Origin of the sequence: Oceanobacillus locisalsi (assembly GCF_042675985.1) — a bacterium.
Lineage (GTDB): Bacteria > Bacillota > Bacilli > Bacillales > Amphibacillaceae > Oceanobacillus > Oceanobacillus locisalsi.
This window is the reverse complement of record NZ_JBHTKK010000023.1, coordinates 1-57,671: the sequence shown is the minus strand read 5'-3', so window position 1 is coordinate 57,671 and position 57,671 is coordinate 1. Positions and strand designations below refer to the sequence as shown.

55 protein-coding genes and 1 riboswitch (1 of these 56 running past the window's edge) are annotated in these 57,671 nt (G+C 38.4%); of the genes, 37 read left to right on the top strand and 18 right to left on the bottom strand.

The genetic code is table 11. From position 1 onward, the window contains the following. The 7 genes from ACFQ19_RS16060 to ACFQ19_RS16030 all read left to right on the top strand — a co-directional run. Positions 1-304, top strand: partial view of a (2Fe-2S)-binding protein gene (locus ACFQ19_RS16060; protein ID WP_379593644.1) — the 3' portion only. It extends 11 nt beyond the left edge of the window; the window shows 304 of its 315 coding nt (coding positions 12-315); its start codon lies beyond the left edge, outside the window; its stop codon occupies positions 302-304. Beyond that, positions 301-1,530, top strand: coding sequence for an NAD(P)/FAD-dependent oxidoreductase (locus tag ACFQ19_RS16055; protein ID WP_379593643.1), 1,230 nt, complete (start codon positions 301-303; stop codon positions 1,528-1,530). The genes ACFQ19_RS16060 and ACFQ19_RS16055 overlap by 4 nt, the downstream gene beginning before the upstream one ends. Further along, the gene (locus ACFQ19_RS16050) at positions 1,527-1,775 is read left to right on the top strand and encodes a (2Fe-2S)-binding protein (RefSeq protein WP_379593642.1); all 249 of its coding nucleotides are present in this window, start codon (positions 1,527-1,529) and stop codon (positions 1,773-1,775) included. The genes ACFQ19_RS16055 and ACFQ19_RS16050 overlap by 4 nt, the downstream gene beginning before the upstream one ends. A gap of 144 nt (positions 1,776-1,919) precedes the next feature. After that, positions 1,920-2,690 (top strand): amino acid ABC transporter ATP-binding protein, encoded by a 771-nt coding sequence (locus tag ACFQ19_RS16045; protein WP_379593641.1) that lies wholly within the window; start codon positions 1,920-1,922, stop codon positions 2,688-2,690. Positions 2,691-2,693: 3 nt separating this feature from the next. After that, positions 2,694-3,527 (top strand): transporter substrate-binding domain-containing protein, encoded by an 834-nt coding sequence (locus ACFQ19_RS16040; protein WP_379593640.1) that lies wholly within the window; start codon positions 2,694-2,696, stop codon positions 3,525-3,527. A 202-nt stretch (positions 3,528-3,729) separates the two neighbouring features. Next, positions 3,730-4,425, top strand: coding sequence for an amino acid ABC transporter permease (locus tag ACFQ19_RS16035; protein WP_379593639.1), 696 nt, complete (start codon positions 3,730-3,732; stop codon positions 4,423-4,425). Between the two features lie 25 nt (positions 4,426-4,450). Next, positions 4,451-5,143 carry an amino acid ABC transporter permease gene (locus ACFQ19_RS16030; protein ID WP_379593638.1) on the top strand — a complete coding sequence of 231 codons (693 nt, stop codon included), beginning with the start codon at positions 4,451-4,453 and terminating at the stop codon, positions 5,141-5,143. Between the two features lie 144 nt (positions 5,144-5,287). On the opposite strand, the gene ACFQ19_RS16025 is transcribed toward ACFQ19_RS16030, so the two are convergent. Beyond that, on the bottom strand, positions 5,288-6,796 hold the full coding sequence (locus tag ACFQ19_RS16025) for an alkaline phosphatase (protein WP_379593637.1): 1,509 nt from the start codon (positions 6,794-6,796) through the stop codon (positions 5,288-5,290). 506 nt (positions 6,797-7,302) lie between these two features. Between ACFQ19_RS16025 and ACFQ19_RS16020 the strand changes: the two genes are divergently transcribed. The 6 genes from ACFQ19_RS16020 (at position 7,303) to solA (ending at position 12,877) form a co-directional block, all read left to right on the top strand. Next, positions 7,303-7,617, top strand: coding sequence for a (2Fe-2S)-binding protein (locus ACFQ19_RS16020; RefSeq protein WP_379593635.1), 315 nt, complete (start codon positions 7,303-7,305; stop codon positions 7,615-7,617). Continuing rightward, positions 7,617-8,732: an NAD(P)/FAD-dependent oxidoreductase gene (locus ACFQ19_RS16015; RefSeq protein WP_379593634.1), complete on the top strand. Its 1,116-nt coding sequence runs from the start codon at positions 7,617-7,619 to the stop codon at positions 8,730-8,732. Before ACFQ19_RS16020 ends, ACFQ19_RS16015 begins: the two co-directional genes overlap by 1 nt. Further along, complete coding sequence (locus tag ACFQ19_RS16010; protein WP_379593633.1) at positions 8,725-9,054, top strand: (2Fe-2S)-binding protein; 330 nt, start codon at positions 8,725-8,727, stop codon at positions 9,052-9,054. Before ACFQ19_RS16015 ends, ACFQ19_RS16010 begins: the two co-directional genes overlap by 8 nt. Then, positions 9,047-10,117: an NAD(P)/FAD-dependent oxidoreductase gene (locus tag ACFQ19_RS16005; RefSeq protein ID WP_379593632.1), complete on the top strand. Its 1,071-nt coding sequence runs from the start codon at positions 9,047-9,049 to the stop codon at positions 10,115-10,117. Before ACFQ19_RS16010 ends, ACFQ19_RS16005 begins: the two co-directional genes overlap by 8 nt. Positions 10,118-10,206: 89 nt before the next feature. After that, the gene (locus tag ACFQ19_RS16000) at positions 10,207-11,625 is read left to right on the top strand and encodes a sodium:solute symporter family protein (RefSeq protein WP_379593631.1); all 1,419 of its coding nucleotides are present in this window, start codon (positions 10,207-10,209) and stop codon (positions 11,623-11,625) included. 106 nt (positions 11,626-11,731) lie between these two features. Continuing rightward, positions 11,732-12,877, top strand: a complete 1,146-nt coding sequence (solA, locus tag ACFQ19_RS15995; protein ID WP_379593630.1) for an N-methyl-L-tryptophan oxidase — start codon at positions 11,732-11,734, stop codon at positions 12,875-12,877. 58 nt (positions 12,878-12,935) lie between these two features. Here the strand turns inward: solA and ACFQ19_RS15990 are convergent, their stop codons facing one another. Continuing rightward, a complete protein-coding gene (locus ACFQ19_RS15990) occupies positions 12,936-14,471 on the bottom strand; it encodes a BCCT family transporter (RefSeq protein ID WP_379593629.1) in 1,536 nt (511 codons plus the stop codon). 422 nt (positions 14,472-14,893) lie between these two features. After that, positions 14,894-16,300 (bottom strand): sodium/glutamate symporter, encoded by a 1,407-nt coding sequence (locus ACFQ19_RS15985; RefSeq protein ID WP_379593628.1) that lies wholly within the window; start codon positions 16,298-16,300, stop codon positions 14,894-14,896. Between the two features lie 429 nt (positions 16,301-16,729). After that, positions 16,730-16,867: riboswitch (FMN riboswitch) on the top strand. Between the two features lie 143 nt (positions 16,868-17,010). Here ACFQ19_RS15985 and ribD point away from each other — a divergent pair. The 6 genes from ribD to ACFQ19_RS15955 all read left to right on the top strand — a co-directional run bounded on the left by ribD (position 17,011) and on the right by ACFQ19_RS15955 (position 21,989). Further along, positions 17,011-18,138 carry a bifunctional diaminohydroxyphosphoribosylaminopyrimidine deaminase/5-amino-6-(5-phosphoribosylamino)uracil reductase RibD gene (gene ribD, locus ACFQ19_RS15980; RefSeq protein ID WP_379593626.1) on the top strand — a complete coding sequence of 376 codons (1,128 nt, stop codon included), beginning with the start codon at positions 17,011-17,013 and terminating at the stop codon, positions 18,136-18,138. Beyond that, complete coding sequence (locus ACFQ19_RS15975) at positions 18,071-18,697, top strand: riboflavin synthase (RefSeq protein WP_379593625.1); 627 nt, start codon at positions 18,071-18,073, stop codon at positions 18,695-18,697. The genes ribD and ACFQ19_RS15975 overlap by 68 nt, the downstream gene beginning before the upstream one ends. A 10-nt stretch (positions 18,698-18,707) precedes the next feature. Further along, a complete protein-coding gene (ribA, locus tag ACFQ19_RS15970) occupies positions 18,708-19,907 on the top strand; it encodes a GTP cyclohydrolase II (protein WP_379593624.1) in 1,200 nt (399 codons plus the stop codon). Positions 19,908-19,909: 2 nt separating this feature from the next. Then, the gene (gene ribH / locus ACFQ19_RS15965; RefSeq protein WP_379593622.1) at positions 19,910-20,377 is read left to right on the top strand and encodes a 6,7-dimethyl-8-ribityllumazine synthase; all 468 of its coding nucleotides are present in this window, start codon (positions 19,910-19,912) and stop codon (positions 20,375-20,377) included. A gap of 175 nt (positions 20,378-20,552) precedes the next feature. Beyond that, the gene (locus ACFQ19_RS15960; RefSeq protein WP_379593621.1) at positions 20,553-20,990 is read left to right on the top strand and encodes a MarR family winged helix-turn-helix transcriptional regulator; all 438 of its coding nucleotides are present in this window, start codon (positions 20,553-20,555) and stop codon (positions 20,988-20,990) included. A 60-nt stretch (positions 20,991-21,050) separates the two neighbouring features. Continuing rightward, the gene (locus tag ACFQ19_RS15955) at positions 21,051-21,989 is read left to right on the top strand and encodes a ring-cleaving dioxygenase (RefSeq protein WP_379593620.1); all 939 of its coding nucleotides are present in this window, start codon (positions 21,051-21,053) and stop codon (positions 21,987-21,989) included. 65 nt (positions 21,990-22,054) lie between these two features. Here ACFQ19_RS15955 and ACFQ19_RS15950 read toward each other — a convergent pair whose 3' ends face one another. Then, complete coding sequence (locus ACFQ19_RS15950; protein WP_379593619.1) at positions 22,055-22,738, bottom strand: YjjG family noncanonical pyrimidine nucleotidase; 684 nt, start codon at positions 22,736-22,738, stop codon at positions 22,055-22,057. A 490-nt stretch (positions 22,739-23,228) separates the two neighbouring features. On the opposite strand from ACFQ19_RS15950, the gene ACFQ19_RS15945 reads away from it, so the two are divergent. Beyond that, on the top strand, positions 23,229-23,954 hold the full coding sequence (locus tag ACFQ19_RS15945; protein WP_379593618.1) for a hypothetical protein: 726 nt from the start codon (positions 23,229-23,231) through the stop codon (positions 23,952-23,954). 60 nt (positions 23,955-24,014) lie between these two features. Here the strand turns inward: ACFQ19_RS15945 and ACFQ19_RS15940 are convergent, their stop codons facing one another. The 4 genes from ACFQ19_RS15940 to ACFQ19_RS15925 all read right to left on the bottom strand — a co-directional run bounded on the left by ACFQ19_RS15940 (position 24,015) and on the right by ACFQ19_RS15925 (position 29,541). Beyond that, positions 24,015-25,358 (bottom strand): J domain-containing protein, encoded by a 1,344-nt coding sequence (locus ACFQ19_RS15940; RefSeq protein WP_379593617.1) that lies wholly within the window; start codon positions 25,356-25,358, stop codon positions 24,015-24,017. Positions 25,359-25,865: 507 nt separating this feature from the next. Next, a complete protein-coding gene (locus ACFQ19_RS15935; protein WP_379593616.1) occupies positions 25,866-26,321 on the bottom strand; it encodes a hypothetical protein in 456 nt (151 codons plus the stop codon). 86 nt (positions 26,322-26,407) lie between these two features. Continuing rightward, positions 26,408-28,015, bottom strand: a complete 1,608-nt coding sequence (locus ACFQ19_RS15930; RefSeq protein WP_379593615.1) for an alpha-glucoside-specific PTS transporter subunit IIBC — start codon at positions 28,013-28,015, stop codon at positions 26,408-26,410. 191 nt (positions 28,016-28,206) lie between these two features. Then, entirely contained in the window at positions 28,207-29,541 is a 1,335-nt protein-coding gene (locus ACFQ19_RS15925) for a 6-phospho-alpha-glucosidase (RefSeq protein WP_379593614.1), read from the bottom strand. Positions 29,542-29,817: 276 nt separating this feature from the next. On the opposite strand from ACFQ19_RS15925, the gene ACFQ19_RS15920 reads away from it, so the two are divergent. Beyond that, entirely contained in the window at positions 29,818-30,591 is a 774-nt protein-coding gene (locus ACFQ19_RS15920) for a MurR/RpiR family transcriptional regulator (RefSeq protein WP_379593612.1), read from the top strand. A 50-nt stretch (positions 30,592-30,641) separates the two neighbouring features. Then, positions 30,642-32,849, top strand: coding sequence for a Z1 domain-containing protein (locus tag ACFQ19_RS15915; RefSeq protein WP_379593610.1), 2,208 nt, complete (start codon positions 30,642-30,644; stop codon positions 32,847-32,849). Between the two features lie 83 nt (positions 32,850-32,932). Here the strand turns inward: ACFQ19_RS15915 and ACFQ19_RS15910 are convergent, their stop codons facing one another. Next, positions 32,933-34,369, bottom strand: a complete 1,437-nt coding sequence (locus tag ACFQ19_RS15910) for a carbon starvation CstA family protein (protein WP_379593609.1) — start codon at positions 34,367-34,369, stop codon at positions 32,933-32,935. A 134-nt stretch (positions 34,370-34,503) separates the two neighbouring features. Then, the gene (locus tag ACFQ19_RS15905) at positions 34,504-34,680 is read right to left on the bottom strand and encodes a hypothetical protein (protein WP_379593608.1); all 177 of its coding nucleotides are present in this window, start codon (positions 34,678-34,680) and stop codon (positions 34,504-34,506) included. Between the two features lie 79 nt (positions 34,681-34,759). Here ACFQ19_RS15905 and ACFQ19_RS15900 point away from each other — a divergent pair, with 79 nt between their 5' ends. The 5 genes from ACFQ19_RS15900 (at position 34,760) to ACFQ19_RS15880 (ending at position 39,781) form a co-directional block, all read left to right on the top strand. After that, on the top strand, positions 34,760-35,527 hold the full coding sequence (locus tag ACFQ19_RS15900; protein WP_379593607.1) for an HAD-IIB family hydrolase: 768 nt from the start codon (positions 34,760-34,762) through the stop codon (positions 35,525-35,527). A 132-nt stretch (positions 35,528-35,659) separates the two neighbouring features. Then, entirely contained in the window at positions 35,660-35,845 is a 186-nt protein-coding gene (locus tag ACFQ19_RS15895; RefSeq protein WP_379593606.1) for a hypothetical protein, read from the top strand. 347 nt (positions 35,846-36,192) lie between these two features. Then, positions 36,193-38,331, top strand: a complete 2,139-nt coding sequence (locus ACFQ19_RS15890) for a DEAD/DEAH box helicase (RefSeq protein WP_379593605.1) — start codon at positions 36,193-36,195, stop codon at positions 38,329-38,331. A 125-nt stretch (positions 38,332-38,456) separates the two neighbouring features. Beyond that, a complete protein-coding gene (locus ACFQ19_RS15885) occupies positions 38,457-38,660 on the top strand; it encodes a hypothetical protein (protein WP_379593603.1) in 204 nt (67 codons plus the stop codon). A gap of 188 nt (positions 38,661-38,848) precedes the next feature. Next, positions 38,849-39,781 carry an Rpn family recombination-promoting nuclease/putative transposase gene (locus tag ACFQ19_RS15880; RefSeq protein ID WP_379593602.1) on the top strand — a complete coding sequence of 311 codons (933 nt, stop codon included), beginning with the start codon at positions 38,849-38,851 and terminating at the stop codon, positions 39,779-39,781. A gap of 235 nt (positions 39,782-40,016) precedes the next feature. On the opposite strand, the gene ACFQ19_RS15875 is transcribed toward ACFQ19_RS15880, so the two are convergent. Next, positions 40,017-40,559, bottom strand: a complete 543-nt coding sequence (locus ACFQ19_RS15875; RefSeq protein WP_379593600.1) for a hypothetical protein — start codon at positions 40,557-40,559, stop codon at positions 40,017-40,019. A 72-nt stretch (positions 40,560-40,631) separates the two neighbouring features. After that, entirely contained in the window at positions 40,632-41,294 is a 663-nt protein-coding gene (locus tag ACFQ19_RS15870) for a hypothetical protein (protein ID WP_379593598.1), read from the bottom strand. A 156-nt stretch (positions 41,295-41,450) separates the two neighbouring features. Between ACFQ19_RS15870 and ACFQ19_RS15865 the strand changes: the two genes are divergently transcribed. The 10 genes from ACFQ19_RS15865 to ACFQ19_RS15820 all read left to right on the top strand — a co-directional run bounded on the left by ACFQ19_RS15865 (position 41,451) and on the right by ACFQ19_RS15820 (position 49,903). Then, positions 41,451-42,776 (top strand): spore germination protein, encoded by a 1,326-nt coding sequence (locus tag ACFQ19_RS15865; RefSeq protein WP_379593597.1) that lies wholly within the window; start codon positions 41,451-41,453, stop codon positions 42,774-42,776. Next, on the top strand, positions 42,763-43,836 hold the full coding sequence (locus tag ACFQ19_RS15860; protein ID WP_379593595.1) for a GerAB/ArcD/ProY family transporter: 1,074 nt from the start codon (positions 42,763-42,765) through the stop codon (positions 43,834-43,836). The genes ACFQ19_RS15865 and ACFQ19_RS15860 overlap by 14 nt, the downstream gene beginning before the upstream one ends. After that, entirely contained in the window at positions 43,826-44,944 is a 1,119-nt protein-coding gene (locus tag ACFQ19_RS15855) for a Ger(x)C family spore germination protein (protein WP_379593594.1), read from the top strand. Before ACFQ19_RS15860 ends, ACFQ19_RS15855 begins: the two co-directional genes overlap by 11 nt. A gap of 127 nt (positions 44,945-45,071) precedes the next feature. Beyond that, positions 45,072-45,569 carry a hypothetical protein gene (locus ACFQ19_RS15850; protein ID WP_379593593.1) on the top strand — a complete coding sequence of 166 codons (498 nt, stop codon included), beginning with the start codon at positions 45,072-45,074 and terminating at the stop codon, positions 45,567-45,569. An 88-nt stretch (positions 45,570-45,657) separates the two neighbouring features. Next, on the top strand, positions 45,658-46,146 hold the full coding sequence (locus ACFQ19_RS15845) for a PTS sugar transporter subunit IIA (RefSeq protein WP_379593592.1): 489 nt from the start codon (positions 45,658-45,660) through the stop codon (positions 46,144-46,146). 203 nt (positions 46,147-46,349) lie between these two features. After that, a complete protein-coding gene (locus tag ACFQ19_RS15840) occupies positions 46,350-46,658 on the top strand; it encodes a hypothetical protein (RefSeq protein WP_379593591.1) in 309 nt (102 codons plus the stop codon). A 252-nt stretch (positions 46,659-46,910) separates the two neighbouring features. Next, positions 46,911-47,765, top strand: a complete 855-nt coding sequence (locus ACFQ19_RS15835) for a superoxide dismutase (protein ID WP_379593664.1) — start codon at positions 46,911-46,913, stop codon at positions 47,763-47,765. A gap of 586 nt (positions 47,766-48,351) precedes the next feature. After that, positions 48,352-48,753, top strand: a complete 402-nt coding sequence (locus tag ACFQ19_RS15830) for a GIY-YIG nuclease family protein (RefSeq protein WP_379593590.1) — start codon at positions 48,352-48,354, stop codon at positions 48,751-48,753. 180 nt (positions 48,754-48,933) lie between these two features. Further along, complete coding sequence (locus tag ACFQ19_RS15825) at positions 48,934-49,143, top strand: hypothetical protein (RefSeq protein ID WP_379593589.1); 210 nt, start codon at positions 48,934-48,936, stop codon at positions 49,141-49,143. Position 49,144: 1 nt separating this feature from the next. Continuing rightward, complete coding sequence (locus ACFQ19_RS15820) at positions 49,145-49,903, top strand: RQC-minor-1 family DNA-binding protein (RefSeq protein WP_379593588.1); 759 nt, start codon at positions 49,145-49,147, stop codon at positions 49,901-49,903. A 70-nt stretch (positions 49,904-49,973) separates the two neighbouring features. Here ACFQ19_RS15820 and ACFQ19_RS15815 read toward each other — a convergent pair whose 3' ends face one another. The 6 genes from ACFQ19_RS15815 to ACFQ19_RS15790 form a co-directional block, all read right to left on the bottom strand. Continuing rightward, entirely contained in the window at positions 49,974-50,912 is a 939-nt protein-coding gene (locus ACFQ19_RS15815) for a hypothetical protein (RefSeq protein ID WP_379593586.1), read from the bottom strand. A 173-nt stretch (positions 50,913-51,085) separates the two neighbouring features. Then, entirely contained in the window at positions 51,086-51,799 is a 714-nt protein-coding gene (gene treR, locus ACFQ19_RS15810) for a trehalose operon repressor (protein WP_379593585.1), read from the bottom strand. 15 nt (positions 51,800-51,814) lie between these two features. Further along, positions 51,815-53,500, bottom strand: coding sequence for an alpha,alpha-phosphotrehalase (treC, locus tag ACFQ19_RS15805; protein ID WP_379593584.1), 1,686 nt, complete (start codon positions 53,498-53,500; stop codon positions 51,815-51,817). A 69-nt stretch (positions 53,501-53,569) separates the two neighbouring features. Then, the gene (gene treP, locus ACFQ19_RS15800) at positions 53,570-55,006 is read right to left on the bottom strand and encodes a PTS system trehalose-specific EIIBC component (RefSeq protein ID WP_379593583.1); all 1,437 of its coding nucleotides are present in this window, start codon (positions 55,004-55,006) and stop codon (positions 53,570-53,572) included. 200 nt (positions 55,007-55,206) lie between these two features. Next, complete coding sequence (locus ACFQ19_RS15795; RefSeq protein WP_379593582.1) at positions 55,207-56,343, bottom strand: ArgE/DapE family deacylase; 1,137 nt, start codon at positions 56,341-56,343, stop codon at positions 55,207-55,209. A gap of 149 nt (positions 56,344-56,492) precedes the next feature. Then, entirely contained in the window at positions 56,493-57,236 is a 744-nt protein-coding gene (locus ACFQ19_RS15790; protein WP_379593581.1) for a class I SAM-dependent DNA methyltransferase, read from the bottom strand. Positions 57,237-57,671: the final 435 nt, after the last annotated feature.

Here is a 57,671-nt window from a genome sequence, read left to right as displayed (position 1 = left end):
CTATCGTTTAAACGAATCAGAGCAAGAAAAAGAGAAGGTAGCCTTCTATTTTAATAAGGAAGAATTATACGGATATGAAAACGAACCGATTGCGAGTGCGCTGCTGGCTAATGGAATTCGTTCCATCCGTGTGGATGATAAAACAGGTGAGTCGCGTGGTGTTTATTGCGGCATTGGGCATTGTTTTGAATGTCGAGCCGAAGTGGACGGCGTATCAAATGTTAGAACCTGTCTGACACCATTACAAAAAGGAATGAATGTGAATACGGTATCGGACTTGAGCAGGGAGGGAAATGAATCGTGAAATGCCATGTAACCATTGTAGGCGCTGGACCGGCAGGGCTATCTGCAGCAATCGATTTAGCCAAAACAGGAGTTTCTGTGGTCGTTATCGATGAATATTACCGCCCTGGAGGCAGGCTGCTCGGCCAATTATATGAAGACCGGAAAGCACCTCGTGATGAGAGGCATTGGGATGGAAAAGAGCAGGCCTATGAATTAGTGCAGGAAGCAGAGAGGCAGGGGGTTTCGATCCTTTGCGGGGTAACTTCATGGACTGTAACAGACCGTTGGCATATCAAACTCTCTGGCACGGAAGAGAAGTTCATTACATCAGATGCCTTATTACTTGCTACTGGAGCAGCAGAAAAAGCACTGCCGATTCCGGGATGGACATTACCTGGTGTTTTCAGTGTCGGAGCTGCCCAAACATTTACAAATGTACATAAAGTAGCGATTGGTCAACGTGTCCTGGTTGTCGGTGCAGATCCGCTTGCCCTATCCGTTGTGATGGAGATGAAACAGGCCGGTATCGATGTGGCAGGCGTTGTATTACCTCCTGCATCTCCAGCGATTAACAAACATCTATCTTCTCCGGTAGAAAGTGTCAAAAGAATTGGTGAAGCCGCAGATCTGGCTCCTAATCCCCTGCTCCGGATGATGGGACGTTTAGCAACAGGGAAGTTAAGCGGTCTGGCAACCCGTGCTTTGAGCCTTAATCTATTAAAAATAGAAGGCGTTCCGGCATATATCCGTAAAGCAGCTGTCAGTATAGAGGGAGATAGAAACGTAGAATCTGTGACATTGCAGCCAGTAACGATTGACGGCGAACCTAATGGAGAAACAGAGCAAATTGCTGTAGATACAGTGTGCCTCTCTGCCGGTTTATATCCATTAGTAGACCTTGCACAAGTGGCGTGCTGTCCGATGGTTGATATTCCGGAACTTGGAGGGACAGTTCCGCTGCATGGTCCAGATTTAACCACTTCTGTACCCGGTTTATTCATGGCCGGCAATATTACTGGTATAGAGGGTGCGAAAGTGGCAATTGCTCAAGGGAAGCTTGCTGCAGCGTCAATAGCTGAATCACTTGATAAGAAACCACTCTTGCCAAAAGAAGATGCTATGCGTCATGTAGAAGAAGCTCGTGAACGTTCGCCGATTCACTTTCTCCCGAATATAGAGAAAGGGCGCCAGAAAATGCGCCAGTATTGGGAGGAGCAACAAAATGAGAAAGGGGTATTATCGTGAAAGACTGTATTGTCTGTCGTTGTGAAGGTGTCTATTTATCGGAAATTAAAGAATCGATTTACCAGGGTGCGCATTCTGTTCCTGGTGTGAAGATGCGTAACCGGGTTGGGATGGGACCATGCCAGGGGCGTGTTTGTCAGCCAATCCTGAACGAGATTTTTGCTTCTGAATTAGGAGAAGACTTCAAACCACACCTGCAGCGTGCACAAACCCCTGTCCGTCCAACGTTAATGAAGGATATGTAGTTGGTTTATGACGATGTATAGAGTGAAATGGAATAAAAAACTAAGATCAGAAACATCAAATTATGATTTTAAACGTAGAGGTAAGCAGAGGTAACATGCAAGAAATACATTATCAATGATTGGTTGAATGGGAGAGACTACACGATGTTAACGGTTCATAATTTAAAGCTATCATTCGGAAATCATGCGGTTTTAAAAGGGATAGACTTAGATGTTAATAAAGGAGATGTCGTGACATTTATTGGTCCAAGTGGCACAGGGAAAACTTCTTTGTTACGATGCATTAATTACTTAGAAAAACCGGAAGATGGCGAGATAAGCATTGGAGATATCAAACTGGATTATAAGTCGGTTCATAAGAAAGATATCCTTCAACTGCGCAGAAAATCAGCAATGGTTTTTCAGCAGTTTCATTTATTTAAACATAAAACCGTTGTGGAAAATGTGATGGACGCACAAATAGCTGTTCAGAAGAAAAAGAAGAAAGAGGCTTATGACAAGAGTATAGAAGAATTAGAAAAAGTAGGTTTATTAGATAAAAAAGATGTGTATCCTTCCCAACTATCCGGCGGTCAACAGCAGCGGGTCAGTATAGCTCGTGCCTTAGCTTTAGAGCCAGAAGTGATTTTATTTGATGAACCAACCTCCGCACTTGATCCCGAGCTGGTCGGTGAAGTATTGAAAGTGATTGAAACGGTAGCAAAAACGGGGGTGACGATTTTGTTGGTAACGCATGAAATGAGCTTTGCGCAAAAGATCTCCACAAAGGTTGTTTTTATGGATAAGGGAAATATTGTCGAAGAAGGACCTCCTTCACAAATTTTTGAACATTCCGAGCATCAACGTACAAGAGAGTTCTTAAGGAGTATTTATCGTGATGAAGAGCAGACGACAGAAACAGAAAGTGGGCAATAAATCATGATAAAAAAAACAGGATGCATCCTATTTATAGGATTTCTTTTGTTGTTATCCGCATGCGGAAATGATGATGAGCCATCTAGTGAAGGTGCAACAGAGCCGGGAGTACGGCAAGTGGTCGTAGCCGTTCCGCCGACATCGAAGCCGTTAAGCTGGGAAGAAAATGGCGAATTGCAAGGGTATGAGCCCGGCGTTATCAGATTAGTAGATGAAGAATTGGAAGATTATGAATTTGAAATGGTTGGCGTAGCAGACAGTGCTGCAGAAGTCGGGCTGGATACAGGGAAGTATGACATGATCGCCCAAGGCCTGTTTAAAACAGCAGAACGGGAGGACAAGTATTTAGTCCCGGAAGAAAGCAATGGCTTCAGCCTTATGAGAATCTATGCCAATACGATGGGGGATAATGTCCATATTAACAGCATGGAAGATTTAGTTGATAAGGATATTTATCATCCGACTCCATCAGGTGGTGTGTTCAATTTCTTGATGACTTGGAATGAAGAAAATCCGAATTATCAAATTGATTTTACCCCGTCAGATGCTGCCTTTTCGTATGCAGATATCTTAAAACAGGTAGAGGCAGGCAGGTTCGATGTTTTTATTCATCCTTCCAATGTAGGCCAGAATGAAATTATAGAAAATGAAAATCTGGATATCCGGGAAACAGAGCCGGTAGACGTTACTCCTACGTATTTTATGTTTCATGAGGAAGAAGAAAATGTGGAATTAGTAGAAGAAGTGAACAGCGTCTTAAAAGAATTGAAAGAGTCAGGCGAGCTTTCAGAGCTATCCGTAGAATATTTTGATGAAGATATATTTGAGTATGAATAAAAGTATTTTTTCTTTTGAGTACGTCATTTATATGCTATAAGAAAAAACAATCGGATTCTCTGTCTTGCGGTGACCTTTTGAACAGCCTCTAGGAAAAATTTGTACTTTACGGAAATGATTTTGAACCGGCGCTTGGAGGAAAAGAAGTCTTCCTTCAGGTGTTACGCCATCCGTATCAATAAATAGAAGGGTTGCCGTTATTATGGATTTTATGTATATGTTAGAAATACTGCCCGAATTCTTAAGTCTTCTACATATAACTGTATTCATTATTATTATATCTGCTGTACTTGGGTTATTTTTTAGTGTATTTGTAACGATCGTTCGAGTGAAAAAAATATTTATTCTTAGCCGATTAATGGAAATGTATATTTCATTTGCCAGAAGCGTGCCGATTGTCCTGCAATTATTTCTTGTCTATTATGCTATACCATTTCTTTTGTCGTTTATTGGCATCAATATCAGCGATATCAGTGCAATCACAGCTACTGTGGTAGCTTTAACCTTTTATAATGCTGGATATATGTCTGAAGTATTGCGGCCAGCATATTTGGCTGTGGACCGTGGTCAGCATGAAGCGGCAGATAGTTTAGGATATTCACCATTTAAGAAACTTGTCAGAATTATTATTCCGCAAGTCATACCGATTGCGCTTCCTGGATGGGGAAATGCGATTGTATATTTAATACATGATACCTCGCTCATTTTTACAATTGGCGTCATGGATATGATGGGATATGCGAATACACTCATTTCTACGACGTATGGGTCCAATCAGATTGAAATATATTTAACGATTGCACTTATATTCTGGGCAATCTGCTTAACAACTGATTTTATTGTCCGTTTATTAGAAAAACGAATGAAGCGTTATGGACTGAATACTTTTGGATCATGAATAATAAAAGGAAGAGGGATCGGATTTGTTTGAAATTGATGTGCTTGTAGCTGATTTTTTCGATATATTAACCGTGGTTCCTAAAACATTGGGATTAGCAGTCATTATTCTGGTTTTATCAACACTGCTTGGAGGAGTCATTGCGCTGATTCAACGGTTGAAAGTTCCAATACTTACAACACTTATCACCATTGTGAAATCCTTTTTACGAGGGACACCGATGGTCATTATGCTTTATCTCACGTATTATGCGTTACCTGCTGTGATACAGTTTCTTTTATCGCTGGTGGGGATAGAATTTAATCCTTACAGTTTGCCGCCTGTTATTATTGTGATTGTGACATTTTCAGTGACACTCTCTGCCTTTCAATCAGAAATTATACGAGGTTCCTTTCAGTCCGTAAGCAATGGACAGATAGAAGCGGCGTATTCATTGGGGTATAGTTTTTCCCAGTCTTTAAGACGTGTGATTATACCACAGGCATTTGTAGAAGCGGTGCCGGATTTTATCAATTCGTATATGGTTATTCTTAAGGCATTGTCTTTGGCATTCTTGATCAGTGTAGTAGATATCTTTGGGCAGGCAAAAATAATCGGTGCTATGAGTTTCCGTTATCTGGAAGCTTTCGCAGCGGCGGCATTAATGTATTGGCTTATCTGTTCGCTGCTTACATTTCTGGCGAACAAGTACGAAATGCGCTTGCGAAGAGGGCATTGATTTTCGGAAATATGGATCTGCTTTTAACATGCAGTGCAAGATATGGAAACCCCTGTGCATTTGCGTCAGCACAGGGGTTTTTGAAGAATCTAAGCATTTGTATCTGTCAATTTATCGGCATGTAACTGATTATAAGACTCTCACTTAAGGTAGTTTCACTTGATCTCCCGGATAAATCAAATCTGGATTTGGAAAATAATTGGTTTCTTGTAATGTTGTCCATAAATAGTTATATTTCAGACCAATATCAAAGAGCGTGTCGCCTGATTGTACGGTATACACATCGTTATCCGATTGATTTTGACTGACTTCTTCACCGAACTCTATTCCAGCAGCTGCCGCAATCAGTTTTGGTAAATCGGTATTATCATGAAATCCGGTAAATTGATTGGCTCCTGGACCATATGCGTAAACAGGCAGATCCACTCCTGTGTGATTCGTGCTTGTCCATCCGACATTTGCTTTTGTACTGATGGCTGCGTTGATGGCCATTTTAGGGTCTTCTGCTTCCTGAATCGATTGAATTTCTTCTTCTGATAATTCCATGTCTGTATATTTTTGAACCACTTCACTTATATTTGAGCGTTCTTCGTTTAATTCTGCCGCTATATTTTCACCGGTTGCTGTTACACTGTGAAGCATGTCTGGATTTGCAGATCCTGAACCATTGGCACCTGCAGTCATACCGCCTGTTTCATGATCTCCGCCGACAACAACCAGCGTGTTACCATCTTCTTCAGCAAAATCAATGGCTTCTTGAACAGCAGCTTCAAAAGCAGCTACATCTGTCATTGCCCATGCGGCGTCATTATCGTGACCAGCCCAGTCAATCTGGCTTCCTTCTACCATCAGGAAAAATCCGTCGTCATCTTTGTTCAGGGTATCAATGGCCGTTTGTGTCATTTCCCCAAGGCTCGGTTCTTCCTCTGCGTTACGATGCAGTTCAGGTGACATCGCATCATCTGCAAATAAACCCAGTAAATTTTCGTTATCTAAATCGATATCTGCTTCTAATAATTGATTTCTATTTTCTGCAAACTGATAATTTTGCGCTTCTGCTTGCTGAAGCACATTGGCTTCTTCCTGGTTCCCGCCTTCTGATTCAGGAAGGAAATTATTTTTACCGCCGCCGAGGAGAACATCAATCTCATTATCTATTAATTGCCGGGCAATCTCTGTTTCGTTCCCCCGATCTTCTACATGAGAACCAAATGCAGCTGGCGTTGCATGCGTGATGGTGGAAGTAGCAACAAGACCAGTTGCCATATCTTTATCTTGGGATGCTTCTAAAATGGTTTGATGTGTGTTGCCTTCCGGATCGATTCCAATGGTGCCATTATTGGTTTTTACTCCGGATGCCATTGCTGTGCCTGCTGCGGCGGAATCTGTAATATTGGAATCAGCGGAATATGTAGTATACGAGCCTTGTTGATGTTGATCCCATACTGCATCTTCTCCCTTGAAGTGTCGATAATTCGTTGCATAATCTGCGTTAAAGCCATCTGGAATCATGTAAATAATATTCTTCGCTTCGTTACCCATTTCCCCATCGTTATTCATTTGATTGTTTCCATTCGCACTAGCTGCTGTAGTACTGACTCCTGAAAAAATCAATCCTGCACTCAACGCTGCCACTCCAAGCTTTTTAATCATTCCATCATCCTCCTTCAAAATTGAACCTAACCTCATTGTAGGGGATGAACGTTAATAAAGGATAAATAGAATGTAAATACTGTGTAATTTTTTGTTTTTGATATATTTGAATCTATATTTTCTATGATTTTCTTTCTGTCTTTCTAAAAAGGTTGGTTCGGTCAATACATAATATCCAAATCGTTTATTTTTGTATGACATGTATATAAGGTATACCAACCCTGTTTATTCATATACACCGATTCATATTATTTTAATAAACGATAATATCAGATTAACGGAGTGCATAAGCATATTATTAAAAATAATAGATGGCTATTCTTCTATAAATAATGGAAAAAAGGCTTTTTAACAAGCTGCATTTAATGATGTAAATAAATCATATCTATAAAGTGATAATATTATTCTCCAAATTATAATAAACTGTATTATTACCTTTTCATAGAGGACATCATTTGAAGCGTTTCATCGTTTCTGAAATCAATAGATGATGAAGGAGGCTGCCCATGCAAATCATTGAACATCCGATACTTGGCGAAAAAAGTAATGAAGAGGTTACTTTTTATTTTAATAATCAACCTTTGAAAGCAAAAAAAGGACAAACTGTTGCGGCTGCTTTAATGGCAAATGGTATTCGTAAACTGGGTGTAAGCAGAAAGTTGTTTAAAGCAAGAGGGGTGTTTTGCGGGAACGGAAGGTGTATGAATTGTTTCGTGACGATAGATGGACTTGATCATGTACTTAGTTGTACTACCTTAGTAGAAGAAGGGATGAAGGTTTTTTCTAATGAAAGTGACCCTGGTGTGAGAGGTGAAAAGTGATGGAAACTGACATATTAATTATAGGCGGCGGTCCTGCGGGGATGAAAGCGGCTCTAACTGCTGACAAGGCAGGTGCGAGGGTAATATTAGTTGATGAATCGTATTCGTTGGGAGGCCAGTTAAAGCAACAAACGCAGCGGTTTAGCCGGTTTTCCGAAAATAGTGAAACAGTTCGTGGTACGACTTTAAGTGATGAATTAATAAAACAACTGGAAGTATCAAAAGTAAAGGTTCTGAAAAAACATATTATGATTGGCGCTTATCAGAATGGAAATATTGGTGTTACAGATGGAGAAAAGACGTTTGAAATCCAATCACGTAAAAAAATAATTGCTCCTGGAGCTGCAGAGAACGCTAAAATATTTGCTGGTTGGACAACACCTGGGGTAATGACAGCAGGGGCAGCTCACATATTAATTAATAGAGAAAGAGTACTTCCCGGAAAAAATGCGATTATGCTTGGTTCGAATGATTATTCCCTTGAAGTAGCAAGGCAGCTTCAAGCATGTGGAGTAAATGTAAAAGCTATTGTGGAAGACAAAAAGCAAATTGGCAGTTCAAATATTGATTTGCTGTATGATATGAAAAATATTCCTTTTTATTTGAATAGCACGATTGAAAAGGCAATTGGAAAAGAGGAATTAGAAAAAGTTTCTGTTAATACGCCAGACGGATTATATGAAATTGATGCGGATCTCATTTGTATAGCAAATGGGTTCAGTCCAATCATTGAACCTTTTGAAATAATAGGTTGTACCCTTGTTTATCATAGAGAGCTTGGTGGTTGGCTGCCAGAGTACAATGTTCGTTTTCAAACAAGTAACCCTTCCTGTTATATTGCTGGAAATGCAGCAGGAATTACGTCGATAGGGTCAATTCTGTTAACAGGAGAAATTGCTGCAATAAGTGCGTTAGAAGAAATTGGACTACTTGGGCAAAAAAGAGCTATGGATTCTAGAAAAAAGCTATGGAAGAAATTATCTAACTTAGAGAATGACATAAATGAAAAAACATTTCAAGCCAGATTTGAAATCATAAATCATTTTTATCAAAAAATGGATATGATGTTACCTGAAGAAATAAATAGCATCAAAGGGGGGATACATAATGGATAAATCAACTATTGTATGCCGTTGTGAAGAAATTAATATAGATGAGATTGAAACGGCAATAAAAAATGGAGCAGAGTCATTTGATGATATTAAACGTCTTACCAGATGTGGCATGGGGCCTTGCCAATCAAAGGTTTGTTTTAATCCAGTTAGTGAAATTATCGCTGATTGTACAGGAAAAACTTTGAATGAAATAGGTTTGCCAAGATTTCGTATGCCACTAAAAATGGTTAGAATGAGTGCACTTGCTCAAGAAAGCGAGGATGGCAGCGTAGTATCAGTATTTGGTGAGTCAGTGGAAGATGGTGAATCAAAAAATGGATAACTTATTTGATGTCATTGTAGTTGGCAGTGGGGTTGTCGGGAGCAGTATTGCCTATCATCTTTCTGAAAGTAAGAAACATGAAGTTCTTTTGCTAGATAAAGGTTTTCCTTTATCAGGAACATCCGGTTCCACACAAGCTTGGGTATGGGTACACAGTAAAACACCCTCCTGGTATGGAGAATTAAGTATGTTCAGTGCGGAGCTATATCCGTTTCTGGAGAAGAAAATTGGCGATGTGGAATATAAAAGAACTGGTGGGATAGCTCCTTTTTTTAATGAAGCTGAAAGAGAACCTGCTCTAAGGCTTGCTGAAAGACAAGCAGAAGCTGGTATTGAAATAGAGGTTTTAAGTCGGGATGAGGTGCTTGAAAAAGAACCAAATCTTTCGCCAAATGTAGCCGGAGCAACATTTAGCAAAATAGATGGAAATGTAAATCCGTTCCGACTTGTTGAATTATATGTGAAAGCAGCAAGAAAAAATGGTGTACACTGTTCTTTTTATAATCCCGTTCATGGTATTGAGAAAAATGGGGAGATATTTCAAGTGAAAACGTTGAAAGGCAGTTTTCGGGCAAAAAAAATAGTTCTAGCAGGAGGACCGTGGTCAAAAGAACTTGGAAGAATGCTCGGCGTAGATATGCCCGTTAAGCAGGTTCGAGGACAAATTCTCGTAACAGAACCGCTGCAGCCGTTTCTGAAATATACCCTGGGCGGAATTCGTCAGGCGGATAATGGTGAAGTTTTAATTGGTTATTCGAAAGAGGAGGTAGGTTACGACAGGAGTTCAACTTTGGACGTGATTCAACAAACAGCAAGGATGGCAATTGATTTTGTTCCTGCACTCTCCCGGGCGAATGTTGTCCGTTGTTTTTCAGGTATTCGGATAATGCCTGAAGATGGATTCCCAATTATAGATGAACTTCCTGGAATAAAAGGGGTTTATGTGACAGCGATGCATAGTGGTATAACATTATCACCAATTGTTGGAACATTAATGACAGAATTACTGACAGAAGGGGAAACATCCATTGATCTTTCACGTTTCAGTTTGGATAGGTTTTGATGGAATACAGAATAGGTAAGTGGGTCATTTTTGACAAAAAGAATCTAACAGCCTAAAGAAAATTAAAAGAAGTATTTAGGAGGAGGAAAATGATGAGCCCTACAGTAGCGATAGTAATAAGTTCAATTACCGTTTTAGGTATCGGCGTAGTAATCTCATTTCTTGTTGGGAGGAGGCAGAAAGGCATTGAAAACTGGAATGTGGGCGGCAGATCTCTGCCAATGTATGTTATTGCAGGAACTCAATTTGCCACTGGAATGGGAGGCGGGGTGCTTGTTGCCCATGTCGGTATTGGTTACAGTGCAGGATGGTCAGCTATTACGTATAACCTTCTTTATTCAATTGGTATTATTTTACTGGTCATGCTGGCTGGTTGGTTTAAGAAGCAAAATTTTTCTACTTTGCCAGACATCTTCAAACGGTTATATGGAGATCATAAAATAATGATGAGTGCCGTTACTGTATTGGCCATCGTTGTTCCTTTCGGATGGATGTGTACACAGCTGGTGGCGTTTGGAAATTTATTTTCAGAAATAACAGGGATCTCTTTTACTCTGCTTGTAATTATATTTGCATCAATAAGTTTATTCTTTGTTTTACCAGGGGGATTAGCTTCTGTAGCATGGACTGATTTCATCTTTGGTTGTTTTATGCTTATTCTTGCTCTTATAAGTGGTATCTATATGTTAAATTTAAGCGGCGGTTGGTCGAATATTGTCTCTAATGTTCCAGAAAATGTTGTAGCATTTCCCGAAGGCATGGGTGCTATAGGGATGGCAACTGTAGTACTTTGGATATTTGCCATTTTTCCAGGAGCACTTACGAACCAGATGTCTTATCAGAGGATTTATGCAGCAAAGGATGCAAAAACTGCAAAAAAAGGGTTTATTATTGCGGCGATTGCCGGTTTGCTTTCTGGTATATGGGCTTCTTTTATGGGGATTGCTATTTTGTCACAAAATCCTGGATTGGAAAATTCAGAGCTTGCAGCAGGATGGTTTTTAACTCAAATTCCAACATGGTTTCTTGCAATCTACTCGGCATTTATAATTGCTACAATCATGTCTACAGTGAGTAGTGCTGTACAGTCAGTTGTAGTAAATATTACAAACGATATTTATAAATCTTACATTAATAAAAATGTAAAAGATCGGGAACTTGTTAAAATTTCCAGAGGTCTCACTGTTATAACTGTGATTGTAGCTGTTCTTTTATCGTTGTATTATCCACAAGCTCTAGGATGGTTGCAGGCAACTTATGCTTATTCTGCTGCAGGATTACTTGTACCGATATTTTTGGGTTTTGCATTGCGACGTAGAAACATTCTGTCAGCAAAAGGGGCGATGGGCGGAATTTTCTTTGGAGTCATTGGGGCAGCTGTCGCTCAAGTGATGGATACGGCTGTACCATATGCTGTTTATGGCGTTGTCAGCTCATTAGTTGGTTTTATCATAAGTAGTATAATATTTAGACAAAAAAGTAATATAGCAAAAACAACTCATTTATAAGTATAGATTTCAGAATATACTTTTTTATAGGAATAATCAATTTTGCGATGCGCTATTATTTATGAAGATAGGACGCAAAATATAATTTTAATTAGAAGAGGGTGGGATGGAAATGGATGCAGAAGTCGGTATTATCGGGGTCGGAACAATGGGAAGTATGGCAGCATGGCAACTTGCTAAAAGAGGAGTTTCAGTATTGGGGTTTGAACAGTATGGGCTTGGAAATGATCGGACAGCAGCAGGAGGTGAATCTCGTCTTTTCCGGACTGCTTATATGGAGGGGTCTGAATATGTACCACTCCTCCAAAATGCAAAAGAATTATGGAGGGGATTGGAAAAAGAAAGCGGTAATTCACTCTTAACCTTAAATGGTGGATTGATGATTGCTGAAGAAGACTCTCCCGTGATAAGAAATATCTTGAAAAGTATTTCGGATTTTAACTTGTCTCACGAGATATTAAAAGAAGACAAAGCTAGAACTAGATATCCACAGTTTACGTTTTACGATAATGATTTGATAATTTTTGATAAAGAAGCAGGTTTTATCCGTCCGGAGTTGGCCGTAGTGTCTGCGTCTCTTTTAGCAAAGAAATACGGAGCTGAAATAAAGAGATTTACAAAAGTGGAACATGTTAGCTCCGAAAACGGAGGAGTAAGTATTATCACGGATGATGGCAAAACATATAAAGTTGGAAAATTGCTCATTTCAACTGGTGCATGGACATCGAAATTAATTTCAGAATGGAAGGAAAAATTAATTCCGAGAAGGTTATTATTAACGTGGTTCGCACCAAAAGATCCCGTCCATACAAAGCCAGATAAGTTTCCTATTTTTGCAAGGATGCGAGGAGATTTCAGATTAACTGGAGCACCTACCTTAGAAGGAACGATGGTGAAAGCTTCCTATACAAAAGATCCATTGGCTATTGAAGACCCTGAAAAATTGAACAGAGACGTTTATCCGAAAGAATTAGAAAAAATAAGTGAATCAGTAGAAGCTTTATTACCTGTTCTCTTTCCTGACCCTGTTAGAGCAAGTGCCTACATGGATGCTTATACCCCTGATGACCATGCATTACTAGGAGAACTGCCGAACTGGGATAATGTTTTTGTAGCTAGCGGTTTCTCTGGGCATGGATTTAAGTTGTCACCTGTAATAGGCAAAATTATTGCTGAATTAATGATTGATGGAAAAACGGAAAGTAACATTAACCATCTTGACCCTGGAAGAATGTTAAGGAAAGTGGAGTAATTCAAATGAAAAAACCAGCCTTTCCTCAACAATGAAGAAAGGCTGGCATGGTTTCGTTTTATAGTGTCTCTTTCTTATGGTTCTCATACAAATCTTTGAGTGCTTTTGGCGCTGTCCAAAAAGTAGTCATCAATAAGAATACAACTGGAACTGCAGTAACTACGATAAATGACTGTAATGAGTCGATACTGCTTTCGCCCAGTGATACCAGAACAATAGCTACTAAGCCCATAACCAATGCATAAAAAGCTCTTAACCATCTTGGCGGATGTCCATTACCGGAAATAGCCATAGATATAGTTAATGACATAGAGTCGGTTGTTGTTAATACAAAGATGATAGTGGCTAATAGAAATAGGAAACTGAAAATCATTCCAAGCGGCAATTGTTCTGTAATTGCCATCATGGCAGCAGGTTGTCCTGATTCATTCAATGCAGTGGATATGGAACCAGGTATTTCTAATTCCTGAAAGATTCCTGTTCCGCCTATAACAGCAAACCAGATAGTTGCAACGACAGGAGCAATAATCGCAACTGCTACAACAAGTTCGCGAACGGTACGTCCACGTGAAATGCGGGCGGAGAACATCGCCATCATAGGGCCATAGCCGATAAACCATGCAAAGAAAAATACTGTCCATAAGCTGAGCCAAGCTTCGTCCCCGCGATACGTACTGAATGGAATAAGTTCATTCACATAAAGTCCAAATGCTTCCAAATAATGATTGAAAATAAAGTATCCTGGGCCAAGGATCAGGACGCCAATAATTAATGCAACCGCTAAAATCACGTTAAAGCTGCTTAAAAATTGAATTCCTCTGTGAAGGCCTGTCACTGCAGAGATAGCTGCTGCAATCACGAGTAAAATAATAATAGTGATATGGAGGGTCAAGTTGTTTGGCAAGTTTGTGAGAGAACTTATTCCATAACCAGCTTGCAACCCTAAGAACCCAATCGGACCAATCGTTCCGGCTGCAACGGAAATAATGGCAAAAGTGTCAACAATGGTCCCAAATACGCTTTTATAAATGACTTTCTCTCCAAAGATTGGATAGAGAAGCGATCTTGGTTTTAATGGCATCCCTTTATGATAGTGAGAGTACATTAGCACAATCGTACCGAGTGTCCCTAAAATAGCCCATGATAGAAAACCCCAATCAACAAAGCTCATGGTAAGTGCAGGTACAACGGCTTCTGGAGATGCATTTTCGATACCGGAAAAATGAGGCGGAACCTCCAAAAAGTGACTAAGTGGTTCTGCGGCTGCCCAAAAAACGCCGCCTCCTGCTAATAAAGTACACATGATAATGGCAATCCATTTAAATGTACTCATTTCTGGCTTATCCACATTACCCAGTCGTATTTTTCCGTATTTCGTAAAGGCTAATATCAGTGCAATAAAAAATGTTCCAAGTATGACGATTTGATAAATCATTCCAAAATAAGTAGCTGACCAGCCAAATAAGGTGTCCACCATATTTGAAACAAAGTCTGCATTAATGAGTGCAACGATGACAAATAGGATAAGTGCTCCGCCACTTAATAGGAATGTAGGTAAATCTAAAGACTTCTTCTTTTTATTTGAAGACTGCATTAATTTCTTTCCTCCAGTTTGTTATTTATTCTTTGGTGTTATTCTTTCTCCGAATCTAAATTATATTCTATGAATAAATGGTTTTGCTACGAGGGGAAATGCGAAAATGTCTCGACACGTTATTTTTTCACGAAATATGACACATAGAAACGCAGAAAAAGAAAAAGTGGAATCATACTCCAAAACGGAAGTATAATTCCACCGTTCTATACCCTAAATGACTTTAATATAATTGTCAATCCTCCTTTCTTATTTGAAATTATCTCTTTTTTTGCAATAATGATTATTTGTTAAAGAAGGTGCAGAAGAGATAACAATGTTGCACATCCAGTGACGAAATATACGAATTTAAGTTTCTCTAAAGATACCCATAATGAGAAAAAGCAACAGCATGAAATAGTACGCATGCTGTTGCTCCTATGCTAATCGGATTCTTTCATTTTTCCAAAGTATAGGGTACCTAATAACCAAAATGCAATGGTTAATAAAATCACTGCTATTAATACAGGAATTGCACCAAATTGGATGATAAATGGTACGGAAGCAGCAGTTACAAGTCCGCCGCCAACCATTGGTTCAAATAATATTTGTTTATAACCAAATGCATTGAGTGCAGGAGATTTATTCTCTGCATCCACGATACGCATAAGCATTATTCCGGTCGCTGCAACTCCGGTACTTTGACCAAAATCCCCAATTCCTCGTTCAAACCAGTAACTCGGAATCATTTTAGGTCCGAGATATAGGAAGAGGAAGACATTAATAGCTATACCAACAACGGCAAGTAAAATAAATGGAATGATATTAGCTCCAATTACTTGTAAGCTTAGTGAAGCCATGGCACTAATAATTAGAAAATCTAGTGCTACTCCTTGTATGGTGTTAATCGTATCTCGATCAACTAATTCATGACGATCAAAACGGGATATAAAGATTTGAACAATTATCCCGCCAATCATTGCGAATGGAAACAAAGGAACATATTCAAATAAATAAATATCCAGCGCACTTCCATACGTTGCAGCTTCTAGCCAAATAAACGCTTCCAATAGTACATAACCAATGAATATCGAAATACCAATTAACCCTAAATGAAATGCAAATGTTTCAATCGATAGCGGGGAGGTAGTTTTCGTACCTGATGATTCACGGTGTTCTTTATTTAGAATTCCCGTTTGTTGTTCAAAAGAAATCTCATCGGGATGATGTAACGTCTGCGATTTCCCTTTGCGTGCAGCCCAATTCACCATAATCATACCAATTATTACCCCGGACAGTATTCCTACCGTTGCTAAACTAATAGCAAGGTCATAACCTTCGGAGAATCCGAGTTCTTCAAATGTACTTTGTAACCCTGCAGCGGTGCCATGGCCGCCAACAAAACTAATTTCAATGAGTGCTCCTGCTGCAGGACTAAGTCCAAAGAGGGGGCTTAACACGGTAAGTGCTAGTAATATACCTACTACGTATTGAGCCCAAGACATTGTATAGCCTAAGGCTATTTGCGGTCCGCCAATCCTCCACATCTTTTTAGGTTTTGGTAAGATAAATCCAATAAATAAACATGCAAAAACAATATTAATCAATAGCTCAGGTAAACCCGCCCAAACTTCTACCATATCTTCCGTAAAGAAGCCAGCATCAAGAAAACCGTCTGTAGTTAGACGACCTAATACCTCTGGTCCCAATAAGAGTGCTAAGAAACCACCTATCAAAGACGTAGGTAAGAAGAGCTTTTGAAGGATGGGGATTTTCAACCGGATAAGCTTCCCGATTACGAGCAGAGCGGCTAGTATAACAACAGCAAAACCGACAATTTGTAAGGACATAGATAAACTCCTTTCTATAAAATTTTAAGAAGGTTTTCAATTGGAAATAAAAAAATATTGAATTTCACTGTACCCGCTATAACTCTATGAAAAACATGACATTTTCTCTTTAGTGTGTCAATGTTGCATGAGTATATCGTTTGATTATGCTGGATTAGAACTTGAAATAACTGCTTTATCTTGTATATATTGCTTTTTTAATTTTACTTTTGGTATATCATGTTCTTAGGTGAAGTAGGTGGTTGATTGATTATTTATCGGGAATTTAAAGTATGAAATAAAGGATAAAAAATAATAAAGAATTGTCTTTTTTTCAATTAACGTTAACTCGTGATAAAAATAATGTCTTGCATTTTATACTTTTTACTGATATTATCATTTTTAACATGTTAGAATATTAAAGCATTTAAGGTAATAACAAAATTTAATATTATTCTTCGGGGCAGGGTGTAATTCCCGACCGGCGGTGACAAACAAGCAAAGTTTGAAGTCCGTGACCCGCGTTTAGCGGTGGATCTAGTGAGATTCTAGAGCCGACAGTAATAGTCTGGATGGGAGAAGAAAACGAACGTCAGCACATAAATAGGCGAAGTGTATTCATTTTGTGTACACAAGATCTTGTTTAGGTGAATTGGACAGCTTTTATTTAAGTATGCCCCGTGAAACATTTTCACGGGGCTTTTTGACGTTCACGAGAAGGGAGGAGACACATGGACGAACGATACATGGAAAAAGCGATAGAGCTTGCGTGGTTAGGCAGAGGATACACATATACTAACCCATTAGTCGGTGCCGTCATTGTGAAAGAAAATAGCCTTTTGGCAACTGGCTATCATCCGAAATACGGCGAGAAGCATGCAGAAAAAATGGCCATCGAAAAATGTGAATCCCCCGAAGATATATGTGATGCAACATTATACGTGACGCTGGAGCCATGCAATCATACCGGAAAGCAGCCTCCTTGTACCCAAATGATTATAGATAGCGGCATTTCCAAAGTGGTGATTGCGCAGCTTGATCCCAATCCTGTTGTAGCAGGGAAAGGAAAAGCCTATTTAGAAGCACAAGGGATACAGGTTGTTTCCGGTATATTGCAGGAAGAGGCGGAAGATTTGAATAAACACTATAACTATTTTCATAGAAGACAGCACCCTTATATTGTATTAAAACAAGCTGTCAGTCTGGATGGGAAGCTTTCGGTTAATCCGTTTCAACGGACATACCTTACAGGAGAAGAAACATATAAAAAAGTACATGAAGAGCGGCAATGTTATCAGGCTATTTTAACAGGGAGCGGGACCGTTTTAGCTGACAATCCGACGTTATTGCCGGAGACCATTACCGATTTCCCGCCTGTGCGAATCATTTTAGACCGGAGCGGGCAAACACTGGATTTTGAAAAATATCACATTTTCGGAGAAGGTGCACCTGTCTGGGTATTTACCAAAACTGATTCTATAGCAAATATTCCTGCGCATGTTCACTTGATCCCGAATGAACATTGGACCATTCCAAAAGTCGTTGATTATTTGCAGCAGGCGGGAATTCAATCGGTTTATGTAGAGGGTGGAAGTAAGATACATGATGCATTTTTGGCAGAGGGTATGTTTGAAGAAGTGATTTCGTATATCTCGCCAAAGTTAATTGGCGGCAATGGTGTGCCTGCGTTCTCTAGCGATAGAGACGTTTCAGCAACAACGCCTTTAGTTTTGCAGTGCGTGGAAGCAGTCGGTGAGGATGTACGAATAGTCAATAAGAGGGGGAAGAAGGATGTTTACAGGTTTGATTCAGGAAATAGGGACTGTCAAACGAATCCAAAAAGCAAGTCGCCATATTGAATTGACGTGCGCTGCCTCGCAGGAACTTTTGCACGATTATCATGTTGGAGACAGTATGGCAATGAATGGTGTCTGTTTAACTGCCACCGAAGTAACCGATTCCGATTTTACGGTGGATATTATGCCGGAAACCTTTCAAAAATCGATTTTCGCTGATGTACAAGTACATGCACCGGTGAATCTGGAACGAGCGTTATCTGCGAATGCGCGCTTGGAGGGGCACATTGTGTCTGGTCATGTCGACACAACAACGCGATTGATCAAAAAAGTTAAAAAGGAGAATTCCATCATTCTCACTTTTTATTATCCACCGCAAATTCAAGGGGAAATTGTAGCCCAAGGTTCGGTAGCGATTAATGGGACAAGTTTAACGGTGTCAGCTGTTACGGCAGGGTCCTTTAGTGTTTCACTCATTCCTTATTCCATGGATCATACCAATCTGGGGCAATTAAAACAAGGTGAATTCGTAAATGTAGAAACGGATATACTCGGAAAATATATTAAAGCTATGATAGGTACGGAAAAGAATGAGATGTTGCGTAAATATATTGGAGAATAGAGGGAAGATTATGACAATACAACATATCGAAGCAGCTATTACTGCATTGCAACAAGGAAGACTGATTATTGTTGCGGATGATGAGAATAGAGAGGCAGAAGGTGATTTAGTCGGTCTTTCCAGTAAAGCTACTGCGGAAACCATCAACTTTATGACAAAACATGCCCGGGGGTTAATTTGCGCTCCGGTCTCCGAACAAATTGCCGGGAATTTAAATTTATGGGAAATGACGCAAGAAAATACAGATGAATATCGAACAGCATTTACCATCAGTGTGGACCATAAGGAAACCGCTACAGGGATTTCTGTATTTGAACGGGCAAAAACAATTCAAGAGCTGGCAAATATAGATACCCAAGCTGCTGATTTCAATAGGCCTGGGCACATTTTTCCGTTAATCGCGAAGAATGGCGGTGTGTTGGAACGCAGAGGGCATACGGAAGCAGCCGTGGATTTGGCAAAGCTGGCAGGAGATAGTGAAGCAGCTTATATTTGTGAAATTTTAAAGGAAGACGGAACAATGGCCCGGCTGCAGGATTTAAAACAGCTGGCAGCGGAATGGAATATGCCGATGATAACCGTTGAAGAACTTGCTGATTATTTAACTTATTCCAGGATGCAAGCAAATGCAAAAGTAAAATTACCAACTAAACATGGCGAATTTGATTTGTCTCTTTATCAGGATAGAGAAGGGAAAGACCAGCTTGTATTGTCTATGGGAGACATGAAAGATAATCAAGAACCCGTTTTAGTCCGCGTACATTCAGAATGTTTGACTGGAGATATTTTTGGATCGCATCGCTGTGATTGCGGTGAACAGTTAGAGCAGGCAATGAAAATCATTGCAGCGGAAGGACGCGGTGCGATTCTATATTTAAGGCAAGAAGGAAGAGGAATTGGGCTGCTTAATAAACTGAAAACCTATGAATTGCAGGAGCAAGGAGCAGATACTTATGAAGCGAACGTTACTCTTGGATTTCTGCCAGATGAACGGCATTATGATATCGCTGCATGGTTATTGAAAAAAGAAGGAATCTCAACAATCCGGCTGCTGACAAATAACCCGGATAAAGTGAACGAGCTGCAGCAATATGGTATTGATGTAGCTGAACGGATGCCGATAGAAACAACGGTTTATCATGAAAACAAACATTATTTAAAAGTTAAAAAAGATAAATTTCATCATTTATTATCAGTGGAGGGAGAATAATTATGGCTGTATATGAAGGAATGTTTCAAGGAGAGCAATTAAAAGTAGCTATTACCATTGCAAGGTTTAATGAACTGATCACTTCGAAATTATTGGGAGGTGCTAAAGACATCCTAAAAAGACATGGGGTGAAAGAAGAAGACATCGATGTTTACTGGGTACCGGGTGCATTTGAACTTCCATATATTACAAAACAAGTAGAAAAAACAAAAAAATACGATGGCATTATTACACTCGGAGCAGTGATTCGTGGAGCGACCACACATTATGAGCTGGTTAGTAATGAAGCGGCCAAAGGTATTGCACAAATCGGTCTGCATGCAGACATTCCGGTTATGTTTGGTGTGTTGACAACAGAAACGATTGAACAAGCTTTGGAGAGAGCGGGTACGAAAGCAGGAAATAATGGCGGAGAAGCTGCATTAGGCTTATTAGAAATGATGTCATTAAATAAATTGATGCATGCTTAAATAGGTATGAGAAGAAAGGCTGTCTGTATCACGGGCGGCCTTTCTTAAAGGATAAGGGCATACAATAATGATGTTGTGACTCCATAGATAAATAAATATATTTAATTAAAAATATTTTTGTTGTTTTCATCTCACTTGAGTAGTAAAATGATATAAAAGAAAGGATATGAGGCGAATGAAAAAGAATACCCTTGGTTCCTTGATTTGGCTGCGAATTGCCCGCTTTATGCATCAGAGCAATCTGCTGTCCAATGACTTTCTAAAGCAATTTGATATTACGGTTGCCCAATTTGATGTATTAAACCAGATTTGGTCTTATCAGCCTCTCACGCAAAGTGAACTAGCTTCCCGAGTAACGGTGTCAGAAGGAGGCATTTCACGGATGCTTACACGGCTGGAACAGGACGGATATATTCAACGTAAGCAGGATTGGAAAACGAAATGGATAAGTTTGACTTCAAAGGGAGAAACCAAGATAGAAGAAGTTTTTGAACACCAGCTGGCTTTTCAAACGTCTGTGGTCGATGACTGTTTGACAGAAGAAGAACAGCGGACACTATATACGCTTATGTCAAAGTTGCAGAAGCATACAGAAAACAGATTAAAAAATTAAAACGTTTATTATTTTTTTGATCATGACTTGACTAGTAAACTGATAAAGGAGAGATAATTGATGTATACCATTCCAGGACACCATCATATTTCGATGGTTACTAAAAATGCAAATGAAAATAATAGCTTTTATCGGGATGTTTTAGGCTTGCGTCGGGTGAAAATGACAGTGAACCAAGATGACCCTTCCATGTATCACTTATTTTATGGTGATAAAACAGGCAGCCCGGGTACAGAGTTAACCTTTTTTGAAATCCCGATGGTTGGCAACACATATCGTGGGACCAATGCCATTACTCGAATTGGATTATTGGTTCCGTCAGAAGAGAGCCTGTATTATTGGGAGAAACGTTTTGATACGTATAATGTACTACACGGTGGGATAACCACGTATGCCAATCGCACAGCGATGAAATTTGAAGATCTAGAAGGGCTGCAAATGGTATTGCTTGTTGGAAATGGAGAAAAAATAGATCACTGGGAAACCTGGGAAAAGTCGGAAGTACCTGTGGAACATCAAATCCAAGGTATGGGGTCCATGGAGATAACCGTAAGAAGACTGGATAAGCTGGCGTCCACATTGACAGATATGTTTGGTTACACAGAGGTCAGCCGCAGCGATCGGGAAGCGATTTTTCAATCTGTTCCAGGTCAGGTTTTTGGTGAAATCGTTGTGAAATATTTAGACGGCCCCTCTGAAAGACCAGGCCGCGGCAGTGTTCATCATATAGCGATTCGTGTAAAAAATGAGGAAGAGCTTCCATATTGGGAAGAACAAGTCAAGGAACGCGGATTCCGAACATCTGGGATCGTGGATCGTTTCTACTTTAAAAGCTTATATTTCCGTGAATCCAATGGTATTTTATTTGAAATCGCAACAGATGGTCCGGGATTCACGGTAGATGGAGATATAGAGCATTTAGGAGAAAAACTTGATTTACCACCATTTTTAGAAGAGAAGCGTACTGAAATTGAAGCAAATCTAGCTCCGATTAAATAAAAAAGACAGTAAAAACAGGCAAAGAAGGAAGGTTTCATATGGAACATTCCTTCTTTGCCTGTCCCTCATTTAACAATCGGAATAAGCTCTGTTAAATGGTTAATTTCATATGTTGGCGCTATCCCTGCCGTATTTTCCTTATGGTCAGGGTTAAACCAGCATGTGTCGATTCCATAATTTATTCCGCCTTGCATATCCGAAGTTAAAGAATCTCCAACCATTAATGCGCTTGCTTTATCAGTGAGTCCAAGCTTGGAAAAAGCATCATCAAATATGCGACGGTCCGGTTTTTGAAAACCTGTCTCCTCTGAAATAATTACTGCTTCAAATGTGTTTTGAAGCGGTGAATTTTCTATCTTAGGTAATTGCACATGCTTAAATCCATTTGTGATAATCGCGGAACGCTGTCCAGGAAGCGAATCAAATAATGTGTCAGCACCATCCATTAGATATATTTCTTTGCTTAAATTTTCAAGATAAGCATGGTTAAATGCTGTTCCATCCATAGAAAGGCCATGCTTTTCGAATAATCTTCTAAAGCGTTCGGATCCTAATTTAGTTATCGACAGCTTCCCTTGCTCTAATTCTCCCCAGAGTACCTTGCTGATTTCCCTGTAGCTGGTTCGATAATCAGCTAAACCATTCGACAATCCAAAGGCTTCAAATGTTTTTTGTAAAGCTGCCTGTTCGGATTTGCCAAAATCAAACAAGGTATCATCCATATCAAAAAAGATGACGTCGTATTTCATTGTTTTGTTCCCCCTCTCTCCTTTGAACACGTTGCATATTTATTGTATCAATAATGGAGGAGAGTGACGACGGATTGAAATTTATATAAGAGGTGCAGCTGTTTTAAGCTTCCTTAACAATCAAGGTAGCTTAAAACAGCGATTTCAGCTCTGGTAAAGGTCGCAAATGGAGCTAATAAATGAGATGGGATAAGGATTCTTGTTAGTACACAACCTGCTGCTGCAAATAAAATTGCTGTTTTCATGGAGAATTTTTTCGATACAGCATGTAATTCGTACTTAAAATGAGATCGAGCATCAGGGGCCAAAGATATTTCCCTTTCTGAACGATATACATCGATGAAATCTCCTTTGTTTAATTGAAATCCCTTTCTTCCTATTTAAACAGTTTAATGATACATTGATTCATAATAGAGGTATACAAATGTCTGCTTATAAATAATTGAGAGATGAAGAAAAATGGAAACTATAAGAGAGGGGATGGATAGCCGTGTATAAGCTTGGAGGAACCCTGGGAGTTATTTATATTTTTTCCATTATCATTTGGATCGGGATTGCTGTTGTTTATCAGGGGATACTTTATCCAATGGAAAATCAAGCAGCAGATCAAACAGAATGGATACATAACGCCTTAATATATTATTCCGAACATTCTTGGTATTTTAGTATAGATCATGGAAGTAAAGCAATTCTATTTGTATTTGTTGCGATTTTTCCTGTTTTGTTGTTTACACTGTTTCGGAAGCAAGAAGATGAAAACTCCTCGATACTCAATCTTATCGGAATGTTGTTTGGTGTGGCTTATTTTATTATTAATGCCGCTTCTCTGATGATGCAGGCAATGATAATGAGCTTTGTTATGAATCGGTATACAACAATAGGGAGCGACCGTGAATTTGCTAGACAATTATTTGAATGGGCTGTTCATGGCGGCGGACTTTCAATTAGTCTATACATTATAGCAAATCTCAGCATGGTTATCTGGTTAAGTACACATGGGTATATATTATATGTATACATGCAAAAGAAAAAGTTTTTTTACTTTTCTGTTATGTTATCCATTTTCCTTTTTATTGGAACACTGATCAATTTTATTTCGATGACGATTTATCATACAAATATTAATTTGTTGAATGAAGTGGTGAGCTTTCTTTTTATTTTTTGGATTGCTTATGTTAGTTATCTGTTTTTCAAGATAAATAACAACTCCAATTAAAAAGCTGCCACCCTCATAACATAATTGATGAAAGTGACAGCTTTTTTCTTTGGAAATGCTTTATTTCTTCTTACCTAATTTTCTTTTTTCCTGGCGGCTGAGCCCTGCAGTCAACTGCTCAAACAGATTGTTCCATTTATCTTGATATGATTTATAGATGAACGGATATTTCTTTTTCAATTGCATAATTCCTGCAGCATAGTTCTCTTTGTCGCTTTCAAGCTGCTGTCTGACAGAAATAGGTAATTCTTTAGTGACAGCCATTATTTTGGCAGGTGCTATTTTCCCGGTATAGAACCATTCATAAGCTTTATAGTAAAGTAATTGATGGACATTTTTATCATGAAACAACTTGCGGATATCTTTCTGTAGCTGTGCTTGCTTTTTCGTTTCTTGATGGGCTTGTTTTATATCATCATTTTCTGGTGATTTAAGAGCATCTGCTAAGCTGGTGTAGATTTCAGCCTCTTGAAAAAGTGCCTCTTGATGAAAATACCTATACTGCTCCATCAGTTCATTTTTTAGTTGATTTTGTTCAACATCGTCTGAAATATGCTTGATGTGTTTTTTAAATTTGGATATAACTTTAGATAAGAGAGACCATTTTTCTGTGGTAATAATCAGGTTAATCCAAGACAGATAGAAGGATGTGATTGTTTTTGTATCTTCTTCCCGAGGTTGTGACTGTTCCATCAGCTGCATTGCTTTGTCTGATTGGCCTGTTTGAATATACAAATCTGCCAGGGCTGGCACAAACATGACGGTTTGTTCAGGAAACATTTGAAATAATTGCTCGTAGGTTTCAATAGCTTTATCAAAATAGCTATTATCCCGATATATGCCAGCTTTTAAATTATAAATCATTTGTAATTCCTCATCACTTGCAGCAAGAGGCAGAATCTCTGAAAATACTTTTTCCATCTCGTCTACATCATCATTTAGACTGGCGAGCTTTAATAACTTGAACTTCACTTCTCCGCTGTCAGGTACGAGTTGATTTATTTTTTTATAAAGTTCAAATGCTGTTTGATTATCTTCGTTATCCATTGCTTTTTTTGCATCAATAATTAATTGTTCTGCTTCATTAGGCTGTTTTGTATCGTTCGCTTCGGTTTCTGCTTCCTTTATATGGTGTTGCTCCGCTTTTGCAGGGGCATCCGTTTCCACTTGTTTTGTTTGTGTCTTTTTGTTCTTGTTACTTTTACGCGCCTCATCATAGGCGGCTCTTTTTTCAGGATCTTTTAAAACGTCGTAAGCTTCCTGTATTTTGTTATAGGTTTCTGGATCTGTTTCCAGCGGGTGTTTCTCCAAAGCCTCCAGATACTTTTCTTCGATTCTTGCTTGGCCAATATTTGCTGTTGTGCCAAGAATCTTATAATAGCTTTCGTTCTTTATTGTACTCATATTGATAACTCCTCATTATTTACGGTCAAAAAAGGATAGAGTTTATTACTGTATCCTTGTTGATATAGACTGATTAAATCCTTCTATTTATGTAATAGAAGGAGTCAGTTGTTGTATTTTTAATTTTAAAAGAGAAAAAAGATTCTATTTTTAACAATCTTCATTCTGTAACAATCTATCGTGGTGATACAAGTTAGCTTCTATGTCCGCTTTTCATTGTAGCTGTTCTTTTCAAATCTCGCAAGAACATGGCAGAAAGAGTGTAGATATAGTTTAGATGTTATATATGCTTAGGAGAAGTCACTTTTAGAAAAACCTGTTCTATTTTTAATCGTTTTACGGAATGGAAGCTTGTGTTTGTTAGAGGAACCAGCAGAGAGTGTAAAACTTATATTGTAAGTTATTTTTATCTATGAACAATAAAAATGCCGGTTTTTACCGGCAAAATGTGCTTAAGGTGAAGAGAGAAAGAAGGATAAGTTGTATAAGCGTAAATACGAAAAAAAGTTAAAAAGATAACCTAATAAAGGCGGTAACCACAATAAGAGTTAGAACAATATTTAAGATCGTAAGCAGCTTACATTGCAATTCTCTTTTTTGAGAATTAGCACCTGGTTGAAGTGATTTTGTTTTTACTCTTGTAATAAATGTGAAGACTACTCCAATAATATTACCAATAAATAGTTGTGATATTGCCATACACATTAGATAAGACGGAAGGGCTGTATATTGGTTTTGTTCTTTTAGTTTCCATAGTATATAAGCCCAAATGAGACATATCATGACAGATAATAAAAGAATGGAATTTAATGGATCGCTATAAAGGAAATCATAATAGTTGTTATTGGTTTGACTCATTGAAAACATAACATAGCCTAGATAGGCAAAAGGAAGAAGAAGATAGAAAGTGATTAAAGAATTGATATATCTTTTTGGGTGTTGGACAGCGTGTTGATTTCTCAATGTGTAAATACCTCCTGTTATGAGTGAACAAAGGAAGGAGGATTCGTGCTCCTCCCTTCGTTAGTAAACTAAATGATAATTTTCATTTATTCAGTAGAGTCTTGTTGATTCAATAATGCTTCAAATTCTTCTCTGACGTTTGGAACGGAAAGTCCCACAATAATTTGAATAGCATTATTATTTTTTACCAGACCCATACCTCCTGCCTCTTTAAAAAAGGCATCATCTTCTACAAGGGAAGGGTCTTTTACGTTTAGTCTTAAACGGGTAGCACAGTTGGTGACAGATTCAATATTTTCTGCACCGCCCAGACCTTCTAAAAACAACATTGCCTTTTCTTTGTTTTCAGATGCCTTCGGTTTTGAACCATCATCCTCTGTTTCATTCTTTTTCTCTTTATAATCTTTTTTAGTATATAATTTGACATTTCCTGTCTCTTCTCGTCCAGGTGTCTGCAATTTCATCTTTAAAATAAGGTACTTAAAGACATAGTAATAGATAAAGACAAAAGCAATACCTATTATAAATTGAATAACGTAAGTATCCCAATGATTTCCAAATAGTGGAATCCAGTTTCTGGCAGCACTGTTAATCAGACCGCTGCTAAAATCTCCGCTGACCCCAAATTGGTACATAACAACGGCCATAACTGCCCCTAATAGAGAATAAACCACAAAGAGAACAGGAGCTATGAAAAGGAATGTGAATTCAATTGGTTCGGTTATTCCTGCGACAACAGCTGTTATGGTTGCTGGAACGACTAGTGCTAATACTTTTTTCCGATTCTCTGGTTTTGCCGTTTTATAAAAGGCAAAGGCAATGCCTGGAGGAGCAAACATTTTCACACATCCATATAGAGAAAAACCTCCGGCAGGAAATAAGGTTTTTAATGATTCTTGTGACTGGGCAAATTCAGATAGGTTATTTAACCAGTTCACCTGAATTCCTTCGCTGACAATTGCAGGTCCTAACATAAAAGGTGCATAGACGAAATGATGTAATCCTGTTGGAATTAATATTCGGACAAGGAAGCTATACACAAAAATGCCAACTGACCCAGAACTGATAAAGAATGTTTGTAAAGAATTTATTCCATTTTGCACCATTGGCCATATCAAGCATGTCAGAAAAGCCAAAGGTAAAGTGACAATAAAACCTAAGATTACCACATAAGCTGAACCTTGGAAAATTCCGAGCCATTCCGGAAGCTTTTTATCAAAATATCTATTGTGAAGCCATACGACTAAAGCGGCTATTGCGATAGATCCAATGATACTGGTGTCTAATGTTTTAATTCCTGCAATTAATGTAAGGCCTGTTGTTTCACTGGCTTCTGGATCAGCAGAAAAATCAACCCCAAATGAACCTCCAAAATATTGTAAAATAGAGGATATAAAGTAATTAAAGGTTAAGTAGATGACCAAAGATTCCATGACTGCTCGGGCATGTGCTTTTTTGGCCAACCCAATGGGAAGACCGATGACAAATAATAGTTCCATTTGTCGGAATACTGTCCAAGCCCCTGAAGCGACAATATCCCATAATTGAAACCATAGTGTATCTTCGTTAGCCAATGACCCCATGATAAGAGGGTTCTGAAACACGGAAGCTAATGCAACCATGATACCGGCAAATGCAAATAACAGTACAGGAGTAAACATGGCCCCTCCGAACCGTTGAATTTTTTGTAACATCTAAAATTCCTCCTCTTATTGTTTTAAGCGTTTTCAAAGATGTTAAAAGGAAAGGCTAGTAATCTGATTCTTTTCACATATAGAAATAGAAACAACGATTCTGTATGGCCTATGAAAGAAAGGCTCCAAACAGTGGTTATTTGATACTTTGTTTGGAGCCCGCTAATGAATACATGGAAATTAACCAGCCATTAATGCAGTGTTGGCCAATAATCTTTATTTGCTTCAATGAGTTCATCTAAAAGATCTTTTGCAATATCCGCACTAGGAATTGTTTTACTCAGGGCGAATGCCTGATATAATTTTTGCTTAGAGCCTTCTGTGTAAGCTTCTACCGCTAATTTTTCAACAGCTACTTGTTGCTCCATTAATCCTTTTTGGAATGTCGGTACTGACCCGATAGATAATGGTTCTGCTCCTTTAGAACCTACCAGACAAGGGATTTCAACCATTGCAGTAGCGTCGAAGTTACTGATTGCTCCATTATTTTCAACCATAATAAGCATACGTTCATGCGTATTGTAGCTTAATGCACAGGCCAAGTCGACAATATAAGTAGCATGTGCTCCAATCTCTAATGCTGTTTCTTTTGCAGTTCCTTTTTCCACAATTTTGCGGCATTCTCCAAATACACGTTTTTCTCTGCCATCAATCACTTCATTTGCTCGTGTACGATTGGCATCTGCAATCTCTACTTCTGTATTTGGGAATAAATAATATTTTAAATACGTATTCGGTATGGTATTCGGGTCAAGCTCATAAACAAATTTTGCCATATCATACGTATGAAGCCAGCTGGGGTCTGAATTTCTTGTTTCTTTTCCGATAGCATTCAGATTGAATCCATTTTCAGCCATATAGGATTTTATTTGTGGCAATAAATCGTTTCCATCTTTATCCTGTACATCTGTATACCAGCCGAAGTGATTCAGGCCATAGTAACGGATTGTTAAATCTTTTCTCGAATCTAAGCCGACCATTTTAGCCATGCGGTCTTCCAAACCAATGGGATGATCACAAATATTTAATACTCTAGATTCCGGTCTTAGTTCTCTGCAAGCTTCTGCAACAATAGAAGCCGGATTGGAATAATTCAACATCCATGCGTTCGGGGAATACATCTCCATATAGTCAATGATCTCAACAACCCCTTTAATGGAGCGTAACCCGTATGCAATACCGCCTGGACCGCATGTTTCCTGGCCAATGACATTATATTTTAATGGAAGTTTCTCATCTTTTTCTCGCATTTCGTATTTACCGACACGAATATGTGCCATTACAAAATCTACATCTGTAAAACCAATCTCAGGGTTATCTGTTGCTACAAATTGAATATGAGGTGCCTGCTCCTTAATAATAATCTCACAGGCTTTTGCAATCGTACTCTGCCTTTCTGAATCATTATCATATAGTTTTAACTGTCTGATAGGGAATTTATCCAGATTGTCCAAAAGCATTAACACGATCTCTGGTGTATAGGTACTTCCGCCGCCAGCAATTACAATTGAATGTTGTTTTGTCATTACTACCATCTCCAAGTTTTGTATTTGATGCTAGAATAATTTATAACACAGGGATTTTTGATAAAACAATGGCATTTCAGGGTTTAGGTTCGTGTTTAACAGTTTGATATAAATTTCATTAGATGAAAAATATTTACTTGAGATTGGGAAATGAAAATGCTTTCTACAAACTAGTTCATTTTGGTATAATGAAACAATGTATCATTTTCTAAGGAAAGTACCTTTTAGCGAAAAAGTATCAATATAGAAGCTTTATATTTATGGAGGAATTTTTAGATGGCTGAAAATTTGAGTAAGCAAATTAATCAAAACTATCATCAATTAAGTGAAAATGATAAGTTCGTTTTAAACTATATACTTCAAAATAAAGAAATTTGCCAATATATGAATGTCGCTGAGTTAGCACAAAGAAGTATGTCTTCTCCTGCTTCGATTGTTCGATTGTCAAAAAAAATAGGTTATTCTGGTTTTAGTGAGTTAAAATATCAGATTAAAAACGAGATAGATGAGGAAAGTCAGATTCATTTTGATACAACTACTTATTTAGATGAATTACAAAATGATATTAATATAACAGTTAAATTGTTTAAACAGACAGACCTGACAGAACAATTCGAGCTAATCAATGACTCGAATAATATATATGCATATGCAACAGGTACTGCACAAAAAAATATGTTAGATGAGTTAAATAGATATATGCTGTCTATTAATAAAAATTTAATCGTCATCCCAAGTTATAGTGAATTGGAAATGGTAACTAGTACCGCTTCAAATATTGATTTACTGATTATCGTATCCTTAAGCGGAGATACGAATGATTTGGAACATCCACTGCGGATGTTGAAACTGAAAAATATCCCCACTTTGTCAATTACGGATATAAAAAATAATAAATTAGCTAATTATTCTCCTGATAATTTGTATTATCATCCAACAGGGATAGCGAAGAAAGGCAATATCTCCAAATTATCTTTTGTAACATTGAACGTCCTAATGGATCTCTTTTTTCAGGAATATGTTTCCTATGTATCCAAAAAGGAATCATAGTTTCTAGGTGAAATGATAAAAAGTATGAAAGAAGCACAAGGAGTTACTTTATGGAAACTGTTGAATCAGAATTAAAAACAAATGGCATGTTCTTCACACCATTGCTTCAGAAGAACAGTTATAAACAAGAAGAAATAAACGTGATGCAGCGCACTGTTTCGAAGCTATTAAAAAAGTCGACTACATCCAAAAAGCCGGGAATGCTTTTAGGGCATATCCAATCTGGAAAGACACGATCCTTTCTAGGTTCAATCGGGTTAGGGTTGGATAATGGTTTTGATGTGGCCATTATTTTAACCAAAAATTCAAATGCACTAGTCAAGCAGACGTTTGAAAGATTAGAAAGTGAATTTACGGAGTGTATGGAAGAAGATGCATTAGCGGTTTATGACATTATGAAAATGCCGGCAAAGCTGCGTAAATTTGAATTAAAGAAAAAGCTAGTATTTGTTTTGAAAAAAGAGAAGAAAAATATGCATCGGTTAGAAAATCTCTTATTTGAAATGTATCCTGACTTGACCGCAAGAAAAATTTTATTTGTTGATGATGAAGCAGATTTTGCTTCTGTTGCCTATGACAATGTGAAGGATAAGAATATCGTTGATTTAAAAGTTATCGCCGGTCAAATTGATCAGATTCGAGCACGGCTGGAACATGCAGCTTATCTGCAGGTAACAGCAACACCTTATTCTTTGTACCTTCAGCCAGATGATATGACCATTCATGAGCATAAAGCATTTCAGCCGAAGCGCCCTGCTTTTACAGAACTAGTGCCGGTCCATGATAAATATGTCGGCGGGGAAATGTACTTTGAAAAATCCAAAGAAGAGGGGCATATGGCGAGTCACCTTTATCATGAAATCCAAGAGGAAGAACTTGAAATCTTAAGGAAAAGTGATAAACGTAAGGTGAAAGCGAACCATCTGCTTACAGGGGAACGATATGAAGGAATTCGCAGTGCACTGATTCATTTTATGGTAGGCAGTAAGATCCGTAATACCCAGCAGCAAAAAGAGGGGCAGCGCCTTGAAAAATATGCTTTTATTATGCACACCATTACCACCAAATCTGCGCATCAATGGCAAGAAGAGGTTATGCTTCAGATGGAGGAACAGCTGCGAAATGCAATGGAGAAAGAAGATCCTATTTTTGATCAGCTAATTCGTACGGCGTATCAGGGTTTTGTGCGCTCACAAAGGACAGATATGTATTTTCCTGCGTTTGATGAAGTACTTTCTAGTGTGCGAGATGCTTTGACGGAGGAAGAGCTGTTAATTGAAATTGTAAACTCCGAGCAGGATGTCGATTATTTATTAGATAAGTCAGGGGAGTTGAAATTACGGACACCTCTGAACTTTTTTATTGGCGGACAAATCCTTGATCGGGGGATTACGATAAAAAACTTAATTGGCTTTTACTATGGCAGGAATCCGCAAAAATTCCAGCAGGATACCGTTTTACAGCATTCGCGAATGTATGGAGCCCGCCCGCTTGCTGACATTGCAGTTACCCGTTTGTATACAACCAGACGAATCTATGATGTCATGGAGCAGATGCATGAATTTGATACCGAACTGCGCCGGGCTTTTGAATCTGGAGCGAACAGCAGCGAAGTGACCTTTATTCAAAAGGACAGTGATAATACGATTTTGCCATGCAATCCCAATAAAATCTTATTATCAAGCGTTCATATGTTAAAACCGGGAAAACGAATGTTACCGTTTGGTTTTCAAACAATTGCGAAGAGCTATCTGGAGCGGGAAATGAAAAAGATCGATAAGCATGTAGTAACAATGAAGCAAACAGCAAAGGTAGTACATCCCAAGGATGCCCGCTGTTTTCTGGTTGAAAAGGAGAAAGTCCAAGAGCTATTCGAAATGATTTATCAAACCTATACGTTTAAAGAAGGCTACGAGTGGGACTTAGAAACGTATAGTGCTGTGATGAATTATTTATCCGAAGAAACAGACACGAATCGAAAAGGGCATGTTTGGATTGTTTTACGCGAGGATCGTCATATGGCACGCATTCGTAAAAGTACAGGCCGTTTTGAAGACGCGCCGGATACAAAGCAGGATGAACTAAAAATAGCACGGAACCTAGCTCGGGTTGTTCCATCATTGATTTTGATTCGACAGAATGGAGCAGAAGAGCAGGGCTGGCGCGGCGGGGCTTTCTATTGGCCGGTGCTGGTTGCGCCTGAAGAGACGAAAACGACAGTGTTTGCTGGTAAAGGGGTTAAGGAGAGGGATGAATAACGTTTTTATAAATTCTTACGTAAACTTTTTTATATAGAATAAAGCCGATGTTATTCGAGAGATGAACAGCATCGGCTTTATTTCTACGCTACTTTGAGATCGGTTTCAATTTGATCAGCTTTATTTTGTTTTGCTTTCCAAAAGAACCATACAGTAAAGGCGGTGGTTAGAATAATTCCTCCGATGTGGGATACATTCATTGGAAGACTGAAACCGATTTGTGCATTTAAAATGTAGACAAATACCATATCAGTAATAAAAAGTGCCGGAATAAGAGAAATCCAGTATTGTTTTCCCTTAACGAGCAAATACATCGTCGCTATCCAAAGTGCTAAAGCTGCAGTTGTCTGATTCGCCCAAGAGAAATAACGCCACAAAATATTAAAGTCAATTTGAGTTAAAATGATAGAAATAACAAACAAAGGAATGGCAATAGCTAAACGATTTGTCCATTTTTTCTGACCAAAATGAATATAATCGGCAATAACGGAACGTGCTGCGCGGAACGCTGTATCCCCAGAAGTAATAGGTAGAACGATAACGGCTAGTACCGCGATTGTTCCGCCGATTGCACCAAGCAGTCGTATCGATACATCATTGACAACAGCGGAAGGCGTGCCTGCATTAATCATATTGTTCAGCGTATTTCCATCAAAGAGACTCATGGAAGCAGCTGCCCAAATCATGGCAATAACAGCTTCAGCTATCATCATTCCGTAAAAAATGTAACGGCCTTGTGATTCATTTTTTACGGTTCGAGAAATAATAGGTGACTGCGTTGCATGGAATCCAGATAACGCACCACATGTAATCGTTAGAAATAATATAGGAAAAATAGCAACTTCATCTGGGTGCATATTTTTCAATGATAGTTCAGGAATAGATGAACCGTAACCGGAAGTGAACATCATAATGCCGACTCCGATTGTACCAATGATAAGAATAAAACCTAGAATAGGATATATTTTGCCGATAATCTTATCAATAGGCAGAATGGTGGATAAAAAGAAATAAAGAAAAATAATGCCAATGATAATCCATAATGCAATCTGACCGTCGACCAAAACATGAAGTAACGAACCGGATGTAGTGGCAAAAACGGTTCCTACTAATAGAAGCAATAGCAGTGCAAAAGCATTTACAACATGCTTGGAAAACTTCCCTAAAAACCTGCCCGCAAGTTCTGGTATATGTGCCCCTTTGTTTCGAATAGAAATCATACCAGTTAAATAGTCATGCACGCCGCCTGCAAAAATAGCCCCTACAACAATCCAAATAAATGCAACCGGCCCAAAAAGTGCGCCCATAATCGGTCCGAAAATAGGTCCAGTTCCAGCGATATTAAGCAGTTGAATCATTGCATTATTTTGTTTTTTCATAGGAACGAAATCCACGCCATCCTCGTTGGCGTACGCTGGTGTTTTACGTGAATTATCTTTTCCAAATACTTTTTCGACAAATTTACCATAAGTGAAGTACCCAATAACTAATAGAATAATAGATATGAAAAAGGTAATCATGTTGTATTCCTCCTGCGATGTAATTACATAATTTGAAAACGTTTCCAAAAATATTGTAACATATAGTGCAGTATCTGTCACATTTTGTATATATTTGTCAAAGTTATTGATTCTGTTCCCGTTGTTGATGTACATTATTGAAAAACGGAAACAAAGTATTCTTCACTTATTAAAAAAGATAATCTGTCGATTTCCAGTCCAGCTGTTAATAGGTATTCATTGGTTTGATAATTGCAAAGGGTAATAATATCTTTTTCTAATCTATGCGGGAATGAGTAAACATAAATGGAAGGGAATTTCATCTGTTTCATGTTGTTCCTCTTTTTCAGATATTCGTCCTTCCGTATTTTTTAATTCATAAGTATACTGGTAAACAAAGAGGTGATTGACATGAATTTTGTTTTTGATGTAGACGGAACGATTTGTTTTGATGGAAAAACAATTGATGCATCTATTGTACAAGCGTTTGAGGAGATAAAAAATGCAGGACATGAAGTGATTTTCGCGTCCGCAAGACCAATTCGCGATTTACTACCGGTCTTGCCGAAGCCGCTTCAACAAGAAAAATTGGTTGGAGGAAACGGGGCATATACTTCAAAGAATGGAAAGATTGATGTTATCCATTTTCAAGATAGTTTGCGTACACAGCTCATAACACTGGTGGAAGATAATCAAGTTACGTATTTGGCAGATAGTGATTGGGATTATGCATTTACTGGAGAGAAGACACACCCTATTTATAAAAACATTAATCAAACCTCAGCACAAAATCGCGAGCTGCGAAGCCTGCATAAGCTATGCAAACTTGTTTTGTTTCAACCTCCACAGCGTGTAACAGATGAGCTTTCCACCTTGCCTGTAAACATAACCTATTACAAAGGGGAAAATGCGATCGATATCAGTCCAATTGGAATCAATAAAGTAAGAGGACTGCATCATTTACAGGTGCAGGAATTTATTGCGTTTGGTAATGACAGTAATGACCAATGTCTATTTGAAAATGCTTTGCACGGCATCTGTGTCGGTGAACATGAAGTGGAACAATATGCATCTGTATCGGTAAAGAAGGAAAATGTTGCAGCGATGATAGGCAGCGTATTGCGAAAATATGAAAATCAGGAAATACAAGGTATAAATACCATGTATCACGTGAAGTAACGGGTAAGAAGCAATCAATGGAGTAAAATATAATGAAAAATTAGCGATGATAAGCTTTTTGTTCTTATATATTGCTGCCCCTTTCATAATTAATTCTTCTTGTACATATGCTGAAGCAAGGAGGATGATAGGGTGAGTAAAACAGATGAACCGATCAAAAGAATGGCTAATTTGCGACCATCACATGCGGGATTTGCTGCGTATTATAAGGGGTTATTAAGCAGAAACCATCATTTAATCAAGGGAAGCCGCAAAAATAAATCTTATAAGCATTTCTTTCAGGAGGTTCAGAAGGATAACTCTTACCATGCTACATAGAATTTGGTTTATGTTTATGGAAAAACAATGCTTTTTCATCCGTTTGGTATACTTATATCAAGCGGTTTTTTCATTGATTTAGAAGCTTTTATTCCATATTTATTAGAAACGGGGTTCTGTTTTTTGTGAATAACCAAGGAAAAGATAACGCGATAAAGATGGATTCCCTTTTTATCCTGCTCTAAACAATGCTACAATAATAAAATGTAGTTTATTCTGTAGGCGAGAAAGGTATTCATAAATATAAAGAGACAACAAGTGATATAAACGATATGTAACAGCTGTCTTTAGTAAAAAGGTACAAAGATATAGATATGTTTGAGATAGATAAGCAGGAGGAAGTTGGAATGGTACGGACAAAACAAGATGTGGAACGGTTGGAAGCAGAGCTGAACCGGATTCACAAAAGTATTGATATCAACTCAGAGGAGTTATTTAATGATCGTATTAAAGGAATTTGGGAGAGGCTGAAAACAAGCTCAGGAAAGGCACAATTAAAAAATATGCCTTTGGACACCATCTTAACAGTGCAAAATCGGCTTCCTGTAAACAGCTTGATGGATAATGGATTGAAAACAATGCATGATATGGCAGATTATACAGTACAAGATTTGATACAGTTGGATGAGGTAGATGAAGATACGGCAAATCAAATTCATTCGGCTGTCACTGAGATAAAAACATCTGTGTATGAAGAAGCAACTCCTCGTGTAAATCCGGATGATATTTCAGATGAAGATTTTCATTTGCTGGAATCGATTTATAAAAAATGGCATCTGTTGAAGATTCTTGAAAACATGCAGGAGAAATTTCAGGAGTATTATAATGAAGCCAAACCTGATATTGAAATGGCTAAGAAACAGAAAGGCTTTTTCGGCGGTTTATTCCAGTCGAAAGAGGAGAAGGAAAAAATTCGGTCTGCTTTTGCCAATTTAAATAATAGCAAGCACCAGAAGGAATTAGATGCAATCAAGCAAAAATTAGATTATATGCTTGATTTTGAAGTAAGTAAAGAAGAACTTAAGCGACATTTTGAAACAGAAAACGCCTTTTATTATACAGAAATTGAAAAAGCAACCGATTTTGATACGGAGAATGTTTCTGAAAGTTTACCGTCAGAAGTTGTAGAAGCAGTCGATAAGCAACCGCTTGATACGGATGGACTGCATATTACATTAAGAAATTATCAAATATTTGGTGCGAAGTATGCCTTGCTTTATAAAAAAACACTGCTGGGTGATGAGATGGGATTAGGAAAGACTGTTCAAGCACTTGCTATTCTCAACCATCTCAGACAAAATCACCAGGGACATGCTGTTATTATTTGCCCGCTCAGCGTGATTGCGCACTGGAAAAGAGAGATGGAACAGCGATCTGATTTACAGGCATTTATCTTTCACGGAAGCAATCGGGAGGAACAATTTCAAACGTGGCGAGAAGATACTGGTATTTTAATAACTACGTTTGAATTGGCTGGAAGTCTGCCGTTGGAAGGCAGTCATCATTTTGATGCGTTGATTGTGGATGAGGCGCATTATGTGAAGAATCCGAATACAAAGCGTTCGCAAAATGTGTATCATTTGGCAGATAGAGCGGAGTATGTCTTATTTATGAGCGGAACGCCACTCGAGAATACAGTAGAAGAAATGATGCAGTTGGTTTCTGTCCTGCAGCCGGGAATTGCGGAGAATTTATCAGAGGAGATGCTGTTGCGTAAACCGCAAGCATTCCGTGAAGCCATTGCTCCGGTTTATTTAAGGAGAAATCGAAAGGATGTATTACACGAGCTTCCGGATTTGGAAATTATTCCAGAATGGGTTCGTTTTGGTGAAGAAGAGGAGAAATTCTATCAGCAGGCAGTAAAAGAGGAGCAAGTGATGGCAATGCGCCGTGCAGGCTGGCAGGGCGGTACTCCAGGTGAATCACCGAAACTTGAGAAGCTGCTTGAAATCTGTGAGAATGCCAAGGAAAACGGACATAAAGTGCTGGTATACTCTTATTTTAAAGAAGTGATTCAGACAGTCAGTAAAAATTTAGAAGAGGGAACTTACCGGACTATGACAGGAGATGTCCCGCATCATAAAAGACAGGAAATGATTGATGCTTTTACAGCGGATGAAGCAGGTTCTGTTTTGATCAGTCAGATTACTGCCGGCGGTGTCGGGGTAAATATCCAGGCAGCGAATGTTGTCATTTTATGTGAACCACAGTGGAAGCCGACAATGGAGGAACAGGCTATCAGCCGTGCTTATCGAATGGGACAATCCAGGAATGTGGTTGTGTATCGTTTACTGACGGAGGATAGTATCGATGTGGCAATGCTGGAAATGTTAGGAGAAAAAGCGAATCTCTTTCATTTATTCTCCAAAGAGTCGGATACAGCATCCCGTATTTTGGATGAGCAGGAGCAAGAAGAGGAAGAAGCGTCTATTCAGAAAAAAGTATTGGAATTGGAGAAAGAACGGTATATGGATACGGTGCGTTAAAAAGACTTTAAAGCTGTATTCATGGAAGAATGGTTATGTGGATTAAGGTGATGTTTTAGGAAGTAACATGTTTCACCTGCAAGGGCACCGGGAAAACCTTTTATAACTGGAAAGGGAGGCATTTCATGACGTCATTTAAAGAAAGAGCCAGATATGCCCGTTTTAAAAAGGTTCTGGGATTTATTCTAGTCATGCCTATTATTGCTGTACTTGGATTCTTAGATGTGATACCCGTGTCCAATGCGGTTTCATGGTTAGCGTTAGCGGCTTTTATTGTGAGTCTGATTGTTTTCTTTGTTTCATTCAAAGGAAAGAAACCGCAAGTTTAGAGGAAAGTCAGGAAAAAGTTTCGTGTAGTGGTTCTTGTGAGAGAAAAGAGAGCATGGTCTGTGACGATGCTCTTTTTTTATGGGGAAGTAGTATTCGTTTTTTCGAAGCAGGAGTGAAAATACTATACTTGTTTTATTTCATAATAATTGCTAAAATAAATACAATTTAAAAGAAAGGGAGTGCTCTATTGTTTACAGTCCCCGTTGTACTAGAAGAAAAAGCAGATTACATGAAACATGATCGGCTGACGAAAAAGCTGATACAAACGTTTTTTGAAGAATTTATCGAAGGATTTTTCCCCGACCTTCACCCCTACATTGATTTCTCCAACGTCACATTCCTTGAACAGGAAGTCTACCTGGACTACATCGAAGGCTCCAAAAAGGAAATTGACGTGCTTGCCGAAGTGAAGTTGCATCACGAGGATAAAATTCTCCATATTCACACCGAAGCACAATCCACCCATGAAGCAAATTTCCCTGAAAGAATGTTTTTCTACTTTGCTTACCTCTATGCAAAACACCGCAAACCAATTCAACCTATCGCCGTTTTGAGTTATAATAGGAATCAAGAAGAACCGACCCAATTCAAAGTCGATACACCTACCCAAGAAGTACTTCAATTTAACTTTTTACAATTACAATTAAGAAAGAAAAACTGGAAAGAATATATTCAATCAGACAATCCGGCCGCAGCCGCATTGCTTAGTCAGATGGGCTATGAAGAACATGAGCGTGTTCAGGTAAAGTTGGAATTTCTGCGCATGATTACCCGGATGAAAATCAATCCGGCCCAAATGGAGTTTCTATATGGTTATTTCGAGACTTATCTAAAATTAAACAAAGAGGAGGAGGAACAGATGATGGAGAAAATGGAAAACTTGCCAGAAGAGGAAAAAGAGATGGTCATGCAGCTGCCGAATTCTTATTTTGAAAGAGGAGTAGAGAGAGGGAAGCAAGAGGGGATAGAAGAAGGGATAGAAAAAGGAATAGAAAAGGGGATAAAAAAGCGGAACCGGGAGTTAGCTTTGAAACTGATAACAAGAGGTATGTCAACCAGTGACATTGTAGAGATTACAGACTTAAGCGAAGCAGAAATTAAAAAGCTTGCTAGTGAATAAACAAATAAAATAGGTTATCTGTTTCCATAAACAAACAAAGTGAGCTGGTTTCATTGTAAATTGGCTCACTTTGTTTATAGGAAGCAATACTTATTGCGAGACTTATTTAACACTAAACAAAGAGGAGGAACAAATGATGAAGAAAATGGAAAACTTGCCGGAAAAGTAATTTCATATCAGTAACCTAAAAAGGGGAGCGGTTATGAATCTGCCCCCTTATCTTATCACATGAAAGTTATGATTGAATCCAAATATACAGATAAAAGAAAACATAACTTAGTAAAAGAATGCTGACAAATAGAATCGTTTGCCACCTAGCAAAAAGAAAAGCAGCACTCGTATCGCCAAAAGGAGTTTGTTTCCAAATAGAAAATAGAACATCTCCGAAAATATATACAGCATTGAAAAATAAAGATCCGCCAATAATAAAGTTTGCAAAAGCATGGTTAAAAATAAAGAAGAGGCTCGCTGCCAGACTGAAAAAAATAACCGTTTGAAAAATAAAGCCGCCCATTATGTATAAAAAAGACCATTTACCATGCGGATCATATTTAAAATAGCTCTCTATATAATTCCCATCTTTGTCATTCGGCGCCACCCATTGTTTATCCTTCCCTTTCAACGCAACATGAGGGGGATATTCAAAAAGTTTTATCCGGATATTGTCTTTATGGATTCCTACAATAAAACGACCGGCAAGGTAATGCCCCAATTCATGAAACCAAACATGTAAGAGAAGGAGAAGGTATCCAAAGATAATCCAAGATACGACCTGCATGAATTTATGAACCTCCCTCCCGTTAAAACCAGATTATAAACCTATTCCCTTATTCTATACCTGGAAAACTGTTTACTCATCCCACCAACTCGTCTCCATATCAATCAGCCAATGATTCTTTAGCATCAAAGCACGCTCAATTGCTGCAATCGTTGAGGCAACCAAAAGCGTTGTATTAAACCAGGCAGATAGCATGATTGGCGATTCAAAAGAACCCCACCTTTCTTCAATAAAAGGGATATGCGAAATGAGAGAAGCAAGCTGCGGAAGTCCTAATATTACAGAAATCAATAAAATAATAATAGCAACTTTGCCAATGATGGAACTGATGGCAGGGAATTTGGCATCAAAGCGCATCCGTAACCCTTCCGCTGAACAGCGATCTGGAGATAGGACAAGCTCCTGTTCATCTTCTGTTACATAATGCATGCGTTTCATTCCGTATGTTGTTGTTGCTGCTTCAATAACTCCTCCGGGAACTGGGAAAAGAGCTGGGTTAGAAGCTTTGGCATGGTGTTTGCCATCACGATACAAATGTATTTCTTCATTCTCATCAAAGTAATTTACATGAACCGTATAAACATGCATATCCCCATCCTCTTCCCGAAGCTTGATATAGAAAAGAGAACGGTGAACGATTTCGTAAAAGCGAAAGGGCTTTAATGCATGACCGTCGCCGTCTTTGACTTTTTTTATTGCTTTTTGTCTGCGCTTGTTTTTTAAAAACGGAACCATTCTATCCTACCTCCGAATAATATTCTTTATTTGTTATACGAAACAACTTTAAAAAAGGTTTCTTATAATGAATCAAACAAAGTCGCCCTATTTTTGTATGAAAACGTGTTTTCTGGCTCATAACTAAAAGATAGGAAAACAGAAAGGGTGCGGAGGATGGATTTCATTCAGCAGATTGAAGACTTGAAACAAAAAAATAAAGATTTACAAATGAAATCCATCGTCATGCATGGAGTGCCTTATGATGTGATTGGTTTTGAGAGCTTGGTGGATTTTTCAGCAACATGGGAAGTAATAGAGACGGTAGTTCGTAATGAAGACAATAAATCGCGAGAGGAAAAGGGCCTTAACTCCCAAAACACACCATGGAAAAAAATAGAGTTCAGCAAACAAATTCAGGCCCTATATGAAGGGAAAGTAGTTATTTGGAATCGAGCTGATGAAGTTTCATTAATTGTGGATCCCGTCTCCCAGCCGCTTTACCGCAACATAGAGGTCCCTGTTAATGAATCGATTATCTATGGAGCCAAGGATGCATTTACGGAGAATAGCCAACAAAATATAGGTCTGATGCGTAGTAAATATCAATCCAAAGATGTGGAAGTTTCGACCACGCAGCATGGTAAGAGAAATCGCCGTTTTTCGTTTCTTGTTTTAAAAGGAACGACAGATGAAAAAATGGTGGAAATGATCAAAAAGAAAATTGAGGACTATCCAAACGAGATTAAACAGGTGAAAGACGTTAACGTTGCTTTTGGTTTTTCTAAATTTTCCTTGATAACCCGAATCTCCTCCATAGAGCTTCCAGAAAGTGCTATGGAATATATTGAACAGGGGAAAGTTGTCTTTTTTATGGATGGTTATCCATTTGCGCTGGTCTTGTTTAATACCGTTTTTGATGTATTCAAGCAGCCGAGCGATAGTAATTATTTAAGTGCATTTGTCTATTCCTTATATATCTTGCGTATTATCGGAATTATGATTGCTATATTACTTCCGGGCTTATATGTCGCACTGATTACCATTAATCCGGAAATGTTAAAAGTGCAGCTGGCCTTGTCTATCACAGAAAGTCGTCAATTTGTTCCTTACCCTGCCTTTGTGGAAATTATCATTATGCTGCTTTTGATTGAATTAATTACAGAAGCCGCTGTTCGTCTGCCGCTGTCGATATCCAATACGATTGGCATTGTCGGAGGTATTATTTTAGGACAGGCGATTGTGGAAGCCAGTCTTGTCAGCGGCGTATTAATTATTATCATTGCGGCCACGACGATTGCCAATGGCATTGTTGTTAATTTTGAAAACGGGATTACCCTGCGTCTGATGAAGTATATTATTGTTCTGTTTTCGGCTATGTTCGGTATTCTTGGGCATGTTATCGGTCTGTTGATTTTATGTTCCTATATTGCACGTATTACGAGTTTCGATGTTCCTTATGTCCGTTGGAAAAAGGAAGGGATTCAGAGTGAAAGTCAATAATTTATTAATTGTTATCTTTTATTTAATCACAAATATTGGGGTGATGTTCCTGCTATATCCCACCCTTATCCTGGATACAGTAGACAATGGGCATTGGTTGATTGTTTTGATTCATGGATTTTCTCATATTGCTCTTTTTGGTGTGTTATTGCTTGGTGTATCCAAATTGGAAGAACCCAATATTTTGCGAAGTTTGCCGGAAAATCGCTGGGTAGTGTCCCTTATTTTCCTTCTGCCCCTCGGGCTTTTTATCATTGGAACCGTGATTGTTTCTATTCGCACTTATGCAGAATTTACTACCGTATTATTTTTAAATCAGACGCCAATGTTTTATGTCATGGTTATCTTTATTACAACGGCTGCTTATATTGCTCTTGGTTCGATGGAAAGTATTTTTCGGGCAACCTTTTTAATAGCAGTTACTTCTTCTTACGTTATTTTAATAATTTTTATATTATCCTTTTTCAATGCAGAATGGTATAACTTTTTCCCTGCAAAGGTGAGTAATGTAGATTTTTTATTTGAAATGCCTTTTATTACAGGGTTTTTAATCTTGTCTCCAACTTTTCTATTTATCGCTTTTTTGCCGAAAAGAAAAAAACTCAATTATAAAACGGTCTTTTGGTTTTCGTGGCTTCTCATTCCATTAATATTTATGGCTGCTTATTCTCCAATGCTGGTGTTTGGAAATGAAATCGCACGGAATTTCACTTTTCCTTATATCGAAATGTTAGCTACTGTCGATATTGAGTGGTCTATCTTTGAAACACTGACCAGCTTATTTGGATTGAGTCTGCTTATCTATGCAACGTTATTTTTAGGGATGTTATTACATATTTTGCGAATGGTCTATCAAAGTATGTTTCAGACAGGCAAGCTTCATGCATCGATTGCACTGGTTATCATGGTCATTTTGATCACGATGGCAGCGAATATGATTTCCACTTGGGAACAGGTACAGTCACATATCATTTGGATTATACCGCTTCGTTTTTACGCCTTTATCAGTCTGCTGATTTTCATTTTCTGGATAGGAAGAAGGAAAAAACATGAAACGTAATCACTGGACCAAGATAATCATTTCTTTCATATTACTTGTATTATTAAGCGGATGCTGGGATTCCAGAGATATTAATTATCGCTCCACGCCTGTTCTAATGGGCGTAACCAAAGAAGAAGACTTATTCCATGTGTTTTTGGTTATTCCTGTATCGGTGGTGTCTGAGCAGAGGAATTTGGCTAAGGTCGATGGCAAGGGAGCTACGATTGTGGATGCTATCGAACAACTTAAGAAAAAAATTGAAACGACGATTGATTTAGAACATATCGCTTTTATTGTATTGGATGAAAAACTTGGCGAGGAAGGAATTGAACGAATCACAAATACTTTTATACGGATGCGTGATATGCCGGCAACACCGACAGTAGCATTTACAACCGAAGAAATGGAAACTTATATTGATCAGATGATCAGCACATTTCAAAAAGTAGGTGTACCGATATTTGGATTTTTGGAGAAACAGACCGGCTGGGAAATTTATGATCCGGAAGTCAGCCTTTGGGAGGTATACAGAGGAATCCATTCTTTCACCTCGGATATTGCTATACCAATTATCAAATCAAATGAAAATTTGGAAATGGATTACTCTGGTGCGTCCGTTTTAAAAAATGGAAAAGCTGTTACGACACTGAACTCTTTAGAAGTCTTGCTGATGAATTTGTTAAATAATGAAGAAAATGTGATTAAAACATTTATAACAATTGATGAAACAACCGATGTAGAGCTTGTGGAAAGAGATGTGGAATATGATTACACACATCATGGAGATGAGATTGATTTAACCATCCAGCTGGAATTTGTGATGATTGTTGCTGAAGCAGAGGATCATTTAAACGATGAAGCTATTCAGAAGAAGTTTGAAGAAAAAGTGGAAAAAGATACGCTAAAGCTGGTAAAAAAACTGCAGGATAAACATGCAGATGTTCTTGGAATCAGCAATCGAATTCGCAAAAACTATACCCATGAAGAGTTGAAACGGTTTCTGGATGAAATATATCCGAACATTAATGTGAATGTAGAAGTGGATGCAGTCATTGAAAATAACGGTAAACTGCGAAATTTAAATAATGATGATTTTGAAGACTGGGATAAGCAGAATCAGGAATAATTGGTAAAGAAGACTTCAGGTATCGGTAATACGGTAGCTGAAGTTTTTAGTTGTTTGATTCTCTTACCAACAGGGGCATTGTTTTTGATATAATGCCATGTATTCTTTTTTGACGGGAAGGATGATGGTGTTTAAAATCCTGGTTCTTTTTGCGGCACTGTATATTCTGTTAATTCCTGCGTTTTATTGGCTGCTGACCTGGATATCGAAAAGAGATGGAGATGATGCTCGATGGTATCTCCGGTTATTTGGGGCTTTCTTTTTCTCGTTGATTGTAGCCGTCGTTATTATGCTGCTTGTATTTGTCTTTTTTGGATCTGTAACCATTGCCCAAAGCGTTTTAGGATTTGAAATAGATGGGGGTATGCTGTTTTACATAATTGTTGTGGTTATCGCATATGCTTTTTTATTCGATAACATGATTGCTCTCATTGCTGCCTATTTGTTTCGGACCAGCTTGTTTATTGTGACAGCAATGGCTATAATCCGCTTTATTATATTTTACATGATTGGAATCTTTTTTGAACTGTCTCAACAGACGAATACGATGTTAGCAATTGTTTTAATCGGTTTGTTTCTTATTATGGATATATTGGAATTTCGAGAAAAGAAGAAAGAATCTTAAAGGTATTATGTTTATTTTTCCAGCTCTCGAAAGTAATTATTTGTGAGATATGATAAAATTAATGTATATCGATCTTGGAGGGATAGTCATGTTTGGAAAGCTTTTTAAAAAGAAAGAAAATCAAGAAATAGAATTATATGCACCGGTAGATGGAGAAGTGATCCCTTTGGAAGAAGTACCTGATCCGGTATTTTCTGAAAAAATGATGGGAGACGGTATTGCGATAAAACCATCTGGCGGAAATATTGTATCTCCAGTAGACGGAGAGATAGTACAAGCATTTCCGACAAAACATGCTGTAGGAATTAAGGCTGGAAACGGAGCGGAAATTTTAATTCATATTGGTTTGGAAACCGTTTCATTGGATGGAGAAGGCTTCACAATGCATGTAAAAGAAGGAGATAAAGTGAAAAAAGGGGACGCACTTGTTGATGTGGATTTGGCAGTAGTAGGTGAAAAAGCTGCAAGTACTGTCACCCCGGTACTTATTACCAATATGAATGATATGGAAGCGCTCCAAAAACCAGAAATTCAGCAAGTCAGCGCAAGTGAAGATGTTGTTATTACAGTGAAATAAAATAGCAAGTTAACCAATAAAAAGAGTTCCTGTCTCTAAGATAAGGAACTCTTTTTATATGGTAGCAAGCAAATATGTCAAAAAACAGATGCACACCTTAATGCCACACGCATACGATGAAAAAGTAGTACATTTACCTAATTCTATACCATGCATGGAAGGTTATCCGCTGGATACAGCTTCCATGAAAAGAGGTGAAACATTTGTCTAATTCGTTCAATTCGAATCAGCCAATGGGGTATTATAATCAACAACAGTCTGCCAATAATGCTCCTCAGCAATACATGGGAAATATGGGGAATAACGCGCAAGAACAACAGGTTCTGACTGCTATCCAACCTGTCGTTCATCATGGAATGCGGGAAGCGCAGCATTTAGGGTTTCCACATGCCTTGCGGGAAGCGACAGCTATTGCTTATTTGATGGGGCAGGGGCAAGATTTTTATACTGCTTGGAGAACAGTGGAATCCTGGTGGCGGCCGCAGACGCCTTCACAGCCGGGAACGTTTTAATAGTTCTACAAATAGAGAAGCTGTTTAATTACTAGCTTGAAAGCTGCTGGAAAACTTCCGGCAGCTTATTTTAAGTATACAGGAGACATTATTTCTATTTTTACTGATGTAGCTGCCCGCGCTGTGTTTAAATAAGCCGCGAAAAATCATTATCAGCCTATCTTTTGTTTGCATATAGTATTAACGACTAATTTGAGGGAGGCTTTTTCATTGTCACAATATCTTTATGCAATAGAACGATGGTGTGAAGAGATGATGCAAACATATCGTGAAGCAATCGAATCTCTTCGCGAAGGTATCTATAGAGATGCAATAGGCGAATGGGAGAAGGACTTGGTTCAATTTCAAAAAGAGCTTGCAAATAACCAGGTGACAGATGAGCAGGAAGTTTATCAGCGCGCTGAAAGTTTATACACAAGATTTCATCACTATTTGGAACAGCCTATAGATGGAGAAAGAGCAGAAGGAAATCGCGAGAGAGTTGTTCCGATTGGCGGACATACACTTCCGCCGCTTCCATACAATTATGATGCTTTAGAGCCTTATATTGACCGACGTATTATGGAATTACATCATGATAAGCATCATCAGAGTTATGTAGATGGTTTAAATAAAGCGGAACTTGAAATGCAGCAAGCCCGCTGGGACAATAATTATGATTTGATCAAGCATTGGGAAAGGGAAGCAGCGTTTAATGGTGCTGGACATTATCTGCACACGATATTTTGGAAGGTAATGAGTCCGGATGGAGGCGGTGAACCTACCGGAGATTTAATGCATGAAATCGAGCAATCCTTTGGCAGTTATGATCAATTTAAAGCGCATTTTACGGAAGCGGCAAATAACGTAGAGGGCGGTGGCTGGGCTATCTTAGTATGGTCGCCGAGGGCAAGACGTCTGGAGATTCTGCAGGCGGAGAAGCATCAAAACTTAAGTCAATGGGATGTTGTGCCACTTCTTGTTCTTGATGTATGGGAGCATGCTTACTACCTGCAATATGAGAATGTAAAAGAAGATTATGTAGACAATTGGTGGAACATTGTTAATTGGCCAGAGGTGGAGAATCGTTATAATAAGGCAAGACAATTGAAGTGGCAGCCTTTTTAATAGCCTTTTAAAAATGTTTAAATTTAAGTAAATGCAAAATTTTCTTAAAAATCGAACCTTTTAGCACTATTTATGAAGGGAAACCCTCCTAGTAGATATAAAACGAAACTTCACGCAGGGGGAATTTTTGTTCTACTTCCGCTGCGTGGAAGTAGAGTGATTCAGGGAGTTAGCGGCTGTTATCTTCCGCTTAAATAAATTTAATTTCATGCTTTATTTCGAGACGGGAGTTTTACGGACGATTCTCTGTGACAAAATGAGGGGGGATTAAAGTTATATGAAGAAGCATTATATAAAAAAAGAGGAGAGGGAATCATATGCCAGAAATACGATGATTTAGTGTAATCATTTCTATCCATTATCGAAAAATAAAAGCTGATACAAGTAATTTTTTACTTGTATCAGCTTCTTTTTCCAGGATAGAGGTCATCATTTCTTGTATTTTTGTCTCGTTTTCTTTTAACGATGCTGTTTTTTTACAATATGTTTAGTTTGTTTTAAAATAGAACCAACAAGAACGGAAAGAGAAGAACTATTTTAAGTGTTTTATTAGGGCAGTAAATAGTCATGAAGGTGGGTAGTATAGATGAAACCGATTAAATATTCGGCTCAGGAATCAGATACACTTTATGCGATAAAAGCGTGGCTGCCAAAGAATGTGGAAGTTATTGCTATCGGCAGACTGGGACAGTTTCGCTTTCCAAAAGGCTATTATGTTTATGTAGGAAGCGCCAAGCGGAATATTTGTGCACGGGTCGACAGGCACCTTCAGATAGATAAAAAGAAACGCTGGCATATCGATTATTTACGTCCTTATCTGCAAATTCAAGCTGTGCAAACGTATCCTGGCGCAGAAGGAGAATGTGCTCTGTTTGAGAGGCTGAATCAGGAAAATTCTGGAACCATGTCGGTGAAAGGGTTCGGGTCATCGGATTGCAGGTGTTTTTCACATTTGTTTTATTCAGAAGAGGAAGTGCTGTTAGATTAGCAATAGTAACGTACGAAAATACACTGCCATCAGGCAATCTATTCGGCAGTGAGGATGGATGAAAAATATGATAATAGATTAAAAGAATTCGCAGGTTATAAACACACTTCCAATATTATTCGTGTCGCTGATCACACGTTAGAAATAGTATGAAAATCATCAGAAAAGGGGGGAGATACAATGGGTAAAAGCAAAACAAAAGCAACCTGGGCGGAAGCGAAAAAACGTTGTCGTCTCAATCAGCAGGACATACAGATGGCAAAGGAACTCGGTATGACACCTAAAAGTTTAATCAAAAATATTCCAGCTCCTAAAGAGCAATGGAAAGCACCGGTAAAGGTTTGGGTTCGAGACTTATACGAAGGTAAGTTTGGAGAGGTGTTGAAGTAAAATGGAAGCTAAAAGATTATCTGAGGCCGATATTTTAGCGATTTTACGGGGAGCGGATGAACTGATTGCACAAGGCGGACGTTCCTTGCTTGCGAAAATTTTAAAAGGATCACGGGAGAAAAAAGTATTAGAGCTGGGATTGGATGACTGTCCGGTATATGGGTGTTTTAAAGGTGTTAAGCTAGAAGAGGTACTGGAGAAGATTGACTGGATGTTTGATCATGATTTTCTAGATATTGAATATAGCGGGAAATTGCCGATGATTGTTTTTACAGAACGTGGCTGGTATATTGAAAGGGACAAACGGGCTGATGAATTTTTGCGTGAATGGGATAAATGGATAGCGGAAGACAGGTCGGCCCCTGATATGACTTATTTAAAAGATCGCAACCGAAAGATGATATTCTTAATTTTGGAAAAGGCACGAGAATCGCAAAACAAACAGTATATTCCTTATTTGGAGGCATGGAAGCAAATCGATTACAGAAAAGTAAGAGAGCGGATTACCTCGGTTATCCAGTCATTGGAAACAGGAGAAACACCGGACTTTCAAGCGATACAAGAAAGAGAAGTCATGTTGAAAGAAGCCTTGCAGGGAGACGCGCCTCAAGACCTTTATATTAAATGTTGGGAATGCGGAAATAGATTTCTTTTTTCCATAGGAGAGCAGCAGTTTTATAGAAAGATGGGTTTTCATGATCCGAAAAGATGTCCTGAATGCCGGATGGAACGGGAAATGAGTGACTTTTTGGATTTTTAACAGGCCATTGGAGAGTTAAATAGATTGAAACTACTGGCCTGCCCTTTAAAGTGGACAGGCTAGTATTTGTTTAGAAATCTTTTCTCGGCAAAGTTTGATTTAAATCTTTACTGTAAAATAGAGCAGTAAAAGCCTTGTAAAATGGCTCAAAACGTTGATTTTTTAACTGTTCTTTACTTCCTTCTCCTGTCCAACTGTCTGTTATTTTTGTTCCCGGTCTCGGATTGTGTTCTCTGTAGCTTCTACGCAAGGGCAGGTTCCATTTTTCAAGTGGTCTGGACTGTATGAATATCGGAAGCATTTTTACACCAAAGCCTGTTAAAGTAATCGATTGGGGAAAAGTATTTAAAGTTATTCCCTGATTATGGTAAGAGCAAGACCAGATACCCAGCCAGTCCAAAAAAAGCGGAAATTCATTCCAATGGGAAATAAGATTTGTCATCAACTGTTGTTCGTCAAATTGTAATGTATGTGTGTCATTGTGCAACAGTTTCTGAAAAATATCCGGCAGCATGAGATGGACATGAAGCTCATTATCAGGAATTAGTTCTTCCCAGTCAAGATCTACCCAAAATGTTTCCAATAGCAGGAAGTACTGTTCAGCACGTGTAAACTGGGTATAGGTCGACCATCTTTCTGTGACATATAAGTAATTTTCCTTTGTATTTAGTGATTTTTTCTCAATGAGATGACTTTTTAAGGCCAGCAGATAAAGGAAATGAATATACGGATAATGTGCTTTCTGGGTGTTTCTGGATGTGTATTGTTTTTGGAAAGACATTATTTTGTTTAATTCCGCTAAAGATTTACTGGGAATGGACGTGTCTTTAGGTGTTAGCAGAATAGTATTTTTGGAAATATGGTCCATAAATTGATTGAAATCGTGTATTATCTTGCTGGGGAATGTCTTCCTTCGTGAAGGCTGGTCGATAAAAGTGTTCTTTACAGATTTTTGATTTTCAGACTCCATATTAAGAAACATATCTAAAGTAAGCTGGTCTTGTTCCATCTTTATTTCCTTCCTCCCATTCCCGTTTTTTGGATTATTTTTCTGTGAGAATAAAATGGTATTCATTTATTTATTATACATAGTACTTGCATGAATGTTCAACGATTTTTTATGGTAAAGGAAGTATAAAAATAAGCTGATACAGACTGTTTCAAATCTGCATCAGCTTATTTTTAACGTTCTCTTCTTGCAAAATCCACAAAGCGGAACTTATCCGGACGATGTCTGGATTCGGTATATTGAAATAAGGTGGCATCATCTAAATAAACATAGTTTTTAATCACTACGACATTATAAAATCCTTCTAAATCCAATAGTTCTCGATCTTCCTCTGTCGGCTCCTCCACAATAATTTCTTTTTTGGCAAAGCTGATAATAAGACCTAATTCGTTTTCGAGATAGTTATAAATAGACGTTTTAGCAATATCTTCAGAAATATATGGAACGATTTTTAGGCTTACATAATCCTTGTCCAAAATGATACGTTGCCCGGAAAAGGAACGGGCCCGGATAATTTCCCAGACCTCCTGGTTGTTTTCCAAGTCTAATTGGTCACAGATATAATCGCTAGCATTGATCTTGGTGCATCGATGTACCGTTGTAATTGGTTTTTCTCCCATTTTATCAGCTAATTCTTTAAAACTGACCAAACCGGAAACGGGAAAATCGAATTTGTTCTGTGCAATAACCGTGGAGCCTTTTCCACGAATCTTCTGGATATATCCGTTTTGAGCAAGCAAATTGAGTGCTTTCCGAATCGTTTCCCGTGAGGTATGATATTGCCCGGCTAATTCATTTTCTGAGGGAAGAAATTCGTCTGCTTTGAATGTTTCTTTTTCTATTTTTTGAACCATTTCCTGATAAATGAGGACATATTTATTTCGCATCGCAACTAACTCCAGTTATTTCGTTTGATAGTAAACAACAGACTCATACGGTCGCAGTAAAATGGCATCCGAAGCAATAGCTGGAGAATCTGCGTAATTAGACAATAAGATCTCGCTATTTGTAAATGCACGATGAATCGATTCCGGCACATCCAACGTTGCTTCTTTTGCGTAAAAATTGTTTACTACGAATAGTTTTGTATCCTCATTTTCTCTTATATACGCAAAAATTGCAAAGTCCTCTGGTGAAATCAGTTGATATTTTCCATCTGTGATCACTTGATAATCCTTTCGAAGCTGAATCAGTTGCTGGTAATGATAAAAAATGGATGTTTTATCAGCAATCGCAGCTGCTGCATTGATTTCTTTATAATTATCCGGGAGACTAATCCAAGGAGTTCCTTGTGTAAACCCGGCATTGGCTGTAGAATTCCATTGCATTGGCGTCCGTGCGTTATCACGGGATTTTTCCTGAAGAATTTCAATAATTTCTTGATCGGACAGACCTTCTTCTTTTTTATTATGATACATATTCAGTGACTCGACGTCCCGATATTGAGAAATGTCCTCAAAACCGGGGTTAGTCATACCGATTTCTTCGCCCTGATAAATATAAGGCGTTCCCTGCATTAAGTGAATCGTTGTTGCCAGCATTTTTGCCGATTCTTTATGATAAATTGTATCGTCGCCGAAGCGGGATACGATACGCGGCTGATCATGGTTACACCAGAAAAGCGCATTCCAGCCGCCGCCTGCTTGCATGCCGGTCTGCCAGTCAGATAATAGCTGCTTAAGATAAAGAAAATCAAATGGCGCTTTTGTCCACTTTACTCCGTTCGGATAGTCGACCTTTAAGTGGTGGAAGTTGAATGTCATATCCAGCTCTTCTCGTTCTGGATTTGTATACTTGATACAATCTTCCATGGAAGTAGAAGACATTTCTCCGACGGTCATCGTTTTCCTTCCTTTAAAAACGTGTTGATTCATTTCATGGAGAAATTCATGTACCCGTGGACCATCTGTGTAGAATTTTCGTCCATCTCCTGGTGGAATACTGCCGTCATCGTCTGGGAAACGCTGATCTTTGGAAATGAGGTTAATAACATCTAGACGAAAACCATCGACCCCTTTATCCAGCCAAAAGTTCATCATTTGATAGACATCATCACGGACTTTTTCATTTTCCCAATTCAGGTCAGCCTGGGTAACATCAAAGAGATGCAGATAGTAAGCGTCGGTGGTCTCATCATATTCCCACGCATTGCCGCCGAATTTGGATTCCCAGTTAGTCGGCGGATTATCTGGCTCGCCATCTTTCCAGATATAATAGTTTCGATAAGGATTGTCCGTTGCTTTTTTCGACTCCTGGAACCATGTATGTTCCGTGGATGTATGGTTGACAACGATATCCATAATCACTTTTAGGTTCAGCTGATGTGCTTTTTCAAGCATTGTTTCAAAGTCTTCTATCGTTCCGTAGTTTGGTTGAATAGCATAATAATCAGCAATATCATAGCCATTATCTTTTTGGGGAGAAACATAAATAGGGGTAAGCCATATTACGTCGACTCCCAGTTCTTTTAAATAATCCAGTTTTTCGGTAATTCCGTTGATATCTCCCATGCCGTTACCAGTTGTATCATTAAAACTTTTGGGATAGATTTGATAAACAACGGATTTTTGCCACCATTTTTCTTGCATAATCAACCTCCTAAATATCACTATGTTCTTTCTATATGAAGAAGATAAAGGAGGGAGTCCCTCCTTGTCTTATTTTTTACCTAAGCGTTTGTACGCATCTGCGCCCATTTTTGTTTTGGATAAAATGATTGTTAAGAAGAACGGAATAACAATCGCCACTACCATGGCTACGGCGAACATCAGCATATGCGGTAATTGGATAGATAAAATTCCAGGTATACCACCGACGCCAATGGAATTTGCCATAACACCAGATCCGACAGATATTACTGCTGCCACGGCAGAGCCTGCCATACCGGCAAAAAGCGGGAACAGGTATCGTAAGTTCACCCCGAAAAGTGCTGGTTCGGTAACCCCCAGGTAACAGGATATAGCTGCAGGGATGGTTACTTGTTGCTCTTTCTTATCTTTTCGGTTCAGATAAATCATCGCAACAACCGCAGAACCTTGGGCGATGTTAGATAAGGCAATCATTGGCCATAGATTGGTTCCGTTAAATTCGCTCATTAACTGCAGGTCAATGGCATTTGTCATATGATGCAATCCTGTAATAACGAGCGGTGCGTATGCAAATCCAAATACTGCTGCAAATAGCCAGCCTAACGCAGATGTTAATCCATCATAAACGACATTGGAAATCCATGTACCGATTGTCCAGCCGATAGGACCTAATATCACATGGGCAATAATGACGGTTGGCAGCAATGCAAAGAAAGGTACAAAAATCATCGATACCACTTGTGGAATAATTTTCCGCAAGCCAATTTCTAAATAGGCTAGCACAAAACCTGCTAAAATGGCCGGGATAACTTGAGCTTGATAGCCAATCATTTCAATTTGGAAAAATCCGAAGTCCCATATCGGTATTTCGGATGTTTCTACGACGTCATATGCGTTTAAAAGCTGCGGCGAAATTAATGTAAGACCTAAAATAATGCCGAGTACTTGGGTGGTTCCCATCTTCCTGGAGATAGACCAGGTAAGTGCAACAGGAAGAAAATGAAAGATCGCTTCCGCAATCAGCCAGAGAAAATCATATAATCCTGTCCAAAATTGCGAGGAGTCTGCTAAAGTCATGGTTCCATTTTCCAGCATTTCAATATCCCCGATAACGTTTCGGAAACCGAGAATCAGCCCTCCGACAACCAGTGCAGGAATAATTGGTGTGAATATATCTGCTAAATGAGAGACTAAACGCTGTAAGATATTCATATTTTGTTTCGCAGCTTCTTTGGCATCTTCTTTAGATGTATCCCCAACATCAGCTAAGCGTGTAAATTCATTATAAAAGGAAGCGACTTCATTTCCGATAATAACCTGAAATTGTCCAGCTTGTGTGAAGGTTCCTTTGACCATATCGATAGCTTCTATAGCCTCGACATCTGCCTTCTCCGGGTCATTTAAAACAAATCGCATTCTGGTAGCACAGTGTGTGACAACAGAGATATTTTCACTTCCACCGACTTTTTCCAGTAACTTTTCTGCGTCTTTCGTAAATTTACTCAATGGCTTACCTCCTTTTTCATACCTTGTATATACAAGTGTTAACGTTTTCAGTTTAGCTTGTATATACAGGTTTGTCAATAAGCAGTTTTTGCGTGTTTTTGAAATGAATAGTTATCGCTAAGTTGATGTGCATCATCGTTTGCTTCCAGAGACTAAAAAACCCCTTAATTTTCGGTTATTAAGGAGTTTTTGCTGTTCATTTATTTTAAATATGCTTTGTAAATCGCTTTATACGTATCAATCATTTCCAAGTAGTTTTCAATGGATACATATTCATCTTTTTGATGTGGTAAATCGGAAACGCCGGGGCCATAGATGACGAGATCGAACGAATTGTCAGCTTTCGTAAAGGCCGCAGCATCTGTCGTTGGTGAAATCCCTGTTACAGGTAATTCTTGATCGGAAATCGTTTGGATAGCTTGAATCAGTTCAGAATCGGATGCGGCATCTACTGGGTAAATATCATTATCAATCTTTAATTCTAAGTTAAAGCCTTCTTTTTTGTTTAACGCTTCAACAATATGCTGCAACAATGCTTCCACTTTGCTGTTGTCAAATTCAGGGATGGTGCGAATGTTGCCTTGTAATGTTGTGCTGGCAGGAATACTGTTAATCTGATCTCCGCCATGGATGATGGTAATAGCATGTGCGGTTTCACCTAATATTTCATTGCTGTATTTGTTCGTGATTGCTTGCATTTCCGCATTCGCACGTGCCACAAATGCATTGATATTCGAAATCGAGTTGATTCCTTCTTGAGGCATGGAACTGTGGGCTGATTTACCTCGAGATACAACGGTATAGTTCATAGAGCCTTTATGCGTGTAAATCAATGCAGGCCCGGTTGGTTCGCCAATAATCAAACCATTCAGATCATCTGCATAACCTTCCTTCGTTAATTGTTCGGAACCTAATTCACCAACTTCCTCGCCAACCGTTCCCATAAATTTCAATGTGCCGTTGATATCAGCGTTTTCTTCCTTTACTTCAATCATAGCGATTGCTAAAGCTGTCAGACCGGATTTCATATCTGTAGAACCTCGACCATACAATTTATCACCATCGATCTCAGCTGAGAAAGGCGGAAATGTCCATTCGTTTTCATTACCAGCTGCTACAACATCTTCGTGCCCGCTGATACCTAATACTTTACCGTCACCTTTTTTATAAGTCGCGACCAAGTTTTCCCGGCCTTCACTATATTTTACTTTCTCGGATTCAATTCCATATTTTTGAAATAGATCGGATAAATAATCAGCTACTTGGGACTCATTATCATTGACGGATTTGATTTTTATGATATCTTGTAAAATGTTAATGCGTTCTTCTTTATGCAATGTATGATTCTCCTTTATTTATATATAAGGCTTCACGTTTCAAATCGGAACCCGTAAATAGCTAGGGCTATCACTTATAACATACCCTCATAAGAAAAAAAGTAATCGAAGAAAATGAATCAAATTCATCCAGGTATCTCGGACGATATCTATACTTTATGCGCAATAAAAGTTATCAGAGAAGGGTCATTATCTTGACCATAACCGATTTCATAATCAATATTGCCGAATCCCATCTTTTCTAATAAAAGTTCTAATTCTTTCCTTCCATACCAGTGAAGAATGAAATGAGAGATTTCGGTTTTCTCAACAGCTCCTTTATGCACGAGCTCATATTTATGAATATAAGACACTTTTTGCTCTAACCAATCGATGTCTTTGCTTGTATTTGTAAATAATATTCCGGAATCCGCTGTTAATGGATAATGGCTGATATCTATATCTCCTGTTTTAAAGTCGATTGGCAACAGAGTGTCAAAAATAAATTGTCCGTCTTCTTCCAGATGTTGATACACATTTTGAAGAAAGGCATGAATTTGATTTCTGGGAAGCAGACCAAAACTCCCTGTCGGCATAATAACGGTGTGATATTTCCGGTCTAAATTTAGCTGTGTTATATCTTGTTGTAATAAATTAGTATGTACCTGATGTTCACGCATATTAACTTTACATTGTTCCAACATCTCAGGTGAGATATCTACACCATCGACAGCTATTCCTTTTTTTAAAAAAGGAATCAGCATTCTTCCAGTACCAACACCAGCTTCCAGTACAGAACCCTCTCGATTTTTCAACTTCTCATCATAATATTCTATATCACCGTTCATGGAGTGCCCGACCGGTTTCGTCATTTCATATAATTTCGTACTTAATTCCCCGTACTCTTTAAACATGCCAATTCCTCTATTCTATTTAGATTTAAATTTTAACAGGTATCATACATGATGCAGTTGTGAATGATCTATTTCCATTCTATAATAAAATGAATGAATAATCTAAAATAAACGGAGTCAGCATAACTTGCATACACCATGATTTAATCAATGTTAGATTATTTTTTACTTATACTTCAATAGTAGGGCGGTCATTCATTTAGGGAATAGAAAGAAGGTACTCCATTGCAAAAAAACATAAAGAAAATACATATTATCGGCGGTGCCGGGAGCGGGAAAACGTATGTAGCAAAGATTTTATCGGATAGACTAGTGCAGAACGGCTGAATTCACTCCTCCTTCCATGTTATTCTTGACTTGTAAAAAATAACCAAGGGGATGAATGGAAATGGTTAAGCAAGCTGTCGAGATAAAACTAAGTGAAAAACAACATAA

Excerpts from the sequence above, each read along its gene's own strand:
- ACFQ19_RS16045 (WP_379593641.1), top strand. The coding sequence starts at position 1,920 with ATGTTAACGGTTCATAATTTAAAGCTATCATTCGGAAATCATGCGGTT.
- ACFQ19_RS16040 (WP_379593640.1), top strand. The coding sequence starts at position 2,694 with ATGATAAAAAAAACAGGATGCATCCTATTTATAGGATTTCTTTTGTTG.
- ACFQ19_RS16035 (WP_379593639.1), top strand. The coding sequence starts at position 3,730 with ATGGATTTTATGTATATGTTAGAAATACTGCCCGAATTCTTAAGTCTT.
- ACFQ19_RS16025 (WP_379593637.1), bottom strand. The coding sequence starts at position 6,796 with ATGATTAAAAAGCTTGGAGTGGCAGCGTTGAGTGCAGGATTGATTTTT.
- ACFQ19_RS16020 (WP_379593635.1), top strand. The coding sequence starts at position 7,303 with ATGCAAATCATTGAACATCCGATACTTGGCGAAAAAAGTAATGAAGAG.
- ACFQ19_RS16015 (WP_379593634.1), top strand. The coding sequence starts at position 7,617 with ATGGAAACTGACATATTAATTATAGGCGGCGGTCCTGCGGGGATGAAA.
- ACFQ19_RS16010 (WP_379593633.1), top strand. The coding sequence starts at position 8,725 with ATGGATAAATCAACTATTGTATGCCGTTGTGAAGAAATTAATATAGAT.
- ACFQ19_RS16005 (WP_379593632.1), top strand. The coding sequence starts at position 9,047 with ATGGATAACTTATTTGATGTCATTGTAGTTGGCAGTGGGGTTGTCGGG.
- ACFQ19_RS16000 (WP_379593631.1), top strand. The coding sequence starts at position 10,207 with ATGATGAGCCCTACAGTAGCGATAGTAATAAGTTCAATTACCGTTTTA.
- solA (WP_379593630.1), top strand. The coding sequence starts at position 11,732 with ATGGAAATGGATGCAGAAGTCGGTATTATCGGGGTCGGAACAATGGGA.
- ACFQ19_RS15990 (WP_379593629.1), bottom strand. The coding sequence starts at position 14,471 with ATGCAGTCTTCAAATAAAAAGAAGAAGTCTTTAGATTTACCTACATTC.
- ACFQ19_RS15985 (WP_379593628.1), bottom strand. The coding sequence starts at position 16,300 with ATGTCCTTACAAATTGTCGGTTTTGCTGTTGTTATACTAGCCGCTCTG.
- ribD (WP_379593626.1), top strand. The coding sequence starts at position 17,011 with ATGGACGAACGATACATGGAAAAAGCGATAGAGCTTGCGTGGTTAGGC.
- ACFQ19_RS15975 (WP_379593625.1), top strand. The coding sequence starts at position 18,071 with ATGTTTACAGGTTTGATTCAGGAAATAGGGACTGTCAAACGAATCCAA.
- ribA (WP_379593624.1), top strand. The coding sequence starts at position 18,708 with ATGACAATACAACATATCGAAGCAGCTATTACTGCATTGCAACAAGGA.
- ribH (WP_379593622.1), top strand. The coding sequence starts at position 19,910 with ATGGCTGTATATGAAGGAATGTTTCAAGGAGAGCAATTAAAAGTAGCT.
- ACFQ19_RS15960 (WP_379593621.1), top strand. The coding sequence starts at position 20,553 with ATGAAAAAGAATACCCTTGGTTCCTTGATTTGGCTGCGAATTGCCCGC.
- ACFQ19_RS15955 (WP_379593620.1), top strand. The coding sequence starts at position 21,051 with ATGTATACCATTCCAGGACACCATCATATTTCGATGGTTACTAAAAAT.
- ACFQ19_RS15950 (WP_379593619.1), bottom strand. The coding sequence starts at position 22,738 with ATGAAATACGACGTCATCTTTTTTGATATGGATGATACCTTGTTTGAT.
- ACFQ19_RS15940 (WP_379593617.1), bottom strand. The coding sequence starts at position 25,358 with ATGAGTACAATAAAGAACGAAAGCTATTATAAGATTCTTGGCACAACA.
- ACFQ19_RS15930 (WP_379593615.1), bottom strand. The coding sequence starts at position 28,015 with ATGTTACAAAAAATTCAACGGTTCGGAGGGGCCATGTTTACTCCTGTA.
- ACFQ19_RS15925 (WP_379593614.1), bottom strand. The coding sequence starts at position 29,541 with ATGACAAAACAACATTCAATTGTAATTGCTGGCGGCGGAAGTACCTAT.
- ACFQ19_RS15920 (WP_379593612.1), top strand. The coding sequence starts at position 29,818 with ATGGCTGAAAATTTGAGTAAGCAAATTAATCAAAACTATCATCAATTA.
- ACFQ19_RS15915 (WP_379593610.1), top strand. The coding sequence starts at position 30,642 with ATGGAAACTGTTGAATCAGAATTAAAAACAAATGGCATGTTCTTCACA.
- ACFQ19_RS15910 (WP_379593609.1), bottom strand. The coding sequence starts at position 34,369 with ATGATTACCTTTTTCATATCTATTATTCTATTAGTTATTGGGTACTTC.
- ACFQ19_RS15905 (WP_379593608.1), bottom strand. The coding sequence starts at position 34,680 with ATGAAACAGATGAAATTCCCTTCCATTTATGTTTACTCATTCCCGCAT.
- ACFQ19_RS15900 (WP_379593607.1), top strand. The coding sequence starts at position 34,760 with ATGAATTTTGTTTTTGATGTAGACGGAACGATTTGTTTTGATGGAAAA.
- ACFQ19_RS15890 (WP_379593605.1), top strand. The coding sequence starts at position 36,193 with ATGGTACGGACAAAACAAGATGTGGAACGGTTGGAAGCAGAGCTGAAC.
- ACFQ19_RS15885 (WP_379593603.1), top strand. The coding sequence starts at position 38,457 with ATGACGTCATTTAAAGAAAGAGCCAGATATGCCCGTTTTAAAAAGGTT.
- ACFQ19_RS15875 (WP_379593600.1), bottom strand. The coding sequence starts at position 40,559 with ATGCAGGTCGTATCTTGGATTATCTTTGGATACCTTCTCCTTCTCTTA.
- ACFQ19_RS15870 (WP_379593598.1), bottom strand. The coding sequence starts at position 41,294 with ATGGTTCCGTTTTTAAAAAACAAGCGCAGACAAAAAGCAATAAAAAAA.
- ACFQ19_RS15865 (WP_379593597.1), top strand. The coding sequence starts at position 41,451 with ATGGATTTCATTCAGCAGATTGAAGACTTGAAACAAAAAAATAAAGAT.
- ACFQ19_RS15855 (WP_379593594.1), top strand. The coding sequence starts at position 43,826 with ATGAAACGTAATCACTGGACCAAGATAATCATTTCTTTCATATTACTT.
- ACFQ19_RS15845 (WP_379593592.1), top strand. The coding sequence starts at position 45,658 with ATGTTTGGAAAGCTTTTTAAAAAGAAAGAAAATCAAGAAATAGAATTA.
- ACFQ19_RS15835 (WP_379593664.1), top strand. The coding sequence starts at position 46,911 with ATGATGCAAACATATCGTGAAGCAATCGAATCTCTTCGCGAAGGTATC.
- ACFQ19_RS15830 (WP_379593590.1), top strand. The coding sequence starts at position 48,352 with ATGAAACCGATTAAATATTCGGCTCAGGAATCAGATACACTTTATGCG.
- ACFQ19_RS15825 (WP_379593589.1), top strand. The coding sequence starts at position 48,934 with ATGGGTAAAAGCAAAACAAAAGCAACCTGGGCGGAAGCGAAAAAACGT.
- ACFQ19_RS15820 (WP_379593588.1), top strand. The coding sequence starts at position 49,145 with ATGGAAGCTAAAAGATTATCTGAGGCCGATATTTTAGCGATTTTACGG.
- ACFQ19_RS15815 (WP_379593586.1), bottom strand. The coding sequence starts at position 50,912 with ATGGAACAAGACCAGCTTACTTTAGATATGTTTCTTAATATGGAGTCT.
- treR (WP_379593585.1), bottom strand. The coding sequence starts at position 51,799 with ATGCGAAATAAATATGTCCTCATTTATCAGGAAATGGTTCAAAAAATA.
- treC (WP_379593584.1), bottom strand. The coding sequence starts at position 53,500 with ATGCAAGAAAAATGGTGGCAAAAATCCGTTGTTTATCAAATCTATCCC.
- ACFQ19_RS15790 (WP_379593581.1), bottom strand. The coding sequence starts at position 57,236 with ATGTTTAAAGAGTACGGGGAATTAAGTACGAAATTATATGAAATGACG.